At 58.2% G+C, this 57,671-nt stretch carries 50 protein-coding genes and 3 pseudogenes (1 of these 53 running past the window's edge); 33 read left to right on the top strand and 20 right to left on the bottom strand.

Going from position 1 to position 57,671, the window contains the following annotated elements; all coding sequences use genetic code 11:
* The 4 genes from otnK to otnI all read left to right on the top strand — a co-directional run.
* Positions 1–700, top strand: the 3' portion of a protein-coding gene (gene otnK, locus AC19YQ_RS12800) for a 3-oxo-tetronate kinase (protein WP_500595219.1). The gene continues 593 nt to the left of window position 1, outside the view; 700 of the gene's 1,293 nt are visible here — the last part of the coding sequence; the start codon falls outside the window, past its left edge; it ends in the stop codon at positions 698–700.
* Positions 697–1,335 (top strand): 3-oxo-tetronate 4-phosphate decarboxylase, encoded by a 639-nt coding sequence (gene otnC, locus AC19YQ_RS12795; protein WP_339476270.1) that lies wholly within the window; start codon positions 697–699, stop codon positions 1,333–1,335. Before otnK ends, otnC begins: the two co-directional genes overlap by 4 nt.
* 174 nt (positions 1,336–1,509) lie before the next feature.
* On the top strand, positions 1,510–2,970 hold the full coding sequence (locus AC19YQ_RS12790) for a GntT/GntP/DsdX family permease (protein WP_133078018.1): 1,461 nt from the start codon (positions 1,510–1,512) through the stop codon (positions 2,968–2,970).
* A 21-nt stretch (positions 2,971–2,991) separates the two neighbouring features.
* Positions 2,992–3,774, top strand: a complete 783-nt coding sequence (otnI, locus tag AC19YQ_RS12785) for a 2-oxo-tetronate isomerase (protein ID WP_500595218.1) — start codon at positions 2,992–2,994, stop codon at positions 3,772–3,774.
* A 156-nt stretch (positions 3,775–3,930) separates the two neighbouring features.
* Here otnI and AC19YQ_RS12780 read toward each other — a convergent pair whose 3' ends face one another.
* On the bottom strand, positions 3,931–4,752 hold the full coding sequence (locus tag AC19YQ_RS12780; RefSeq protein WP_133078020.1) for a DeoR/GlpR family DNA-binding transcription regulator: 822 nt from the start codon (positions 4,750–4,752) through the stop codon (positions 3,931–3,933).
* A gap of 329 nt (positions 4,753–5,081) precedes the next feature.
* Between AC19YQ_RS12780 and ggt the strand changes: the two genes are divergently transcribed.
* On the top strand, positions 5,082–6,914 hold the full coding sequence (gene ggt, locus AC19YQ_RS12775; protein WP_500595217.1) for a gamma-glutamyltransferase: 1,833 nt from the start codon (positions 5,082–5,084) through the stop codon (positions 6,912–6,914).
* A gap of 203 nt (positions 6,915–7,117) precedes the next feature.
* Here the strand turns inward: ggt and AC19YQ_RS12770 are convergent, their stop codons facing one another.
* On the bottom strand, positions 7,118–7,396 hold the full coding sequence (locus AC19YQ_RS12770; RefSeq protein ID WP_219261837.1) for a DUF1652 domain-containing protein: 279 nt from the start codon (positions 7,394–7,396) through the stop codon (positions 7,118–7,120).
* Between the two features lie 242 nt (positions 7,397–7,638).
* Between AC19YQ_RS12770 and AC19YQ_RS12765 the strand changes: the two genes are divergently transcribed.
* Genes AC19YQ_RS12765 through AC19YQ_RS12750 form a run of 4 tightly spaced genes read left to right on the top strand, consistent with a single transcriptional unit; the run spans position 7,639 to position 11,417 of the window.
* Entirely contained in the window at positions 7,639–8,469 is an 831-nt protein-coding gene (locus AC19YQ_RS12765; RefSeq protein ID WP_500595216.1) for a helix-turn-helix domain-containing protein, read from the top strand.
* 35 nt (positions 8,470–8,504) lie between these two features.
* Entirely contained in the window at positions 8,505–9,911 is a 1,407-nt protein-coding gene (locus AC19YQ_RS12760) for an NAD(P)/FAD-dependent oxidoreductase (RefSeq protein ID WP_500595215.1), read from the top strand.
* 30 nt (positions 9,912–9,941) lie between these two features.
* Complete coding sequence (locus AC19YQ_RS12755) at positions 9,942–10,283, top strand: cupin domain-containing protein (protein WP_500595214.1); 342 nt, start codon at positions 9,942–9,944, stop codon at positions 10,281–10,283.
* Between the two features lie 54 nt (positions 10,284–10,337).
* Positions 10,338–11,417: a polyamine ABC transporter substrate-binding protein gene (locus tag AC19YQ_RS12750; protein ID WP_500595213.1), complete on the top strand. Its 1,080-nt coding sequence runs from the start codon at positions 10,338–10,340 to the stop codon at positions 11,415–11,417.
* Here the strand turns inward: AC19YQ_RS12750 and AC19YQ_RS12745 are convergent, their stop codons facing one another.
* The 5 genes from AC19YQ_RS12745 to AC19YQ_RS12725 all read right to left on the bottom strand — a co-directional run bounded on the left by AC19YQ_RS12745 (position 11,418) and on the right by AC19YQ_RS12725 (position 16,613).
* Positions 11,418–12,392, bottom strand: a complete 975-nt coding sequence (locus tag AC19YQ_RS12745; RefSeq protein WP_133078027.1) for an NAD(P)-dependent oxidoreductase — start codon at positions 12,390–12,392, stop codon at positions 11,418–11,420.
* A gap of 20 nt (positions 12,393–12,412) precedes the next feature.
* Positions 12,413–13,708, bottom strand: coding sequence for an MFS transporter (locus AC19YQ_RS12740; RefSeq protein ID WP_219261840.1), 1,296 nt, complete (start codon positions 13,706–13,708; stop codon positions 12,413–12,415).
* A 66-nt stretch (positions 13,709–13,774) separates the two neighbouring features.
* Positions 13,775–14,728: a sugar kinase gene (locus AC19YQ_RS12735; RefSeq protein ID WP_133078029.1), complete on the bottom strand. Its 954-nt coding sequence runs from the start codon at positions 14,726–14,728 to the stop codon at positions 13,775–13,777.
* Positions 14,721–15,503, bottom strand: coding sequence for a sugar phosphate isomerase/epimerase family protein (locus tag AC19YQ_RS12730; protein ID WP_219261841.1), 783 nt, complete (start codon positions 15,501–15,503; stop codon positions 14,721–14,723). Before AC19YQ_RS12730 ends, AC19YQ_RS12735 begins: the two co-directional genes overlap by 8 nt.
* An 84-nt stretch (positions 15,504–15,587) precedes the next feature.
* A complete protein-coding gene (locus AC19YQ_RS12725) occupies positions 15,588–16,613 on the bottom strand; it encodes a LacI family DNA-binding transcriptional regulator (RefSeq protein WP_133078031.1) in 1,026 nt (341 codons plus the stop codon).
* A 655-nt stretch (positions 16,614–17,268) separates the two neighbouring features.
* Between AC19YQ_RS12725 and AC19YQ_RS12720 the strand changes: the two genes are divergently transcribed.
* From AC19YQ_RS12720 to AC19YQ_RS12695, 6 genes are all read left to right on the top strand, one after another.
* The gene (locus AC19YQ_RS12720) at positions 17,269–18,711 is read left to right on the top strand and encodes a serralysin family metalloprotease (protein WP_339476253.1); all 1,443 of its coding nucleotides are present in this window, start codon (positions 17,269–17,271) and stop codon (positions 18,709–18,711) included.
* Between the two features lie 130 nt (positions 18,712–18,841).
* On the top strand, positions 18,842–19,153 hold the full coding sequence (locus AC19YQ_RS12715) for an AprI/Inh family metalloprotease inhibitor (protein WP_500595212.1): 312 nt from the start codon (positions 18,842–18,844) through the stop codon (positions 19,151–19,153).
* 121 nt (positions 19,154–19,274) lie between these two features.
* Positions 19,275–21,023 (top strand): type I secretion system permease/ATPase, encoded by a 1,749-nt coding sequence (locus AC19YQ_RS12710; protein WP_500595211.1) that lies wholly within the window; start codon positions 19,275–19,277, stop codon positions 21,021–21,023.
* Between the two features lie 17 nt (positions 21,024–21,040).
* Positions 21,041–22,342: an HlyD family type I secretion periplasmic adaptor subunit gene (locus AC19YQ_RS12705; protein WP_500595210.1), complete on the top strand. Its 1,302-nt coding sequence runs from the start codon at positions 21,041–21,043 to the stop codon at positions 22,340–22,342.
* A 1-nt stretch (position 22,343) separates the two neighbouring features.
* The gene (locus tag AC19YQ_RS12700) at positions 22,344–23,699 is read left to right on the top strand and encodes a TolC family outer membrane protein (RefSeq protein WP_500595209.1); all 1,356 of its coding nucleotides are present in this window, start codon (positions 22,344–22,346) and stop codon (positions 23,697–23,699) included.
* Positions 23,700–23,724: 25 nt separating this feature from the next.
* Positions 23,725–25,572, top strand: coding sequence for a polyurethane esterase (locus tag AC19YQ_RS12695; RefSeq protein WP_500595208.1), 1,848 nt, complete (start codon positions 23,725–23,727; stop codon positions 25,570–25,572).
* A gap of 38 nt (positions 25,573–25,610) precedes the next feature.
* On the opposite strand, the gene AC19YQ_RS12690 is transcribed toward AC19YQ_RS12695, so the two are convergent.
* Together AC19YQ_RS12690 and AC19YQ_RS12685 are read right to left on the bottom strand one after the other, a co-directional pair.
* Positions 25,611–26,345: a methyl-accepting chemotaxis protein gene (locus AC19YQ_RS12690; protein ID WP_374105703.1), complete on the bottom strand. Its 735-nt coding sequence runs from the start codon at positions 26,343–26,345 to the stop codon at positions 25,611–25,613.
* A gap of 123 nt (positions 26,346–26,468) precedes the next feature.
* Positions 26,469–27,155, bottom strand: a pseudogene (locus AC19YQ_RS12685) (cache domain-containing protein); the annotation flags it as partial.
* Positions 27,156–27,527: 372 nt separating this feature from the next.
* Between AC19YQ_RS12685 and AC19YQ_RS12680 the strand changes: the two are divergent.
* Entirely contained in the window at positions 27,528–28,358 is an 831-nt protein-coding gene (locus tag AC19YQ_RS12680; protein ID WP_133078033.1) for an undecaprenyl-diphosphate phosphatase, read from the top strand.
* Positions 28,359–28,393: 35 nt separating this feature from the next.
* Positions 28,394–28,792 carry a DUF1294 domain-containing protein gene (locus AC19YQ_RS12675; RefSeq protein ID WP_339476286.1) on the top strand — a complete coding sequence of 133 codons (399 nt, stop codon included), beginning with the start codon at positions 28,394–28,396 and terminating at the stop codon, positions 28,790–28,792.
* A gap of 3 nt (positions 28,793–28,795) precedes the next feature.
* Here the strand turns inward: AC19YQ_RS12675 and AC19YQ_RS12670 are convergent, their stop codons facing one another.
* On the bottom strand, positions 28,796–29,140 hold the full coding sequence (locus tag AC19YQ_RS12670) for an MmcQ/YjbR family DNA-binding protein (protein ID WP_500595269.1): 345 nt from the start codon (positions 29,138–29,140) through the stop codon (positions 28,796–28,798).
* 5 nt (positions 29,141–29,145) lie between these two features.
* Positions 29,146–30,054 carry a LysR substrate-binding domain-containing protein gene (locus AC19YQ_RS12665; protein ID WP_133078034.1) on the bottom strand — a complete coding sequence of 303 codons (909 nt, stop codon included), beginning with the start codon at positions 30,052–30,054 and terminating at the stop codon, positions 29,146–29,148.
* Between the two features lie 126 nt (positions 30,055–30,180).
* On the opposite strand from AC19YQ_RS12665, the gene AC19YQ_RS12660 reads away from it, so the two are divergent.
* Together AC19YQ_RS12660 and AC19YQ_RS12655 are read left to right on the top strand one after the other, a co-directional pair.
* The gene (locus AC19YQ_RS12660; RefSeq protein ID WP_500595207.1) at positions 30,181–30,792 is read left to right on the top strand and encodes an FMN-dependent NADH-azoreductase; all 612 of its coding nucleotides are present in this window, start codon (positions 30,181–30,183) and stop codon (positions 30,790–30,792) included.
* 158 nt (positions 30,793–30,950) lie between these two features.
* Positions 30,951–31,982 carry an alpha/beta hydrolase family protein gene (locus AC19YQ_RS12655; protein ID WP_500595206.1) on the top strand — a complete coding sequence of 344 codons (1,032 nt, stop codon included), beginning with the start codon at positions 30,951–30,953 and terminating at the stop codon, positions 31,980–31,982.
* A 1-nt stretch (position 31,983) separates the two neighbouring features.
* Here the strand turns inward: AC19YQ_RS12655 and AC19YQ_RS12650 are convergent, their stop codons facing one another.
* From AC19YQ_RS12650 to AC19YQ_RS12640, 3 genes are all read right to left on the bottom strand, one after another.
* Complete coding sequence (locus AC19YQ_RS12650) at positions 31,984–33,171, bottom strand: MFS transporter (RefSeq protein ID WP_500595268.1); 1,188 nt, start codon at positions 33,169–33,171, stop codon at positions 31,984–31,986.
* A gap of 160 nt (positions 33,172–33,331) precedes the next feature.
* Positions 33,332–34,567, bottom strand: a complete 1,236-nt coding sequence (locus tag AC19YQ_RS12645; RefSeq protein WP_133078037.1) for a saccharopine dehydrogenase family protein — start codon at positions 34,565–34,567, stop codon at positions 33,332–33,334.
* Between the two features lie 26 nt (positions 34,568–34,593).
* Positions 34,594–35,691, bottom strand: a complete 1,098-nt coding sequence (locus AC19YQ_RS12640) for a carboxynorspermidine decarboxylase (RefSeq protein ID WP_133078038.1) — start codon at positions 35,689–35,691, stop codon at positions 34,594–34,596.
* Between the two features lie 548 nt (positions 35,692–36,239).
* Here AC19YQ_RS12640 and nirB point away from each other — a divergent pair.
* Both nirB and nirD read left to right on the top strand, forming a co-directional pair.
* On the top strand, positions 36,240–38,801 hold the full coding sequence (nirB, locus tag AC19YQ_RS12635) for a nitrite reductase large subunit NirB (protein WP_500595205.1): 2,562 nt from the start codon (positions 36,240–36,242) through the stop codon (positions 38,799–38,801).
* Complete coding sequence (nirD, locus tag AC19YQ_RS12630; RefSeq protein ID WP_500595204.1) at positions 38,801–39,163, top strand: nitrite reductase small subunit NirD; 363 nt, start codon at positions 38,801–38,803, stop codon at positions 39,161–39,163. The genes nirB and nirD overlap by 1 nt, the downstream gene beginning before the upstream one ends.
* A gap of 88 nt (positions 39,164–39,251) precedes the next feature.
* Here nirD and AC19YQ_RS12625 read toward each other — a convergent pair whose 3' ends face one another.
* From AC19YQ_RS12625 to AC19YQ_RS12615, 3 genes are all read right to left on the bottom strand, one after another.
* Positions 39,252–41,405, bottom strand: coding sequence for a TonB-dependent siderophore receptor (locus AC19YQ_RS12625; protein WP_500595203.1), 2,154 nt, complete (start codon positions 41,403–41,405; stop codon positions 39,252–39,254).
* A gap of 318 nt (positions 41,406–41,723) precedes the next feature.
* The gene (locus AC19YQ_RS12620) at positions 41,724–43,310 is read right to left on the bottom strand and encodes an ABC-F family ATPase (RefSeq protein WP_133078041.1); all 1,587 of its coding nucleotides are present in this window, start codon (positions 43,308–43,310) and stop codon (positions 41,724–41,726) included.
* Between the two features lie 784 nt (positions 43,311–44,094).
* On the bottom strand, positions 44,095–44,724 hold the full coding sequence (locus AC19YQ_RS12615) for a YajG family lipoprotein (RefSeq protein ID WP_500595202.1): 630 nt from the start codon (positions 44,722–44,724) through the stop codon (positions 44,095–44,097).
* Between the two features lie 190 nt (positions 44,725–44,914).
* Between AC19YQ_RS12615 and AC19YQ_RS12610 the strand changes: the two genes are divergently transcribed.
* Positions 44,915–45,214, top strand: coding sequence for a hypothetical protein (locus AC19YQ_RS12610; protein WP_500595201.1), 300 nt, complete (start codon positions 44,915–44,917; stop codon positions 45,212–45,214).
* A gap of 108 nt (positions 45,215–45,322) precedes the next feature.
* On the opposite strand, the gene dapA is transcribed toward AC19YQ_RS12610, so the two are convergent.
* Positions 45,323–46,198, bottom strand: a complete 876-nt coding sequence (dapA, locus tag AC19YQ_RS12605; protein ID WP_500595200.1) for a 4-hydroxy-tetrahydrodipicolinate synthase — start codon at positions 46,196–46,198, stop codon at positions 45,323–45,325.
* Positions 46,199–46,634: 436 nt separating this feature from the next.
* Here dapA and AC19YQ_RS12600 point away from each other — a divergent pair, with 436 nt between their 5' ends.
* The 5 genes from AC19YQ_RS12600 to msrA all read left to right on the top strand — a co-directional run bounded on the left by AC19YQ_RS12600 (position 46,635) and on the right by msrA (position 52,004).
* Positions 46,635–47,219, top strand: a complete 585-nt coding sequence (locus AC19YQ_RS12600) for a DUF6630 family protein (RefSeq protein WP_339476224.1) — start codon at positions 46,635–46,637, stop codon at positions 47,217–47,219.
* A 242-nt stretch (positions 47,220–47,461) separates the two neighbouring features.
* Positions 47,462–49,558, top strand: a complete 2,097-nt coding sequence (locus tag AC19YQ_RS12595) for an ATP-binding cassette domain-containing protein (RefSeq protein ID WP_500595199.1) — start codon at positions 47,462–47,464, stop codon at positions 49,556–49,558.
* 15 nt (positions 49,559–49,573) lie between these two features.
* Positions 49,574–50,623 carry an ABC transporter substrate-binding protein gene (locus AC19YQ_RS12590; RefSeq protein WP_500595198.1) on the top strand — a complete coding sequence of 350 codons (1,050 nt, stop codon included), beginning with the start codon at positions 49,574–49,576 and terminating at the stop codon, positions 50,621–50,623.
* Entirely contained in the window at positions 50,620–51,540 is a 921-nt protein-coding gene (locus AC19YQ_RS12585; protein ID WP_500595197.1) for a homocysteine S-methyltransferase family protein, read from the top strand. The genes AC19YQ_RS12590 and AC19YQ_RS12585 overlap by 4 nt, the downstream gene beginning before the upstream one ends.
* Positions 51,537–52,004: a peptide-methionine (S)-S-oxide reductase MsrA gene (gene msrA, locus AC19YQ_RS12580; RefSeq protein ID WP_500595196.1), complete on the top strand. Its 468-nt coding sequence runs from the start codon at positions 51,537–51,539 to the stop codon at positions 52,002–52,004. The genes AC19YQ_RS12585 and msrA overlap by 4 nt, the downstream gene beginning before the upstream one ends.
* 17 nt (positions 52,005–52,021) lie before the next feature.
* Here msrA and AC19YQ_RS12575 read toward each other — a convergent pair whose 3' ends face one another.
* Together AC19YQ_RS12575 and AC19YQ_RS12570 are read right to left on the bottom strand one after the other, a co-directional pair.
* A complete protein-coding gene (locus AC19YQ_RS12575; protein ID WP_133078050.1) occupies positions 52,022–52,234 on the bottom strand; it encodes a hypothetical protein in 213 nt (70 codons plus the stop codon).
* 617 nt (positions 52,235–52,851) lie between these two features.
* Positions 52,852–53,790: a LysR family transcriptional regulator gene (locus AC19YQ_RS12570; protein WP_500595195.1), complete on the bottom strand. Its 939-nt coding sequence runs from the start codon at positions 53,788–53,790 to the stop codon at positions 52,852–52,854.
* A 130-nt stretch (positions 53,791–53,920) separates the two neighbouring features.
* Here AC19YQ_RS12570 and AC19YQ_RS12565 point away from each other — a divergent pair, with 130 nt between their 5' ends.
* From AC19YQ_RS12565 to AC19YQ_RS12540, 6 genes and pseudogenes are all read left to right on the top strand, one after another.
* Complete coding sequence (locus AC19YQ_RS12565; protein WP_500595194.1) at positions 53,921–54,196, top strand: DUF2798 domain-containing protein; 276 nt, start codon at positions 53,921–53,923, stop codon at positions 54,194–54,196.
* Positions 54,197–54,339: 143 nt separating this feature from the next.
* On the top strand, positions 54,340–55,377 hold the full coding sequence (locus AC19YQ_RS12560) for a zinc-dependent alcohol dehydrogenase family protein (protein WP_339476207.1): 1,038 nt from the start codon (positions 54,340–54,342) through the stop codon (positions 55,375–55,377).
* Positions 55,378–55,628: 251 nt separating this feature from the next.
* Positions 55,629–55,943 (top strand): acid-activated periplasmic chaperone HdeA, encoded by a 315-nt coding sequence (gene hdeA / locus AC19YQ_RS12555; protein WP_133078054.1) that lies wholly within the window; start codon positions 55,629–55,631, stop codon positions 55,941–55,943.
* A gap of 469 nt (positions 55,944–56,412) precedes the next feature.
* Positions 56,413–56,775, top strand: a pseudogene (locus AC19YQ_RS12550) (Hcp family type VI secretion system effector); the annotation flags it as partial.
* A 107-nt stretch (positions 56,776–56,882) separates the two neighbouring features.
* Entirely contained in the window at positions 56,883–57,266 is a 384-nt protein-coding gene (locus tag AC19YQ_RS12545) for a hypothetical protein (protein ID WP_339476206.1), read from the top strand.
* Positions 57,267–57,514: 248 nt separating this feature from the next.
* Positions 57,515–57,671, top strand: a pseudogene (locus AC19YQ_RS12540) (IS630 family transposase); the annotation flags it as partial.

Below are 57,671 nucleotides of genomic sequence, written 5' to 3'. Positions count from 1 at the left end.
GCAAGGTATTGGTATGGCCATCGCCGATGCATTGAGCGATGAGGACCTTTACACCCTGGGCACGGCCTGTGCCGACCTGCCTCTGCTGACCGGTGGTTCGGGCCTGGCGCTGGGGCTGCCGGAAAACTTCCGTCGCGCAGGCAAGTTGAGGCATCTGGATGCGTCGTCATTGCCCACGGTGTCGGGAGGGGAAGTGGTCCTGGCGGGGAGTGCCTCTGTCGCGACCAATGGGCAAGTTGCTGCGTGGCTTGAATCAGGCCGCCCGGCCCTGCGCATTGACCCGTTGGCCCTGGCAGCCGGAGAGCCGGTTGTTGCCCAGGCGCTGGCTTTCGCCAGGGATCATGGGCAGACCGTATTGATCTATGCCACCAGCTCGCCGGACGAGGTCAAGTCGGTGCAACAGCAACTGGGTGTCGAGCAGGCTGGCAGCCTGGTAGAGCGCGCCTTTGGCGACATTGCCAAAGGTCTGCTGAGTACTGGCGTGCGTCGCTTCGTGATCGCAGGCGGTGAAACCTCGGGCGCGGTGGTGCAGGCGTTGGGGGTGCAACTGTTGCAGATCGGGGCGCAGATCGATCCGGGCGTGCCTGCCACGGTCAGCAGCACCGATGAGCCTTTGGCGCTTGCGCTCAAGTCGGGCAATTTTGGTTGCCGGGAATTTTTCGACAAGGCTTTGAAGCAACTGGCCGGAGGTGCGCAATGAGTCGCGAAGCCGCATTGCGCGAGGAAATTTGCGACGTGGGTCGCAGCCTGTATCAGCGCGGCTACACCGTGGGCAGCGCTGGCAATATCAGCGCCCGTCTTGACGATGGGTGGCTGATTACCCCCACCGATGCCTGCCTGGGTCGTCTTGATCCAGCGGCCATCGCCAAGGTCAACCTCGCGGGAGAGTGGGTGTCCGGTGACAAGCCGTCGAAAACCCTGGCCCTGCATCGCCAGGTCTATGACCGCAATCCAGGCGTCGGGGGTGTGGTGCATACCCATTCCACCCATCTGGTGGCATTGACCCTGGCCGGGGTATGGCATCCGGATGACATTCTGCCGCCGTTGACGCCTTACCAGGTGATGAAGGTCGGGCACATTCCATTGATCGGTTATCAACGGCCGGGCTCCCCAAAGGTGGCCGAGCAAGTCGCGCAACTCGCCAACAGCGTGCGGGGCGTAATGCTCGAACGGCTCGGCCCGGTGGTCTGGGAAAGCTCCGTATCCAAGGCCAGTTATGCCCTGGAGGAGCTTGAGGAAACGGCACGACTGTGGCTGATGAGCGACCCGCGTCCGCAGCCGCTGGATCAACTCGCCCTGGATGAATTGCGAGAAGCGTTCAACGTTCACTGGTAGGGCCGATACACCGCTAATGCAGGCTATGCCCGGGAGCAGCAGTGCTACTCCTGTGGGGAGCGGCTTGCCTAAAACAATAACAACAGGACTTGACCTCATGGCATACGATCACCGTATCACTCATGTTTTAAGTGGCATTCGCCCACCCTTCGTTCAACCTGGAGCGCGGCAGTCATGAGCCCGTTCATTCTGATGTTGACTGCCGGAGCCGGGATCGCGCTGTTGCTGTTCCTGGTGCTCAAATACAAGTTTCAACCTTTCGTGGCCCTGATGCTGGTCAGCATTCTGGTGGCATTGGTGGCCGGGGTGAAACCGGCGGATCTGGTGGCAACCATTGAAGGCGGCATGGGCAAGACCCTTGGTCATATTGCGATCATCATCGCACTGGGCGCTATGATCGGACGGATCATCGAGCTTTCCGGCGGTGCCGAGGCACTGGCCAAGACGTTGATGGAGCGCTTCGGCAACCGTCGCACGCCGTTGGCGCTGACCGTTGCCGGTTTTATCATTGGTGTACCGGTGTTCTTTGAGGTCGGGGTGATCATTCTGATGCCGCTGGCTTACGGAGTGGCGCGCAGAGCGCGTAAACCGCTGCTGGTGTTTGCGTTGCCGATGTGCGCGGCGCTGCTCACCGTGCATGCTTTTTTGCCACCCCATCCGGGTGCTGTCGCGGCGGCAAGCCAGCTGGGGGCTGACCTCGGTCGTGTGCTGATGTTCGGCCTGCCGATCACGGCCTTCCTGTGCTACGTCGGCTACCGGGTGGCCGGGCGCATGACGCGTCGCTTCTACCCGATGAGCGATGACATTCGCGCTGAAGTCTATGGCCCGCATGTGACCAACGAAGACTTGGCGGCATGGACCAATGGCCAGTCAACCGACACGGTAAAAGCGGCTGTCGCCGAGACCCACATGGGGCTGGAGGAATCCACCAGCAGTATCGTCTCCAAGCTGCCGCCGGCACCGCCGCCCGGCTTTGCACTGATTTCAGGCCTGATCCTGTTTCCCATCGTGCTGATCCTGCTGGGCACTCTGGCTAACTCGTTGCTGCCCCCGGAATCGACCTTGCGCGGGATCATGACCGTGCTCGGCGCACCGCTGGTGGCGCTGTTGCTGGACACCTTGCTGTGTGCCTGGCTGCTCGGCTCGCGCCGTGGCTGGAGCCGCACCCAGGTTTCTGATGTCATCGGTTCGGCTCTGCCCGGCGTGGCCATGGTCATCCTGATTGCCGGTGCAGGGGGTGTATTCGGCAAGGTGCTGGTCGACACCGGGATCGGCGCGGTGGTCTCCGACATGTTGCGTACCACCGGGTTGCCCGTGCTGGCCCTGGGGTTCCTGCTGACCATGTTGCTGCGTGCGGTACAGGGCTCGACCACTGTGGCACTGGTGACTACCGCGGGTATCATCAGCCCGCTGATCGTCACCCTTGACCTGACGCCCAACCACATGGCGCTGCTGTGCCTGGCCATGGGCGGTGGCGGGTTGGCCATGTCGCACATCAACGACGCGGGTTACTGGATTTTCACGAAACTGGCCGGGCTCAACGTCGCGGACGGTTTGCGCACCTGGACCGTGATCACAACGTTGCTGGGCACGCTCGGCTTCTTGATCACGCTGGTGATCTGGCCATTTGTCTGACCCATTTCCCAAGGAGTTAACATGCCTCGTTTTGCTGCCAACCTCAGCATGCTGTACCCGGAGCACGCTTTTCTGGATCGTTTCGCCGCGGCGGCGGCCGATGGTTTTGAAGCGGTGGAGTATCTGTTTCCTTACGACTACAGCGCCCAGAAACTCAAGCAGCGCCTGAGCGACAACGGCCTGGTCCAGGCCCTGTTCAACGCGCCGCCCGGTGACTGGGCGGCGGGAGAGCGGGGCATTGCAACCTTGCCGGGCCGTGAGCATGAGTTTCGCTCGGGCTTCGACCGCGCGCTGGAGTACGCCGCAGTTCTGGGCAACAGCCGTATCCATGTGATGGCGGGGTTGCTGCCTTCGCCAGCCGAGCGTGCACGCCACCATGGCGTGTACCTGGAAAACCTCTCGTACGCGACGGCTCAAGCGAGCCAGGCGGGCATCACCGTGTTGCTGGAGCCGATCAATACCCGAGACATGCCCGGGTTTTTCCTCAACCGCCAGGATCAGGCCCACGCCATTTGCAAGGAGGTGGGCGCGGCCAATCTCAAGGTTCAGTTCGACTGCTATCACTGCCAGATAGTGGAAGGGGACCTGGCCACCAAGCTTCGTCGCGACTTTGACGGGATCGGTCACATTCAGATTGCAGGTGTGCCTGATCGTCATGAGCCCGATTTGGGGGAGCTCAATTACCCGTTCCTGTTCGACCTGATGGACGAGTTGGGCTATGACGGCTGGGTCGGCTGCGAGTACCGCCCCAAGGGAGACACTTCGGCGGGGCTGCAGTGGCTGCGGGAGTGGAGGGCACGCTGATCAGGTATTCACTCAAGTGATTTCTGCCTCTGTGGGAGCGGGCTTGCTCGCGATGATCGTTAACGATGACGCGTATCGACTGAGTCAATGCGCCCCTCTGAAGACCATCGCGAGCAAGCCCGCTCCCACAATTGCAGCCAGTACCAGCGCTGTTTGTCAGGCCGGCTTTTGATCGCCTGGTAACAAGAGCTCGATACCCTGCTTGCGAATCCCGTCGGCTGCCGCAGCCGCAAGGGCATCATCGCTGATGATGATGTCGAACTGCTCAAGCCCCGCGATCTTGTACATGCTGAACGTGCCGTACTTGGAGCTGCTGGCGATCAGCACCACTTGCGAGGCTGAATGCATCGCCACCTGCTTGACCTCCACCTTCAGCGCCGAAGGGGTGGTGATGCCGCGGCGCAAATCCCAGGAACTGGTGGAAATAAAGGCGACGTCCGTGACTATCTGGCGCAAGGTCGCGACGGCCAGGTTGCCGACACAGGAATGGTTGGAATGATCAAGCTGCCCGCCGGTATGAATGACCGTCACCTGGGGGGCGTCCAGCAAGGCTTGAACCACGCCAAAATCGTTGGTCACTACGGTCATGCCCGTCAATGCCTTCACATAGGGCACAATTTCCAGCGTGCTGGTACCTGCATCCAGGTACACCGTCATGTCGGCATGCAGAAGTCGGGACGCGAGCCTGGCCATGGCTTGCTTTTGCGGCAACTCGACCACTGCCTTGAGCTGATGACTGGGCTCGCTGTGCAGCTGGCTGGCAATCCGTACACCACCCGTTACCGAATAGGCGCGCCCCTCTTGCTCCAGCAAGGCGATATCGCGGCGTACGGTCATGTGCGAGCAGTCAAACATTTCCATCAACTGATGAACACTCAGTATCTGGTGCTTGCGCAACTGTCGCAGGATCAGCTCGCGGCGCTGGTCAGGAATCACCGGTGCGGTGCTTGGGGCTGCGGTGTCCTTTTGGCTGGGCATTCGGTGCTCCAAGGGGGTAGGGCTGCGTGTTTCGCATGTGCGTGCATAGTAGCGAATCCGCTGCCTGATCAGTAGTGCCAGGGCTCAATGAACGTGTCGATTTTCAGGGAGATAATGATGAATCAAGGACATGGGTTTTATCCTCCAGGCCGGGAAAATTGCTCTGGATGGCTCGACGGTCAAGAATGCCTGCCAGTGACTGTTGCAACGTTTGAGGCAAAAGTGGCCACTACGTTTCAGTACGTATAGATACACTGCGCGGGTCACCGATTCGCGACAAGCCTGTTTAATGAGTGATGTCCGTAAAACAAAAAGTGAAGGAACTTCTTTTGATCAATACCCTGCTTGCCAAGAACAACCACGCCCGTGTTATTGGTTTATCGGCCCTTGCCCTCTTGATCGGGGGCTGCAGCAGCGGATACCAGCCACCTGATAAAGCCTCCGAATTGCCCCCTGCACCCGAGATATCCTCGGGCTTTCGGGCTGGCATGGCCCCCGTGCATGCAACTCGTCACATGGCCGCGGCAGCCAATCCATTGGCAACCGCTGCAGGGCAGCAGATGCTGCGCAAGGGTGGATCGGCAATTGATGCGGCCATCGCCATGCAAGCCGTGCTCGCATTGGTAGAGCCCCAGGCAAGCGGCATCGGCGGCGGTGCGTTCATCGTGTACTGGGACGGCAAGCGGGTTCAGGCCTTTGATGGCCGGGAAACGGCCCCGGCAGGTGCCACCAGCCATATGTTCATGGGTAAAGACGGCCAGCCGATCCCTTTTACGCAGGCCCAGATCGGCGGGCGTTCGGTGGGCGTGCCGGGGGTGCTCAGAGCGCTGGAAATGGCCCATCAGCAACATGGCAAACTGCCTTGGCGTGACCTGTTCCAGTCTGCCATTGAACTGGCGCGCGAAGGGTTTCCTGTCTCCAAACGCCTGCATACCCAAATCACCGCCGACCCCTTCATCGCCGCTTCACCGCAAATGGCCAAGTACTTCCTGACGGACCAGGGGCAGCCTTTGCCGGTCGGCACACTGCTTAAAAACCCTGAACTGGCCCAGACCCTGGATGCCATCGCTACACGCGGGGCAGACGCCTTCTACCAGGGCGCCGTGGCGCAGGGGATGGTGAATCAGGTCAGGTCCCACACCAACCCGGGCACCCTGTCCCTGTCCGACATCAGCAGTTACCGGGCAATAGAGCGTCAGCCAGTGTGCGGTGACTATAAACAGTGGAAAGTCTGTGGCATGCCTCCGCCTTCTTCAGGTGGCGTTGCGGTGCTGCAGACCCTGGGGATTCTCGAAGCCCTGCAAAACAAATCGCCAGCGCTGGATCTGGCCACCCTGCAACCCGTTCCGAGCAAGACCGGGGCAGGCCTGGAACCTGCGGTTAGCGCCGTACACCTGATCTCGGAGGCCGAGCGTCTTGCTTACGCCGACCGGGCGCTGTATCTGGCAGACAGCGACTACGTGCCGGTCAATGTGAAAGGCCTGACCGATAAAGCGTATTTGCAGGCCAGGGCATCTCTTGTAGGCGAGCGAAGCATGGGGCGCGCCCAGGCGGGGACTCCAGCAGGGATGAACCTCGCGCTGGCACCGGATCGATCACCACTGCGTATTTCCACCTCGCAAATTGCAGCCGTTGACGATCAGGGCGGCGCTATATCGATGACCACTTCGGTTGAAGCTGCATTTGGCTCACATGTGATGACCAACGGCTTTATCTTGAACAACCAGCTGACTGATTTCTCCTTTGTCCCTGAGGAAAACGGCAAGCCGGTGGCCAACCGTATCGAGCCGGGCAAGCGACCTCGTTCTTCAATGGCCCCGACACTGGTATTCGATCGAAAAAGTGGCGAGCTGGTTGCCACCATTGGTTCTCCGGGTGGCTCCCAGATCATCGAGTATGTGAACAAGGCGGTGATTGGCCTGGTGGACTGGAAACTCGATCCTCAACAGGCGATCAATCTTCCCAACTTTGGTAGCCGCAACGTGGGCACAGAAGTCGAGGCCGGCCTTGTCAGCCCGGCACTGGTGCAGCAGTTGAAGGATCGAGGGCACGATGTGTCCGTCATCGAGATGACCAGTGGCACCCAGGTTATCGTTCGCGATAAACAAGGCTTGGCCGCCGGTGCCGATCCGCGCCGTGAAGGCACTGCATTGGGGGACTGAGCCAGCGCCCACAGGTCTGGTGATGCCTTTGATGGCAGAGTCAATGTGGGAGCGGGCTTGCTCGCGATGCGGGCGCTGGGGTCTGTCAGTCAAACCGCAGGGATGCCATCGCAGGCAAGCCAGCTCCTACAGGTCTAGTGATGCCTTTGATGGCAGAGTCAATGTGGGAGCGGGCTTGCTCGCGATGCAGGCGCAGGCGCAGTTCAGGCCTGCGCTTGCCAGGCCTGTGGCGGTACGAAGCTTTCGAGTTCGTCCTCCACGACCTGGATGATGTGCCCCAACTGGCCCAGGCTCATGACCGTGGCGCAAGGGATGCCGGCAATCGCAATCACGGTCTCGCCACTGGCGCGGTCAAACAGTCGGGCGATCATGCTGCTCGGCGCGTCCATGGTCGCCTCGAAGCCCATCGGATGAAAATGCCAGCGCATCAGTTGGCAGGCGTTCGGGAAGGTGACTTTATTGATGTTTCCCTGCGAGTACATAGAGCAATTCCTTTAGCTCAAGTTGTGGCTGCGGCACGATTCTGGCCGCGTGTGTTTGCACGTGTTTCGAACTCAAAGCTAGCATCCAACACTGATAGCGATAAGCCTTATTTTGCCCGTTAGCCGATTGAGTGCTCAGGTTTTGATATGAATCATGCACTTAGGCTATTTATCTCCTGCTGATGGCCATTGAAGCCGGCGCACAAACTCGGCACTCTCTGTTTTTTGCCTTCGAGCACTCTATGTCAGCCCCAGACGACGGCCCCGAGCACACCCGCGCCACTGGCGAAACCGTGATGCGTTATCACCTGTGCTGGAAGCATCGGGACCTTGATGGAGTCATGGCGCTTTATCATCCCGAGGTGATCTACAACGATTTTTTCCAGAATCGGGTCATGGCCCTCGATGAACTGCGCGAGTATGTGCAGTCGTCCATGCCCAGAGAACCGGATGAAGCACTCGAACACAGCGATCGTATCCGCCTGGATGGCAATACCGCCTTTATCCAGTACCGCATGACCCTGCGCGGCAGTCAGGGCCTGGTGTCCTTCCGGGCCAGCGAAGCCATTACCGTGCGTGACGGGCTGATCTGGAGGGTCAATGAGTACGCCTCTCTGGTTCACGAAGCCGCCGCTCATTGCGCACGTCCGGGATCGTTGCGGCCTGCGGTCAGCCGCCTTGGGCTTTCGGCCCGGCAATTGAGCTTCATGGCCCAGGACCTGCAAACCTATTTCGAACGCCAGCAACCCTGGCTCGATCCCGACCTGGACCTGCAACAAGTGGCCAAAGCGTGCGGCTACACCCGCAATCAGATGTCCTATTTGCTCAATCAGGTGCTGGGGCTAAGCTTTTATCGGTATGTGAATCAGGCACGGCTGCGCCATGTACTGGCGGCGATGGATGTGGCCGCAACCCCTGTCAAAGTCGATGAGCTGGCTTTTTCGGCGGGGTTCAACTCGATATCTGCGTTTTACAGCTGTTTTCGTCAGCACACCGGGCAATCGCCCAAGGCCTACGCCAAACAAATTTCTTTGCGGGCACGTACGCAAGACGCGCCAGAGGCCAACGACTAGGATCGAGCCATTCTTGGATCGGTGTGGAGTCGGTAATGCCAGCATGGCGCTCAATCAGTTTGTGGATGGACCAGCTTGGGGAGGAACTCGTACCTCGCCCGTCCCTTGAGCACGACCTGGATGTCGATGTGGTCATTATCGGCGCCGGTTACACCGGACTCTGGACGGCGTACTACCTCAAACGCCATGCCCCTGAACTGACTATCGCCATCGTTGAGGCGCAAACAGCAGGCTTTGGCGCTTCCGGACGCAACGGTGGCTGGTTGATGGGCAACTTGCTGGGTGAAGACCGCTTGCTCGCAGGCCTGTCTGTGGAGCAGCGGCGCCAATCCTTCGATTTGCTGCACGGCATTCCCGATGAAGTAAAGAGCGTCATTGATCGCGAAGGGATCGACTGTGACTACCGCAAAGGGGGCGGGCTGTATTGCGCGGCCCGTTATCCGGAGCAGGAAGCCAGCTTGCGCAGCTATCTGGCGAGCCTTTATGCCGAAGGCCTGGACGAGTCCGATTACCGCTGGTTAAGCCCCGCCGAGCTGGCACAGCAGATCCGCGTCGCCAAACCCTATGGCGGGATTTCCACACCCCATATTGCAACCATTCACCCTGCCAAACTGGTACGCGGCCTGGCCCGTGCCGTTGAACGCATGGGGGTGAAGATTTATGAACAAAGCCCGGTCACCGAATGGCGCGCAGGTTTTGCCCGCACTGCCAGGGCCCAGGTCCGCAGCCGATGGGTGGTGCCAGCCGTGGAAGGCTACGCCAACACCCTGGTCCCTCTGGGGCGTTATCAATTGCCTGTGCAGAGCCTGCTGGTGGCTACCGAACCCTTGTCGCAAGCCACTTGGGACGGCATCGGCCTGTCCCGGGGCCAGGCCTTCAGCGAAAGCAGCCGTCAGGTCACCTACGGCCAGCGCACTGCGGACAACCGCCTGGTGTTCGGGGCCCGGGGTGGCTATCAGTTTGGCGGGCGCTTGCGTGAGAACTTTGATCTGAGCAAGGACGAAGTCGAACTGCGTCGCTATCTGTTTGGCGAACTGTTCCCGCAGCTTAAAGACGTCGAGATTACTCACGCCTGGGGCGGCAATCTGGGGATGTCGCGACGGTTTCAGCCGCACATGCTCTGTGATCGCCAGCAGGGCATTGCGTTGGCCGGTGGGTACGGCGGAGAGGGGGTAGGTGCCAGTCATTTGGGCGGGCGCACCCTGGCAGACCTGATTTTGCAGCGCGACACCCTTGAGGTCAGGCAACCGTGGGTGTTGACCGAAGGCGGTCTCGGCGCACTCAAGGCCTGGGAGCCCGAGCCGTGCCGCTGGCTGGGCTACAACGCGATCATTCGCAGCTTTGTGTACGAAGACAAAACCCTGGCCAATCCGGACAGCCCGCCCTGGCGTCGGCAATTTGCCAGCCGCATGGCCGGGTTTATGGAAGGTTTCATGCATTAACCAACACTTGCGCTTAACAGGAAGCATCCCATGAGCATCACTCAGTTCAAAAATACCGCCCACGTGACCTTGCACGAGTCTTTCCCCGTCGCCGTACCGCTCGGTACGCCGGTGGCGGTGACGTCAGTCACCTGTGTCGAACGTAGCGACGGCGTCGAAACCGGCATCTGGGAATGCACCCCGGGCCGCTGGCGTCGCCAGATCGTGGCGCAAGAGTTCTGTCACTTTATCCAGGGCCGCTGCACCTTCACCCCGGATAACGGTGAACCCCTGACAATCGAAGCGGGCGATGCACTGATGTTGCCTGCCAACAGCACCGGAATCTGGGACATCCAGGAAACCGTGCGCAAGACCTATGTATTGATCCTTTGATCGCCGAAACCTGCCAATAAAAACAGCTGCCCAAAATATGCAAGGAATCGAATCATGATCCGTATGACCCTGTTGCCCCTGATGCTGGCCGGTACGCTGTGTCAGGCCGCCGAAACTGTGAAGGTCTATAACTGGTCGGACTACATTGCTCCCGACACGATGAAGAACTTCCAGCGCGATACCGGTATTGCGTTCAGCTATGACGTGTTCGACAGCAATGAAACGCTGGATGGCAAGTTGATGACGGGCTCATCGGGTTATGACGTGGTGTTTCCCTCCAACCACTTCATGGCGCGGCAGATCCAGGGCAAGGCCCTGAAGAAACTCGACAAGAGCCAGTTGCCGAACTGGAAGAACCTCAACCCGGTGCTGCTCAAGGCGCTGCAGGTCAATGATCCGGGCAACGAGCACGGGTTTCCCTATCTGTGGGGCAGTACCGGGATTGGCTACAACATCGCCAAGGTCAAGGCCGTGTTGGGTGACGATGCGCCGGTGGATTCCTGGGACTTGATCTTCAAGCCCGAAAACATGGAAAAGCTCAAATCCTGTGGCGTAGCGATTCTCGACAATGGCCCGGAAATCCTGCCCGCGGCGCTCAACTACCTGGGCTTGCCCCATCACAGCAAGAACCCGGCCGACTACAAGAAGGCTGAAGAGTTGCTGCTCAAGGTCCGGCCCTATATCAGCTACTTCCATTCATCGAAGTACACCAGTGACTTGGCCAACGGCAATATCTGCGTGGCAGTCGGCTTTTCGGGAGACATTCTGCAGGCCGAAACCCGGGCCAAAGAAGCCAATAACGGCGTCGAAATCGGCTACAGGATTCCCAAGGAAGGTGCCGCCATCTGGTTTGACATGGTTGCCATGCCCAGCGATGCACCGGACGAAAAAGCTGCCTATAGCTTTATGAACTACCTGCTGCGCCCGGACGTGATGGCCGGTATCACCAACCATGTGCATTACGCCAATGGCAACGAGCAGGCAGATGCCTTGGTCAGCCCTGAAATCAAGGCTGACACCAAGGTCTATCCAACCCCTGAAATGATGGACACGTTGTTTGCGCTGGAGGCCATGCCGCTGAATATCGACCGGGTACGCACCCGTATCTGGACCAATATAAAAAGCGGCAAGTGATTAGCGCAGTGCTTGCGGGTTAACCAGGTTGGCCGGGCGATCACCGGCCAATGCCGCCAGCAGGTTATCGACCGCACAGCGCGCCATTGCTTCGCGGGTCTCGAACGTGGCCGAACCGATATGCGGGGTGGCCACCACGTTATCCAGTTTCAGCAAGGGCGAGGTCAGCTCCAGCGGTTCGCGCTCGAATACGTCGAGCCCGGCAGCCCGTATCTGGCCGTTTTGCAAGGCATGAATCAGCGCCGCTTCGTCCACCACCTTGCCCCGCGAGATATTGATAAAGATGCTCTCGGGGCGCATCAGGGCAAATTGCCCGGCACCGATCAGGCCTTCGGTCTGGGCGGTCAGGGGCAGGGTCAGGCAGATAAAGTCGGCTTGCTGCAACAACTCATCCAGGCTGCGGTATTGCGCGTTGAAGCGTGCTTCAACAGCGGGCTTGGGCGAATTGCTGTGGTAAATCACCGGCATCCCGAAGCCAAAGTGGCCGCGTTGGGCCAGGGCTTCGCCAATGCGGCCCATGCCGATAATGCCCAGGGTCTTGCCATGCACGTCGGTGCCGAAATGCTCGGGGCCGACGTTTTTTTGCCATTGGCCATTACGCACCATATTGGCCAGTTCCACCACGCGGCGGGCGCTGGCCAGTACCAGGGCGAAGCCGGTGTCTGCGGTGGTCTCGGTGAGCACGTCAGGAGTATTGGTGAGCTGGATTTTACGTTCGGTCAGGTAATCGATGTCGTAATTGTCGACACCCACCGAGACGCTGGACACCACTTCAAGATCTGGCGCCAGATCCAGCAACTGCGCGTCCAGCTTCAGGCTTGCACCCAGTATTCCCTGGGCCTGGGGCAGGGCGGCACGCAATGTGTTCATGCCGTCGGCGTCCAGGCGCTCGATCAGCGTGACATTGGCGTGGGCTTCAAGGCGCTGCATCAGCGCCTGGGACAGTTCTTTGTAGAGCACGACATTCTTTTTCAAGGGAATCACCAACGTTGAATTCAAGAGTGGGCCAGGCGTTGCGAAGTACTGTGGTGCGGCGCAGCAGGGTCTTTGGCAGCGGGTTTGAGCATCAGTGTCAGGAGCACCGAAATCATCAGGGCACCGCTCATCAACAAAAAGGATGCGCCGGTGGAGCCGGTGGAGCTGTTCAGATAGCCAACCAGGTACGAGCCTGCAAATGAGCCCAGCGCGCCCATGCTGTTAATCAGGGCCATAGCGCCACCGGCCACGTTGGAGGGCAGGATTTCCGGGATGATGGCGAAAAACGGGCCATAGGGTGCGTACATGCAACCACCGGCGATCACCAGCAATGCGTAGGACCACCAGAAGTGTTCGGCGCCCAGCATGTAGGATCCGTAGAACGCGATAGACGCGATCAGCAGCGGTGGCCAGACAAAGCGTTTGCGCTTTTGCAGTTTGTCCGAGCCCCAGGACACCACCAGCATGGCGATGACCGCCGCCAGATACGGCAGAGCAGAAAGCCAGCCCGCTTCGATCATGTCCATCTGTGCGCCCTGCTTGAGGATCGACGGCAGCCACAGCACAAAGCCGTACACGCCGATACTCCAGCAAAAAAACTGCAAGGCCAGCAGGATAACGGCCGGTGTACGGAACGCAGCTGCGTAGTTTTTCACCGGCTTCATGCCGACTTGCTCGGCATCCAGCGCGCTTTGCAGGTCCACTTTCTCCTGGTTACTCAGCCATTTGGCTTCGCTTGGACGGTCATCGGCCAGGCGCCACCAGATAAACGCCCAGAAGACTGCAGGCAGGCCTTCGACGATAAACATCCAGCGCCAGCTGTAATGCTGTACCAGATAGCCAGAGACCACCGACATCCAGAGCATGGTCACCGGGTTGCCCAGGATCAGGAAGGTGTTGGCGCGTGAGCGTTCGGCACGGGTGAACCAATGACACAGGTACACGAGCATCGCCGGCATCACGGCGGCTTCAACCACCCCGAGCATAAAGCGGATAGCGATCAGCCAGTAGGCGTTGGAGACCACGCCGGTCAGCGTGGCGAGGCTGCCCCAAAGGATCAGGCTGACAAAAATCAGCTTTTTGACGCTGTTTCTCTGGGCGTAGATGGCACCGGGTACCTGGAAGAAGAAATACCCCAGGAAGAACAACGCGCCCAGCAATGACGACAGGCCTGGGGTGATATTGAGGTCTTCGGCCATCCCGGAGGCAGCGGCGAAGCCGTAGTTGGCTCGGTCAAGGTACGCCAGGCTGTAGGTGATAAACACGATCGGCATGATGTACCACCAGCGACGGGCGGCGAGTTTTAGCGATTGCATGTGGGGTGCTCCTGAGCTTGTTTTTGTTTTTTCGCAGCAGGTTACAAATGAAGCCAATGACGGTGTTTAAAGGGACGCGGGCAGCGCGCTGTAGGTGTTCAGTTCGGCACGGGTCGGCAAACCCTCCATGTCGCCACGGCTCTGTACGGCACGGCTGCCGATCCAGTTGCCCCGTTGTACGGCTTGGGCAAATCCGAGGTTTTCCAGCAAGGCACTGACCACCCCGACGGCAAAGCCATCACCGGCACCGACGGTGTCGATGACGTTGGCCACGGGTACGGCTGGGATAAATTGTTCATCCTGGGCCGTGCGATAGAACGCGCCTTTGGCACCCAGTTTGATGATCACTGCTTCCGCACCCTGGTCGAGGTAGAACGCGGCAATATCAGCCGGGTCGTCGTAGCCGGTCAGTATCCGGCCTTCGCTCAGGCCCGGCAGTACCCAGTCGGCACAGGCGGCGAGGGCGTTGATGTCGCGGATCATCTGTTGCTCGCTGGCCCACAGCGAAGGTCGCAGATTGGGGTCGAACGACACGCTGCTGCCTGCGGCGCGCATCGACTTCATCAAATCGAAGGACAACGCATTGCAGCTCGGCGAGAGCGCAGGGGGGATGCCGGTGGCGTGCAAATGCCTGGCACTGAGCAACTGCGCATTGAGCGCAGAACTGTTCAGGTGACTGGCGGCCGAGCCGCGACGGAAGTATTCGACCTGTGGGTCGCTGCCATCATCGACGCGGGACTTGAGCTGAAAGCCGGTGGGGTTCAGCGGATCGATTTCAACATGCTGGCAGTCCAGGCCTTCGGCTTGCAGCGTGTCGAGTACAAAACGCCCCAGGGAGTCGGCGCCTACGCGGCTCAGCCAGGTGACATTGAAACCCAGCCGGGCAAGGCCGATGGCTACATTGCTGTCAGCCCCGGCGATGCGCTTGTGGAACTGCCCGACTTGCGCCAGATCACCGGTGTGCTCGGCGACCAGCATGGCCATGGTTTCGCCAAACGACAACACATCAACCTTAGACATGGCTCAACTCCTGTTGCTTCTGGCTCAAGCGGGCCAGCACGGCAACATGGGCCTGGGTCAGGCCGTCGAGATCCGCGCCCTGCAGCGGATATTCGATGGCACGGGTCAGGCCGTGGGGCATGTGGGTCATCAGGTGTTGCCACTGTTGCAAGTCGATGGCAGTCGGTGGCGTTGCGACCAACTTGCCGTCCGGGCGACGGACCACGCCTTTGCAGTGCAGGTAAGTGACGTAGCGGCCCAGCAGGCGGGCAGCGGTGCTGGCCGATTGGTCCTGCCACTGCCAGTTGCCGATATCGAACGTCATGCTGATGGGCGCTTGCTGCTGCTCAACCTGATCGAAAAAGCGCTGCATGGGTTCAATGCGGCCGCCGTAGGAGGTCTGGTCGTTTTCCACCAGCAGACGCACCGGTTGCTGGTTCAGGCAGGCTGCGAGGTTCTGCATGTCACAGTGTTCAGTGAAATAGCCCAGCGACACCTTCAGCCATTGGGCGCCGAACGCGTGGGCCCGCTTCAGGGTGGCGAGCAGTTGGGTATTGGGGCGTGATTGCCCGGCTTCCCACAGTTCCAATGGCGAGGAGAACACGCACTCCAGCCCCAGTTGCTGTACGGACTGGCTAAAGGCGATCGGGTCTTCTGTGGTCAACAGTTCTTCGCGCAACTCGATGCGGGACACGCCAGCATTGGCCAGCAACTCAATGAAACTGTGTTGTCCGCGCTGGCGAACCAGATCGGCGCCGTAGCTCGACAGGCTGATGGAAACGGGAAATGTCGTCATTGTTATTAATCTCTGAAACCGGTTTCATTTTATTGTGCGTTAAACGGCTGGTCACCGGTTCATGGGTTACCAGCCGCTGAAGTGTCAGGCCGTCAGGGGGTGTGTCGAGCCGCGAATAATCAATTGCGCAGGAAAATCCAGCGCCCGTGGCGGTGACGTGTCACCGCTCAGGCGCTTAAGCAGGCAGTCAAAGGCACTGGCGCCGATCTGTTGCGTGGGCTGGGCCAGTGCGGTGATGCCGCTGCCCACCAACGGGAACCATTCCAGGTCATCGAGGGCAATCAACCCTACGTCTTCGAACAACCGGCAGTTCAACTCGCGCAACACCTGGGTGCACGCCAGTGCGGCGAGGCCGTTGGCGCAAAAGATCGCCTTGGGGCCGTGGCCGGTTGTTTGCAGGAAGGTCTGGATGTCGGCGCGAAGGCCCGGGCCGGTCTTGATCACGGCACCACGAAGGGCAGGGCGTGCGGCCAGTTGCCCGGTAAAACTGCTGATACGCTCGATCCGGGAACTGGTACCGTCAACCGGTTCGCTGACCATCAGCACATCGCGATAACCCTGCTGATCAAGATGCTCCAGCGCCATGCGCACCGCCTCGGGGTTATCGAGGCCCACCAGGTCGGTGTGCAACTGCTCCACTTTGCGGTCGATCAGCACGATGGGCATTTCCTGATGCAGCGCTTGCAGCGCGTCAGGGTCATGGCCAAGGGTATTAAGGATCAGGCCTTCGATATTGTAGGCACGCAGAGCTGCCAGGTGCTGGCGCTCCTGCTCGTCATTACGGTCGGTGTTGCAGACGACAAGGTTGTAGCCATGCAGGCGGCAGGCGGTTTCGACGCCGTGCATGACCGCAATGGAATAGGGGTTGCGAATATCGGCCACCAGCATCCCGATCAGTCGGGTGCGACCGCGTTTCAGGCCACGGGCCATTTGATTGGGCCGATAGCCCAGATCATTGATTGCCCGCTCGATACGCTCGGCTATGGCTTCGGACAGCAAGGCGCGGTCTTCGCCAATAAAGCGCGACACGCTGGCCTTGGACACTCCGGCCCGCTGGGCAACATCGAGCATGGTCACGCGGGTGCGCTGGGCTGCTGAAAAACTGTTCACGGCCTGAAACCTTTTATTTGAGTTATCGCAGGCGGTTTCGCGGCAAAGCGCTGAAACCGGTTTCATGGAAACTCAAATGCCCCGTTGGCGTCAAGTGACAATGGTCTCAGATGCTCGTAAAACCAGTAAACACGATGTGCCTGAATTTCCGGGTTGCCCGGTTTTACGATTGCTTCGTCGCAGTGGCGCACCAAGCCGATCGCAGCCTCGCTTCGCTCTTCAGCGGCTACAGTGCGCCAATGCGATGTTATGAATACAACTTGCCAGTCACGACGAAAACTTATCAACACGCGACATTGTGTATATAACAATCGACAACTGGAAGTGGTTCGAAAGTTATATGATGATTGTTATATCAGTGCACTTCTGGCCCTTATTGGAGACGGACGAGAAGCCGGTTAATTTAACTTTTTTGTATTTAGACCCTTCAGTCAGTTGGTGGCCGTTTGCGGATCAAAAAATACTTTCGCTCAAGCATTCAATGTTTCCGGTAACTTCCGCCGTTTGCGCAAATTAGCCGAAAAAAGTGCTGGACTAAATATTTAAGGATGTGTCAGCTTCTGCCGGCCATATAAAGGCGAGTGATAGGACGATCTCGCCAAGGGGTCGTCGATGTCTGTCAAAATTTTCTACGGCTAAACAAGGAAAAGTTTAAATGTCGAAACTTAAAGAGAAAGTGGCACTGTCTGTCGGCCCGACCCAGTCGGCAACTGGCAGCAGTTCCGTCTTCACTCAAATTGATAACTTCAGTCATTTCTATGATCGCGGCAATCACCTGGTCAATGGCAAACCTTCGTTCACCGTCGATCAGGCGGCCGATCAACTGACCCGCTCCGGCGCCAGTTGGCATGACTTGAACGGCGACGGCGTGATCAACCTCACGTACACCTTCCTGACAGCGCCCCCGGTTGGGTATGCCACCCGCGGACTTGGGACCTTCAGCCAGTTCTCCGCAGTGCAAAAGGAACAGGCCAAGCTGTCACTGGAGTCCTGGGCAGACGTCGCCAAAGTGACCTTCACCGAGGGGCCTGCATCCCGTGGTGACGACGGTCACATGACGTTCGCCAACTTCAGTGCAAGCAACGGCGGTGCCGCGTTTGCCTATCTGCCAAACAGTGCGCGCAAAGGCGAGTCGTGGTACTTGATCAACAAGGACTATGACGTCAACAAAACCCCGGGCGAAGGCAATTACGGCCGTCAGACCCTGACCCACGAAATCGGCCACACCCTGGGGCTGTCGCACCCCGGCGACTACAATGCCGGCAATGGCAACCCGACCTACCGCGACGCGGTTTATGGCGAAGACAGTCGTGCATACAGCGTCATGAGCTACTGGAGTGAAAGCAACACCGGTCAGCACTTCACCAATAGCGGCGAAGGTGCCTATGCATCGGCTCCGTTGCTGGATGACATTGCAGCGGTGCAAAAACTCTACGGCGCCAACCTTGAAACCCGCGCCGATGACACCGTTTACGGTTTCAACGCCACGGCAGACCGTGACTTCTACAGCGCGACATCAGCCAGCTCCAAGCTGATCTTTGCGGTGTGGGACGGCGGCGGCAATGACACCCTCGATTTCTCCGGCTTCACTCAAAACCAGAAGATCAACCTGACTGCAGGTTCGTTCTCTGACGTGGGCGGGATGACCGGCAACGTGTCGATTGCACAGGGGGTGACAGTCGAAAACGCGATCGGCGGCTCGGGTAATGACCTGCTGATTGGCAACAGTGCCGACAACGTGCTCAAGGGTGGGGCCGGCAACGACGTGCTCTACGGCGGTGGCGGTGCTGACACGCTCTGGGGCGGCACTGGTGCCGATGTATTTGTGTTTGGCGCGGTGTCAGACTCTGCACCCAATGCCGCCGATACCCTCATGGACTTCCAGTCCGGTATCGACAAAATCGACGTTTCGGCCATCACCAAACTGGCCGGGCTGAACTTTGTCGATGCCTTCACCGGGCGTGCCGGCGAGGCGATCGTGAGCTACGACAAAGCCAGTAACCAGGGCCACTTTGCCGTCGATTTCAGCGGCCATGCGGTCGCTGACTTCCTGGTCAGCACCGTGGGTCAAGTGGCAACTTACGACATCGTCGCGTAAGCCTGCCGGTACAGGAGCAGCGCGCAAGCGCTGCTTTCAGGGGGCTGAGTACATGAACTGCACGCTAACCGGATTTTTCAAGGTGATGGGGTGTCTCGCCGCATTGCTGACCTTTTCTACAGAGAGCGCCATGGCCAATTCCTTGCTGCTGCTGAGCCCCGCACAACTGGCGGGCAACTGGACATTTTATCCGCAGGACGATGTGGATCAGGCCTGTACGGTACAGCTGATTGCCGAGAACAGGACGTTCAGTCCCGAAGTTGAATGTTTGCAAACCTGGTTGGGCGAAGTCCCGAAAAGTTGGTCGCCCACCCCGGACGGCTTATTCCTGATGGGCGAAGACGGTACCGATATAGTGCATATGAACCGTATTGAGCCGGGGCACTATGAAGTGCAACTTGGCGCTCAAAGAATATTGGTGATGGTGCGCGCCAACCACTAAGCGTTATTAAGGCGTTAGTGTCGGGGTAAAGGGCTGGACGGGTAATTGCCCGGCGCAGCTCGCGGGTAACTGTGGTTTTTTTTGCGCAAGCATGCAATGCTTTATCTATCAAGGAAGCCTCATGAAGCGGCTGAATAACAGTCCCGTCGCCCCCTTGTTGCAGGCGCTGGGTGACTATAAAAATACCCTGATCAGCGTGGGGTGTTTTACGGCCTTGATCAATATATTGATGTTGGTGCCGTCCATTTACATGCTCCAGGTGTATGACCGGGTGTTGTCCTCGCAAAACACCACAACACTGGCCATGTTGTCATTGATGGTGGTGGGCTTTTTCATTTTTATCGGGCTGCTTGAAACGGTGCGCAGTTTTATTGTTATCCGCATCGGCAGCCAATTGGAGCGCCGGTTTAACCAGCAGGTGTACCGCGCCGCCTTCGAGCGCAATCTGTTCAGCGGTCAGGCGCATGCCGGCCAGGCGCTGGGGGATTTGACCCTCATCCGCCAATTTGTCACGGGCCCAGCCCTGTTCGCTTTCTTTGATGCACCGTGGTTTCCCGTCTATTTGTTCGTGATGTTCCTGTTCAACACCTGGCTCGGGGTGCTGGCCACTGCAGGCGCGCTGTTGCTGGTTGGGCTGGCCTGTGTCAACGAAGTGATGACGCGCAAATCCCTGGGCCTGGCCAGTGTGTACTCGCAGCAGTCCAGCCAACTGGCCACCAGCCATCTGCACAATGCCGAGACCATTCAGGCCATGGGCATGCTGGGCGTGTTACGCAAACGCTGGTTCAACCTGCATTCGCGGTTTCTGGCTGAGCAGAACAAGGCCAGCGACACCGGGGCCGTCATCGGTTCGCTGAGCAAGACCTTGCGTCTGTGCCTGCAATCACTGGTGCTGGGGCTGGGTGCCTTGCTGGTGATTCAGGGCGACATGAGTGCCGGTATGATGATTGCCGGTTCGATTTTGATGGGCCGCGTGTTGAGCCCCATCGACCAGTTGATTGCCGTGTGGAAGCAATGGAGCTCGGCCCGGCTGGCCTATGGGCGACTGGACAGCCTGCTGCGCGAACACCCGGCCAGTGAAGACAGCATGGCGTTGCCGGCCCCCAGGGGGCAGGTGAGTTTCGAGCAGGTCAGTGCTGCGCCGCCGGGCCAGCGTCTGCCCACGCTGCATCAGATCAGTTTCAGTCTCAATGCGGGCGAGGTGCTTGGCGTGCTGGGCGCGTCGGGTTGCGGCAAGTCGACCCTGGCGCGGGTGCTGGTGGGCGTATGGCCCACCCTGGCAGGCACGGTGCGTCTGGATGGCGCGGATATCCATCAGTGGAACCGCGATCAACTGGGGCCGCATATCGGCTACCTGCCCCAGGACATCGAGTTGTTCAGCGGCAGCATTGCCGAAAATATCGCCCGTTTCCGTGATGGCGACCCGCAACAGGTGGTCACTGCGGCCCGGCAGGCCGGGGTGCACGAGATGATTTTGCGCCTGCCCCAAGGCTACGACACGGTGCTCGGGGACGAGGGCAGCGGCTTGTCGGGCGGGCAAAAGCAGCGCGTGGCACTGGCCCGGGCCTTGTACGGCAAGCCAAGCCTGGTGGTGCTCGACGAGCCCAACTCCAATCTCGATGCCGTGGGTGATGCGGCGCTGACCCAGGCCATTGTCCAGCTCAAGGGGCAGGGTTGCACGGTGATACTGGTGACCCATCGCTCATCATCCCTGGCCCAGACCGACAAACTGCTGGTGCTCAATGATGGCCGCACCCAGGTCTTCGGGCCCAGTGCCGAGGTGCTCAAGGCATTGTCCGGAGCACAGCAACAACACGCCGCCGCACAGGCGACGCCCGCCAATATCAATCGCCAGAGTGTCGACGCATGAGCAAGGAAGCTCCCATCATGAGTGATGACCATCAGCCACAACGCGGGGCCGGGTTTTACGTCCGGGCAGGTTGGGTGCTGACTATTCTGGGCGCAGGAAGCTTTTTTGTATGGGCCAGCTTCGCGCCGCTGGATGAGGGCATCCCCGTTCAAGGCACCGTGGTGGTGTCGGGCAAGCGCAAGGCCGTGCAATCGTTGGGACCGGGGGTGGTGAGCCAGATTCTGGTACGCGAAGGGCAGACGGTGCGTCAGGGTGAACCGCTGTTTCGCCTGGACCCCACGCAGGTCGAGGCCGATGTGCAATCGCTGCGAGCACAGTACCGCATGGCCTGGGCCAGTCAGGCCCGCTGGCAAAGTGAGCGAGACAACCTTGGGCGGGTCAGTTTTGCGCCTCAGTTGAGTGACGACCCGGACCCGCGCCTGGCCCTGGTGCTTGAAGGCCAGCAACAACTGTTCAGCAGTCGGCGTGAGGCCTTCGCCCGCGAGCAGGCCGGTCTCAAGGCCAGCATCGAAGGCGCTGCGCAACAGTTGGCAGGGATGCGCCGGGCCCGGGGTGATCAGTTGGCTCAGGCCGATTCCCTGCGTCAGCAACTGAGCAATATGCGGCCATTGGCTGACAACGGCTATATCCCGCGTAACCGCCTGATGGAATACGAACGCCAGCTGTCGCAGATTCAACAGGATCTGGCACAGAACGTCGGCGAAAGCGGGCGAATCGAGCAGGGGATACTGGAGTCGCGCCTCAAACTGGCGCAACACATTGACGAGTATCAGAAGGAAGTGCGCACCCAGCTGGCCGAGGCTCAACTCAAAACCCTGACCCTTGAGCAGCAACTGGCTTCGGCCACCTTTGATCTGCAACACAGCGATATCAATGCGCCAGCGGACGGTATCGCGGTCAACCTGGGGGTACACACCGAGGGTGCGGTGGTACGGGCCGGGGAAACCCTGCTGGAAATCGTGCCCCAGGACGCGCGCCTTGAAGTCGAAGGGCGCCTGCCGGTGAACCTGGTGGACCGTGTGGGCAGCGAGTTGCCCGTGGACATACTGTTTACGGCGTTCAATCAAAGCCGGACACCACGGGTGTCAGGAGCGGTGAGCCTGGTTTCGGCAGACCAGTTGCTCGATGAAAAAACCGGAATGCCGTACTACGTCCTGCGCAGCACGGTCAGTGATCAGGCGCTGGAAAAACTCAACGGGCTGGTCATCAGGCCCGGCATGCCGGCCGAGATGTTCGTACGCACGGGTGAGCGCTCACTGCTCAACTACTTGTTTAAACCGCTGCTGGATCGCGCAGGTTCTGCGCTGACTGAGCGCTAGGATGCTGCGACCTATGAAAAGAGCTTCCCGGTTGGGCCTCTCGCTTGCGCTGTGGCTCGGGGTCACGGCCAGTGCACAGGCAATGGGACTGTTTGAGGTGTATGAAGAGGCGTTGCGCAATGATCCGCAGTTCCTGGGTGCCATCCAGGAGCGCGACGCGGGCCTTGAAAGCCGGGCCATTGGCCGCGCCGGGCTGCTGCCCAAGCTGTCCTACAACTACAACAAGGGGCGCAACAACTCCAAAGCCACCTACCTCAACGAGCGCGGCAACACCCACGATGACCGCCACTACAACAGTTACGGCTCGACCTTTATGTTGCAGCAGCCGCTGATCGACTACGAGGCGTACGCCAATTACCGCAAGGGTGTCGCCCAGGCGTTGTTTGCAGATGAAGTGTTTCGCAGCAAAAGCCAGGAGCTGCTGGTGCGGGTGCTGACGTATTACACCCAGGCCCTGTTCGCGCAGGATCAGATCGACATCGCTCAAGCCAAGAAAAAAGCCTACGAGCAGCAGTTTCAGCAGAACGAACACCTGTTTCGCCAAGGGGAAGGTACGCGTACCGACATTCTGGAAGCCGAGTCCCGTTACGAGTTGGCCACCGCAGAAGAGATCCAGGCCTTTGATGAGCAAGATGCAGCGTTGCGTGAGCTGGGCGCCCTGATGGGGGTGGCGGTACTGGATATCGAGCAGTTGACGCCGCTGGCCCGAAGTTTCAATTCATTGCCGCTGGAACCGGCGAACTTTTCGACCTGGCATGCCATGGCCCTGGCCAACAACCCGGTGCTCGCTTCACAGCGTGAGGCGCTGGAGGTGGCACGGTACGAAGTCGAGCGAAATCGGGCAGGGCATCTGCCCAAGCTCAACGCCTACGCCAGTGTGCGCAAGATGGAGTCAGAGAGCGGCAATACCTACAACCAACGCTACGACACCAACACCATCGGCATAGAGGTCAGCCTGCCCCTGTACTCGGGAGGTGGGGTGACGGCGTCGGTGCGTCAGGCCAGCAGCAACCTGTCCCAGGCGCAATACGAACTGGAGGGCAAGACCCGGGAAACCCTGATTGAGCTCAGGCGCCAATTCAATGCGTGTTTGTCGGGTGTCAGCAAATTTCGGGCCTACCAGAAGGCTCTGGTCTCGGCCGAGGCGCTGGTGGTTTCGACCCGGCAAAGCATTCTGGGGGGCGAGCGGGTCAACCTTGATGCATTGAACGCCGAGCAGCAGCTCTACAGCACGCGGCGCGACCTGGCCCAAACCCGTTACGACTACTTGCTGGCCTGGACCAAATTGCACTTTTACGCGGGCACGTTGCGTGAACAGGACCTGGCACGGGTCGATGAGGCTTTTGTGGCGCGATAGGTTTATCAAAGAGGAGCGTAAAATCATGGCGATTTTTGACTATATGGATGTGGGATCAAACGTTTCAACGGCGCTCGTTAAAGATGCGCTGGCTATCACGCTTTACAGTTATCACAACCTCGACAACGGCTTTGCCGTGGGCTATCAGAAAAACGGCATGGGCACCGGGCTCCCCGCCACGCTGGTCAAGGCCGTGCTAGGCGGGACCGACTCACAGGGAGTGGTGCCGGGGATTCCCTGGAACCCGGATTCGGAAAAACTCGCCCGCGAGGCCGTCGAAAAAGCCGGCTGGACCCCCATCAGTGCCGAGCAACTGGGTTATGCGGGCAAGGTTGATCAGCGCGGCACCTTCTTCGGTGAAAAAGCCGGCTATGGCACGGCCCAAGTGGAGATCCTCGGTAAATACGGCGCCGATGGCCAGTTGACTGCCATTGGCATCGGGTTTCGCGGCACCAGCGGGCCACGGGAGTCGCTGATCACGGACTCCATTGGCGATGCCATCAGCGATTTGCTGGCTGCTGTCGGGCCTGGGGATTACGCCAAAAACTACAGCGCCAATGCGTTCGACTCGCTACTGGGAAAAGTGGCCGCCTTTGCCGGTGCCCAGGGGTTGGCCGGCAAGGACGTGCTGGTCAGTGGCCATAGTCTGGGCGGACTGGCGGTCAATAGCCTGGCCGATTTGAGCAGCGATCACTGGTCGGGTTTCTATCGTGATGCTCGTTACATCGCCTTTGCTTCGCCCACACAGAGCGAAACCACGTCCAGCGTGCTGAATATCGGCTACGAGAACGACCCGGTATTCCGCGCTCTGGATGGCTCGGATTTCAATCTGTCGTCCCTGGGGGTGCACGACGCGCATCAACCGTCAGCCACCAACAATATTGTGAGTTTCAACGATCACTACGCGTCCACTGCGTGGAACCTCATGCCTTTTTCGATTGCCAATGTCTCGACCTGGGTCACCCATTTACCCAGCGGCTACGAAAGCGGGATGACGCGGATTCTTGACTCTGCCTTCTATGAGCTGACGGGCAAGGACTCGACCATCGTGGTTGCCAACCTGTCGAACCCGGCACGGGAAAACACCTGGGTTCAGGACCTGAATCGCAACGCCGAGCCCCACAAGGGCAGCACGTTCATTATTGGCAGCGACGGCAACGACCTGATTCAGGGCGGGCGCGGCAATGACTTCCTGGAAGGGCGTGAAGGCAATGACACTTTTCGGGACAGTGGCGGCCATAACATCATTCTGGGTGGTAAAGGCATCAATACCCTGGACCTGCAACAGGCCATGAGTCACGTGGAAGTCGTCAATGACGGGCACGGCACCCTCTATGTACGCGATGAACACGGCGGAATCAGCATTGCCCGGGATATCAACCTGTTGGCCACACAAGAGCCGGGCTGGCTGGGGATGAGCAAAACCGTGGTCCATCGGGTTGCCGATGACGGCTTGTGGTCCGGCAATAACCGCAGTGATTACACCGGCGCGGTGAAGGCCGGGTCCGGGGACAGCACGCTCAAGGCCGGTGAGCACGGCGACTGGTTACTGGGGCAGGGCGGCAACGATCATCTGATCGGTTCGCGGGGCAACGATGTGTTTATCGGTGGCGCGGGCAATGACCTGCTGCAGTCCGGGGGCGGGATCAATACCTTCGTCTTCAGCGGGCATTTCGGCAACGACACGCTGCTGGGTTATCAGGCTACCGACACGCTGCTGTTTCTGGGGGTTGATGGCGGGTACAACACCGACTATCGGGCCCACGCCAGTGCTTCGGGGCACGACACCGTCCTGAGCTTTGGCAATGACTCGGTGACGCTGGTTGGCGTCGGGCTGGCCTCGTTGGCGGGCAGCGACATTGTGATTGCTTGAGGCGAGGCAGGCTGCACGCGTGCAGCCTGCCTCTGCTTTCACACCCTGAACTGGCGCAGTAGCCCATTGAGCTGCACGCTCAATTCCTTGAGGTGGGCACTGGCGGCGCTCGACTGCTCTGCTGCCTGGGCGGTGCCCTGTGACAGTTGGGCGGCCTGGGTCACGTTCTGGTTGATGTCTTCCACCACGTGGGCCTGTTGCAGCGTGGCGCTGGCAATGGATGCATTGAGATCGTTGAGATTGTTCAGTGCATGGCCAATGCTGGTCAGGCTTTGCCCGGCCTGGGTGGCCTGTTCGATGGTCAGTTGAGAGGCCCGGCTGCTCGTGCCGATGACATTGACCGCGGCTTCGGAGTGCTTCTGCAAGCCTTCGATCATGGTCTGGATTTCGGCCGTGGATTTTTGCGTGCGCTGGGCCAACAGCCGGACCTCGTCGGCCACAACGGCAAAGCCACGCCCTTGCTCGCCTGCGCGGGCCGCTTCGATCGCGGCGTTGAGCGCCAGCAGGTTGGTTTGTTCGGCAATCGAGCGGATCACCTCAAGCACGCTGCCGATTTCGCTGCTTTGCGTGGCCAGGGTCCGGATGACGTCGACGGCCTGATTGATGGTGCCGGACAGTTGGTCGATCTGTTGCAGGCTGCTGTCGATATTTTGCTGGCCAAGCTCGGCTTGGGACTGGGCGCCGCGCATTTCGCCGGCAGCATGCTCGGCGTTTTTGGCCACCTCTTGCACGGCGTACGTCACTTCGTTGATTGCCGTGGCGACCTGATCCATTTGCAGGGCCTGCTGCTGGCTGCGCTGCTGGGCGTCGGTCGCGTCATTGCCCAGCTCAGTGGACGACTGCTCAAGTGCGGTGGCGGTGGACTGCAGATGGCTGATCACATTGCGCAGCTTGGCGGTAAATGCATTGAAATGCTGTGCCAGGAGGGTGACTTCATCCCGGCCGTGGGTATCGAGGCTACGGGTCAGGTCGCTTTCACCGCTGGCGATATTGGCCATGGCCTGCACCGCCTCTTGCAGCGGTCGCACAATGCTGCGGGCAATGAGGGTGACCAGCAGCGCCATGACCAGCGCTATGCCAAGGCCTGCCCAACTGGCTTTCCAGGCCTGGGCGCGAAATTCGGCCTGCATGTCGTCGATGTAGACGCCAGAGCCGATGACCCAGCCCCAAGGCTCGAACAATTGCACATAGGAGGTCTTTTGCACCGGATCTTGCGCGCCGGGTTTTGGCCAGCGGTAGTCAACCATGCCCGCGCCCCTGGTTTTGGCCAGGTGTGCCATTTCGTTAAAAATCCCGAAACCGTCCGGGTCCTTGATGGCGGACAGGTCCTTGCCGTCGAGCTTGGGGTTGGTGGGGTGCATGACCATGAACGGGCGCAGGTCGTTGATCCAGAAATAGTCGTCATTGTCGTAGCGCAGTGTGCTGATCACGCTCAGAGCCTGTTGCTGTGCCGCTTCACGGCTCAAGCTGCCGGCCGTCTCCAGGCCGTGGTAGTAGCTGAGCACGCCACTGGCGGCCTGCACCACATGTTGGGTCTTCTGGGCTTTGCCTTCATACAAATCGTCATGTATCTGCTTTAGCATCAATAAGCCCAACGCCAGCAGCATCGCCATTGCAACGATCAGAATCAGCCATAAACGACGGCTGATGGACAACCCGCGCAGGGTATTCATGAATGTTCACTCCTGTTTTTCTTCTTGTGGTGTTTCGCAGAACAACTTTTTTCAGACTTGCCTGTCAGACGAAACCGAAGTCATGTCATAGCAGCGAAAGTAGAACGTGTCTGATAGGATCTCGGCCGAAATTGGCAAAGCTTCATCTTTATTGATTTCTGACAGTTTTTTCACACCGTTCTGGGGAACATGTCGCACCTGTAACCCACTTCAGGGCAGCGGTGGCAAACACTTAATCAAGACTAATCAGCTCTGCATGAGGCAGGGCTTTATGGGGGAATAATGGATCTTTGGACTGCCGCTCAGGCGTTGATACTTGGCGTCGTTGAGGGCTTGACGGAGTTTTTGCCGATCTCAAGCACCGGTCACCAGATTATCGTGGCCGACTTGCTGAACTTCGGCGGCGAGCGGGCGATGGCGTTCAACATCATCATCCAGCTGGGCGCCATTTTGGCTGTTGTCTGGGAATTTCGTCGCAAGATCATCGACGTTGTCATCGGTTTACCCACTAAACCAGAAGCGCGCCGCTTTACCACCAACCTGATCATCGCGGTGATGCCTGCGGTGGTGCTGGGGGTGATTTTTGCCGATGTGATTCACGAGTACCTGTTCAACCCGATTACCGTTGCCACGGCATTGGTGGTGGGCGGTGTGATCATGTTGTGGGCTGAGCGTCGCCAACACGTGATTCGTGCCGAAACAGTGGACGACATGACCTGGAAAGACGCGGTGAAAATCGGCTTTGCGCAATGTCTGGCGATGATTCCAGGCACTTCGCGCTCGGGCTCGACCATTATCGGCGGCCTGCTGTTTGGCTTGTCCCGCAAGGCGGCGACCGAGTTTTCATTCTTCCTGGCCATGCCAACCATGGTCGGTGCGGCGGTGTACTCGGGCTACAAGTACCGTCATCTGTTCCAGCCTGACGACTTGCCAGTGTTCGCGATTGGTTTTGTGACCTCGTTTATCTTCGCCATGATCGCGGTACGGGCATTGCTGAAGTTCATTTCGAACCACAGTTATGCCGTGTTCGCCTGGTATCGCATCGGGTTTGGCTTGCTGATTCTGGCCACCTGGCAGTTCGGCTGGATCGACTGGTCTGCGGCTTCGGCGTGAAAACCAAGGTCAAGGACCGGCGCGAGCATGCCGGTATGCGTGAGCGCCAGGGGGCGCCGATTCGCGGCTTGAAGCTCAAGCTGGCGATATTGGCGCTGCTCTGTGCATTGCCACTGGGCGGTTCGGTGAATGTACTGCTCACCGGGGGCAGCCGGTTGCCCTTGCTGGCCTATGCAGTTGCCAGCGTTCTTGCGTTTGGCCTGTATTGGTACGACAAGCAGCAGGCCAGGACTGGCCAGTGGCGCACCCCGGAAAATGTGCTGCACGGGGTTGAGCTACTGGGCGGATGGCCGGGAGCCTTGGTGGCGCAACAGGTGTTTCGCCACAAAACCCGCAAGGTGTCTTACCAGGTGTTTTTCTGGCTGATCGTGGCTTTGCACCAGGTGATCTGGATTGACGTTCTGTTCGTGAAAATGACCTTTGCGAACCTGTAGCGATTAAAGCAATAAGCCGATCTGACGTTTTTTTGCCAGCTTGGCGACCACCAGTTGGTGGGAGCGGCGCAACAGGTCTTGCAGTTCTGCAGCGCCCATCGGGTAGGGCGCTTGCATGTTGATCCAGAACGCCCGCGCCAGATACGGCGACGGGCGTATGCCCGGACGATCGACATAGCCCAGAAACAATTCTTTCTCGACCTTGAACGAGAGCCCGTCGCGGTTCAGATTGAGCAGGGCGAACATCTTCCTCTGGTCGACATAAAACACCTGAACGCCTCCCCATTGCACCACTTCCTGGACGCCCGGCAGGCTGCGACAGAATTGGGCTACGTCATGTTGGGTCATCTGGCTCATAGCAGTTTGTCTCCACACCTTTCGAATGATTCGACCAAATGGTCAATCCAGGCCCTGACGGCAGGCATCACCCCGCGTCGGTGGGGGTAAACCGCATGCAGCCAGCCCCCTGGCAGTGTCCAGGAGGGCAGGATTTGAACCAGCTGCCCGTCCAGCAGTTCCTGTTCGCAATACATCATGGGCAGTACGGTAAAGCCCAGACCGGCCAGGGTGCAGGCTTTGCGCACGACAAAATCATCAATGCCCAGGCGCGCTTCCAGTACCAGGTTGCTGGCCTTGCCCTGTTCGTCGAGCATGCGCAGATGAACCATGCGATCAGGTTCAAGGGCACCCAGCAGCGGCACGTTTTTCAAGTCTTCCGGGGTATTGACCGGCCACTGGCGGGCAAATCCGGGGCTGGCCACCATCACGGTGCGGGCCTGGCGCAAACGCCGCGTGACCAGTAACGGGTCTTCATCGCCTTCTTCACGCACGCGCAAGGCGACATCAATGCCTTCAGTGACCAGATCAACGCGACGGTTGAGCAGGCTGACTTCCAGCTGCACAAGCGGGTAGGCCTGCAGAAACGAACTGATCACGCCGGGCATGAACTCGTGAGCCAGGCCCACAGGGCACGATACGCGCAGGCGGCCTCGCGGCTCGCTGGACATGCTGGCCACTGCCTCGTCGGCCATTTCGGCCTCAAGCAACATGGCCTGGCAGTGACGCAGGTAGCGCTCACCCACGGCCGTGAGCTTGAGTTGGCGGGTAGTACGCTGCAGCAGGCGGGCGCCAAGGCGCTCTTCAAGCTCGGCCACCCGGCGCGACAGGCGCGACTTCGGAATCCCCAGCAATCGACCCGCAGCGGCAAAGCCACCGGCTTCGACCACCTTGGCGAAGTAATACAAGTCATTGAGGTCTTGCATGACGGGCTCACTGTCCTATGGATGGGACGAACTATCGCACGATGGCTAACTTATCGTCGATTACTTTCATAGGTAGCATCTACTTCATCAGATCGCCCAGTAGCGGTCCTCATTTGGAGATCACACATGAAACTGTTGCATATCGATTCGAGCATTCTGGGCGACAACTCGGCTTCGCGTCAGTTGAGCCGTGAAGTGGTCAAGGCCTGGCAGGCTGCCGACCCGGACGTTGAGGTGAGCTATCGCGATCTGGCTGCAGAGGCCATTGAACATTTCTCGGCCGCAACCCTGGTGGCGGCGGGCACACCGGCTGAGCTGCGTGATGCGGCACAGAAACATGAAGCCCAATTGAGTGCCGATACCCTTGCGCAGTTCCTGGCCGCTGACGCGGTAGTGATTGCGGCGCCGATGTACAACTTCACCATTCCTACCCAGCTCAAGGCCTGGATCGACCGCATTGCCGTTGCCGGTCAGACCTTCCGTTACACCGAAGCTGGTCCGGAAGGCCTGTGCGGCAATAAAAAGGTGATCGTGGTGTCGACCTCGGGCGGTCTGCATGCTGGCCAGGCCACGGGCGTAGCCCATGAAGACTATTTGAAAGTGATGCTGGGCTTCATGGGCATCACCGATGTCGAGTTTGTTCGCGCCCACGGCCTGGCCTATGGCGACGAAGTTCGCACCAAGGCCATGAACGATGCCCAGGCGCACATTAACCAGGATCTGTTCAGCGCAGCGTAAGTAATCTGGACGGTTTCACCGACTAAACTCTGTACTCTGGATGTCTTCAAAGACCGGAGTACGGAGTTTTTTTGCGTTTGGCTTGGGTTATGCAGAGTCTGTGGATAGACGTCCTGCATGACCGGCTTTAAGTTACGCGCCATTAAAGGTGAGCCTCCATGATACGTCTCAATGCGGCACTGGTTTTACTCCTGGCATGTTGCCCCATCCTGGTGCAGGCCGAACCTGCCATGCAATGGGGCGTGGGCTTTCATCGCTTGAGTTTTCTCGACCCTCTGGACGAGCAGCCCATGCGCGCTATCGCCTTTTATCCGTCCAATGAAGCCCGGGGGCTGACCAGAATGGGCGGTTATGAAGTCGAGGCGACTGAAGAAGCCAAAATCGCCATGGGCCATTACCCGCTGTTGATGTTGTCCCATGGCAACACCGGAACCCCGCTGGCCCTGCACGATCTGGCCACGTCATTGGCGCGCAAGGGGTTTGTGGTGGTGGCGGTGTTGCACCCGGGTGACAACTACAAAGACCACAGTCGCCTGGGTACCCTGAGCAACCTCTACGGACGGCCGATGCAGATATCGGCCGCCATCACTGCCACGCTGGCGGATCGCGAGCTGTCACCGTACGTGCATGACGATCAGGTGGGGGTCATCGGTTATTCGGCTGGCGGCGAAACGGCGTTGATTCTTTCCGGAGCCCAGCCTGATCTGGATCGCTTGCGCCGCTATTGCCAGGAGCGACCTGAGGACCGTGATGCCTGTACGACAAAAGGCGAGCTGATCGCCGATCGTGATGACCTTGTTCCCGTTGCCGATCCTCGGGTTCATGCACTGCTGCTGATGGCCCCCTTGAGCCTGATGTTTGGCCGGCAAACCCTGGCCGATGTGCATGTGCCGGTGCTGCTGTACAGCGGCGACAACGACAAGCTGGTGTTCCCGGACAAAAATGCCGACGCCCTTGCGCGCAAGCTGCCAGTGGAGCCTGAGTTCAAGGTGATTCCTGGTGCCGGGCATTTCGTGTTCATGGCGCCTTGCACCGACGAGCAAATGGGCGCAATGCCCGGTCTATGCACCGACGCGCAGGGGGTCGACCGCGAGGATGTGCACCGTGATCTGATTTATGAGGCGGGACGGTTTTTCAGCAAGACCCTGCAAGTCCGCCAGCGCACGGGGTTTCGCACTGCCGACCACTGATCTAGCCGTTTGCGCGACGCGACAGGGTCACGCTCAGCAGCAAGCCCACGCAGCACATGACTGCGGCGCTGAAGAAAATCCACGGGTACCCCATGTTCAACGCGATGGCGCCCATGATCGGGCCCGCGATGGCGAGGGCCAGATCGAAAAACACCGCATAGGCACTCAACCCCGCGCCCCGGCTGGAGACCGGCACCCGCTTGACCGCCTCCACGCCCAGCGCCGGGTACACCAATGACAGGCCAAAACCGGTCAGGCCGGCGCCTGTCAGGGCATATGCCTCGGAGGGCGCCAGCCACAATAATGTCAGGCCGATCGTTTCGATCGTCATGCAGACAATCGCCACGGTGTAGCCGCCAAAACGGCTGATGCTGTTGGTGAAAATCAGGCGCGCAAGGATAAAGCACACGCCGAACACCGACAGGCAATAAGCGGCTCCGACCCAGCCGCGGTCGATGTAAAACAAGGTAATGAAGGTGGTCAGGGTGCCATAGCCAATGGAGGCCAGGGTCAGGCTGATGCCATACGGTGCGATCAGACCGAACACCGACCAAAAGGGCAGGCGCACGCCGCTGATCACCGGAATCGAAGGTTTTTTACGAATAAGCAGCAGGGCGAACAGTGCCAGCAGTAACAGCGTCACCCCCAAACTGAAAAAACCCAGATGGTCGATCATCACGACACCCAGCGGGGCACCGATGGCGATGGCGCCATAGGACGCTATGCCGTTCCAGCCAATCGCCCGGGCGGTGTGTTGGGATCCGACCTGAGCGATCCCCCAGCTGATCGTGCCGACCCCGATCAAGCCTTGGGCAATGCCCAGGAAAATCCGTCCGGCAATCAAAATGCACAGGCTAAGCAGTGGCCAGCCTTGCAGTGCGACGGCCAGGGAGGTGAGTACGCCGCTGATGGCAATCCCGATCAGGCCATACACGATGGCGGGCTTGGTGCCGAGGCTGTCCACCAGGCGTCCGGCGAAAGGGCGGCTGAGCAAGGTTGCCAGGTATTGCGAAGCAATGGTCAGGCCTGCGATTACGGCACTGAAACCCAGTTGGTCGTGGACATAGCCGGGCAATACGGCTATCGGCAAACCGATGCAAATGAATGCGATGAAGGTGTAGAACACGATCGAAAGGATTTGCAGCGTGACCGACAGGGAACTCTCGACGTGGGGTTGTTGCGCAGGCATAGACGGTGAATCCGGCTGACGGTCATAGACCCGCATCATGGCTCGGCTTCAAAAGAAATGAAAGCAGGCTAACGATAATCTCAGAAAGCAAAAAGCCAATGCCCCGACACCTCGGGGCATTGGCTAAAGCGTGAAACACACACTACCTGTCAATCAGGCTTCAGTTCCAGGGACGATCGCCGTTCTCATCCTTGATACGAGTCGGCAGGCCCATCACGTCCAGCGCCTTGAGGAACGGCTCTGCTGGCAGTTCTTCGACGTTGACCATGCGTTTTACGTCCCACTCGCCGCGAGCGACCAGCAAGGCTGCTGCCACCGGAGGTACACCGGCGGTATAGGAAATGCCCTGGCTGTCAGTCTCGGCAAAGGCGTCCTCGTGGTCGGCGACGTTGTAGATGAACACCTCGCGCGGCTGACCATCCTTGGTGCCCTTGACCAGATCACCGATGCAGGTCTTGCCCGTGTAGCCGGGGGCAAGCGAGCTCGGATCAGGCAGCACGGCCTTGACCAGTTTGAGTGGCACGACTTCCAGGCCTTCAGCGGTCTTGACCGGCTGTTCGGAAAGAAGGCCCAGGTTCTTGAGCACCGTGAACACATTGATGTAGTGCTCGCCGAAACTCATCCAGAAACGCACGTTTGGCACGTCGAGGTTCTTCGACAGGGAATGAACCTCGTCATGACCGGTCAGGTACAGGTTCTGCTCGCCTACGACCGGCAGATCGTCGGTACGCTTGACTTCGAACATGCTATTGCTGGTCCACTGGCTGTTCTGCCAGCTCCAGACCTGCCCGGTGAACTCGCGGAAGTTGATTTCCGGGTCGAAGTTGGTGGCGAAATACTTGCCGTGGGAACCGGCATTGACGTCGAGAATATCGATCGAATCAATGCGGTCGAAATACTGTTGCTGCGCCAGAGCTGCATAAGCGTTGACCACACCCGGGTCGAAGCCTACGCCGAGGATGGCGGTGATGTTTTTCGCTTTGCACTCCTCGATGTGGTTCCACTCGTAGTTGCCATACCAGGGCGGCGTTTCGCATACCTTGCCCGGCTCTTCGTGAATGGCGGTGTCGAGATAGGCCACGCCGGTATCGATGCAGGCACGCAGCACCGACATGTTGAGGAAGGCAGAGCCGACGTTGATGACGATCTGCGATTCGGTTTCCAGAATCAGCGCCTTGGTCGCTTCGACATCCAGAGCGTTCAGCGAGAAGGCTTTGATGTCGGCGGGCTGCTTGAGGCTGCCCTTGGCGATGACGCTGTCGATGATGGCCTGGCATTTGGAGATGTTGCGCGACGCGATAGCGATACGACCAAGTTCATCGTTGTGCTGCGCGCACTTGTGGGCCACCACCTTGGCGACACCTCCTGCACCAATGATAAGAACGTTTTTCTTCAATTTGTTTAAATCTCCCTTCTGCCAGATTACGAGAGGCTGGACAGGTAGTCGTTGAAATCAAACTCGCGAACCACTTCGACTGTACCGTCGAGTTGTTTCACTACGATGGACGGCATTTTCAGACCGTTGAACCAGTTTTTCTTGACCATGGTGTAACCCGCTGCGTCGATAAACGACAGCCGATCGCCGATGGCCAGCGGACGATCAAATGGATACTCGCCGAAAATGTCTCCGGCCAGGCATGACTTGCCGCACACCATATAGGTGTGTTCACCCTCGCTTGGGGCCAGCTTGGCGTTCAGGCGATAGATCAGCAGATCGAGCATGTGGGCTTCGATGGAGCTGTCTACGACCGCCAGGTGCTTGCCGTTGTAGAGCGTGTCGAGCACGGTCACTTCCAGCGAGGCGCTCTGGGTGATGGCAGCTTCGCCAGGTTCCAGATAGACCTGCACGCCGTACTTTTGCGAGAAGGCCTTGAGGCGCGCGCAGAAAGCATCCAGTGCATAGTCGTCACCGGTGAAGTGGATACCGCCACCCAGGCTGACCCATTCAACCTTGTGCAGCAGATCGCCGAAGCGTTCTTCGATGGTGCACAGCATCTTGTCGAACAGGCCGAAGTCACCGTTCTCGCAGTTGTTGTGGAACATGAAGCCCGAGATCTGGTCGATGACCTGCTCGATCTTCACCGGGTCCCATTCGCCCAGGCGGCTGAACGGACGAGCGGGGTCGGCCAACAGGTAGTCGGAGCTGCTCACCTGCGGGTTGACCCGCAGACCGCGCACTTTGCCGGCAGAGGCCTGGGCATAGCGCTGCAACTGGCCGATGGAGTTGAAGATGATCTTGTCGCTGTTCTCGAGCATCTCTTCGATTTCGTCGTCGGCCCAGGCCACGCTGTAGGCGTGGGTCTCGCCGGCGAACTTCTGTCGACCGAGCTTGAGTTCATACAGCGACGACGACGTGGTGCCGTCCATGTACTGCTGCATCAGGTCGAACACCGACCAGGTGGCGAAGCACTTGAGTGCCAGCAGGGCCTTGGCCCCGGACTGCTCGCGTACGTAGGCGATCTTCTGCATGTTCGCCAGCAGCTTTTGTTTATCAATCAGGTAGTACGGTGTTTTGATCATTTCGAGGCGCCTGCGGCATGGCCAGCCAAAAAAGGATGCGCATTGTGCCTTCACTGACCGCAGATCGAAAGAGCAGAACGCCAAGTTTGATCGGCGCGAGGAGCGTAACGCCCGGCCCGCAGCGCCGATAATGCAATAAACATCGCACTCATGGCGCCTGTGCTGGCTCGATTGGCGTCCGTTCATCGCCATGAAAAATTGCACGTTTACATCGCGCTAGAACGCTGGAGCGCACCAGTTAGAGGCGAAACTGTCGCTGCTCACAGTGATCGTTGTGCCTTAAAACTGCGTTGTGACAAGGCCCATCCCGGTCTGGCACAAAGACTGCAAGTCCTGATTCAGGTCCACCGGCGAGGCATTAGAGTGGACAGCCCCCTCGGTCAACGACGATCGACAGGCCGTACAGGTCATGGGCAACAGCGGTGGGTCAGGCGAAGCAGCCCGATTTAACCCCGCATAAGAACAGGCAAAGACGCCTGGAACCGTAAGGTTTCAGGCGTTTTTTTTTGCTTTTTAATAACTGTGATGGGCTTTGGCGGGTGCTTTATATGAACTCCAATGTTGCCGTGTTGAACAACGTGAAAACCCTGGTCGTAGTGGGCAATGGCATGGTCGGACATCATTGTGTCGAGCAGTTGATCGCGCGGGGCGCGCTGGATCACTACCGACTGCATGTGTTCAGCGAGGAGCCCATGCGGGCCTATGACCGGGTGCACCTGTCTGAATACTTCACCGGTCGCGATGCTGAGTCGCTGGCACTGTCAGAAGCGTCGCTCTACCAGACGCCCGGTGTCACGTTGCACTTGGGCGTCCCCGTACTGGAAATCGATCGCGCCCGTTGTGAGGTGATCACTGCGCAAGGCAGCGTGCCGTACGACAAATTGGTGCTGGCCACCGGGTCTTATCCCTTTGTGCCGCCGATTGAAGGGGCCGAGGGGGACTCACGCCTGGTGTATCGAACCCTTGAAGATCTTGACGCCATACGGGCTGCGGCAACCAATGCCCGACGTGGCGTGGTGGTGGGCGGTGGCTTGCTGGGCCTTGAGGCGGCCAACGCGCTCAAAAGCCTGGGCCTGGAAGCCCATGTTGTCGAATTCGCACCGCGCCTGATGCCGGTGCAACTGGATGACTTCGGCGGCCTGGCACTCAAGACGCAAATCGAACGGCTGGGGGTCGGCGTCCACCTGTCGCGTGCCACCCAGTCGATCAGCGCTGGCGAGCAGTATCGCTATCGCATGAACTTCGCCAATGACGAGTTCCTTGAAACCGACCTGATTGTCTTCTCGGCCGGTATCCGCGCCCAGGATGGTCTGGCCCGTCAGGCAGCTTTGGAGATAGGCCCGCGCGGCGGTGTGGTGATCAACGACGAATGCTTGAGCAGCGATCCGAACATCTATGCCATCGGCGAGTGCGCTTCCTGGAACGGCAGTGTGTTCGGTCTGGTGGCGCCGGGTTACCAGATGGCCAGGGGGGTGGCGGCCGTGTTGTGTGATCAGGCCGCTGAGCCGTTTATCGGCGCGGACATGTCGACCAAACTCAAACTGCTGGGCGTAGACGTCGGTTCCATTGGCGACGCCCACGGCCATATGCCGGGTTCGCGCAGCTATCAGTTTATCGACGAGGCCACGGCCAGTTATCGGCGCCTGGTGGTCGACGCCACGGGCAAGCATGTGATCGGTGCCGTACTGGTCGGCGACAACAGCTACTACGACACCTTGCTGCAATACATGCAAAACAGCATTGCCTTGCCAGCGGAACCTGCCAGCCTGATTTTGCCGACGTCTACCGGCGCACCCACCCTGGGGCCGGGTTCACTGCCGGAGTCGGCGACGGTCTGTTCTTGCCACAACGTCACCAAAGGTGCCATCTGTTCGGCCATTGACGGCGGCTGCGGCGACCTCGGCATGCTCAAGGCTCAGACCAAGGCCTGCACTGGCTGCGGTGGTTGCGCCGGTTTACTCAAGCAAGTGTTCGAGCACGAGCTGATTGCCCGGGGTGTGACTGTCGACAAGAGCCTGTGCGAACACTTCGCCTATACCCGTCAGGAACTTTACGCCCTGGTTCGCGTAGAAGGCGTGACCACCTTTGAAGAGTTGTTGGCCAGCCATGGCCGTGGCCACACCGGTTGCGATGTCTGCAAGCCGGCCGTGGGGTCGATACTTGCGTCGTGCTGGAACCAGCCGATCATGGATGCCTCGCTGGTGCCGCTGCAGGACACCAATGACACGTTCATGGCCAATATGCAGAAAAACGGCACTTACTCCGTAGTACCGCGCATCCCCGGTGGCGAGATCACGGCCGACAAGCTGATCGCAATTGGCGTGGTGGCGAAGAAGTACGACCTGTACACCAAAATCACCGGTGGCCAGCGTATCGATCTGTTTGGCGCCCAGTTGCATGAGTTGCCGGACATCTGGAGTGAGCTGATCGAGGCCGGGTTTGAAACAGGACACGCCTACGGCAAATCGACCCGCACGGTTAAATCCTGTGTCGGCAGTACCTGGTGCCGCTACGGTGTACAAGACAGTGTGAAAATGGCCCTGTTGATCGAAGACCGCTACAAGGGACTGCGCTCACCGCACAAGCTCAAGTTCGCCGTCTCCGGATGCACCCGCGAGTGCGCCGAAGCGCAAAGCAAAGATGTGGGCGTGATCGCTACGGAAAAAGGCTGGAACCTGTATATCGCCGGTAACGGCGGCATGCGTCCTCGTCACGCCGAACTGTTCGCCACCGATCTGGATGACGACACGCTGATTCGCTACATCGACCGCTTCCTGATGTTCTACATCCGCACGGCGGACAAGCTGCAACGCACTTCGGTGTGGCGCGAAAGCCTGGAGGGTGGCCTGGACTACCTCAAAGCCGTGATCCTCGACGACAGTCTGGGCCTGGGTGCCGAACTTGAGTCCCAGATGCAGCTGGTGGTCGATCGCTATGAATGCGAATGGGCCAACACCCTCAAAGACCCTGAAAAGCTCAAGCGTTTTCGCACCTTCGTCAACGACAAGCGTGCAGACCCCGATATCCATTTTGTCCAGGAGCGCGGCCAGCGTCGTCCGATCATGGCCGCCGAACTTAACCTTATTCCAGTTATCGAGGAGATTGCGTGATGAGTCAGTCCAATACCCGGCAAAACCTGGCCACCTGGAAAACGGTGTGCAATGAGCAAGACCTGGTGACCAACTCCGGGGTGGTGGTCTGGTTTGAAGGGGCGCAGGTGGCGCTCTTTTACCTGCCTCAACACGCGGGCAAATCCCTGTACGCCATTGACAACCATGACCCGCAATCCGGGGCTAATGTCATCGGCCGCGGTCTGATTGGCACGATCAAGGGTGAGCTGGTGGTGGCGTCGCCGATCTACAAACAGCATTACCGACTGGAGGACGGCCATTGCCTGGAGTCGCCGCAACAGCGCTTGCGTGTGTGGCCCGCACGCTTGAGCGATGGCCAGGTGGAGCTTTGCGTGGGTTGATCACTCAAGCAAACCCCTGGCGGGTGAGTGTGGAGGGGCAGCCCTCCACACTCACCCGCCAGGGGTGAATGGTCTCAGCGCTCGCGCGTCACAACGTCCATTTCAGCGAAAACATCAGGTTGCGCGGGTCCCCGTAAGTGCCTGAGCCGCTGGCGGTCGGGATACCCTGCCAGTATTTTTGATCCAGCACGTTGTTCAGGTTGACCCGTGCATCCCAGTGTTCATCCAGGCGATAGCCGGCCATCAAGCCCACCACCGCATAAGGGTCCTGCTCGGCATGGCCGTTGCCGACCCGGCCATAGGTAGCGCTTTGCGCGAGCACATCGGCGCCAATGCGTGCCTTGGCAAACGCACCTTGCAGGTGGTAGGTGGTGGCCGCCTTGAACAAATGCTTGGGCTGGTTGGGGGCGAACAGGTTGCCTTTGTCGAATGCCTTGTCCTTGACGTACTGGCTCAACACCAGGGTGTAGGCGGCAGATGCCTGCCAGTCAGGGGTGAGGGCACCGCTGATTTCCGCGTCCAGGCCACGGCTGCGAACTTCCCCGGCGGCTTCATAGCAGGTGCGGTTGGTGGCCAGGCAACTGGCGGGCTGGGTGTCGAGGGCATAGGCGCGGTTTTCCTGGGTCATGTCGAACAGTGCCAGGGAGGCGTTCAGTTCACCGTCGAAGTACTCGCCCTTGATCCCGACTTCATAGCTTTCACCGGTCATCGGTTTGAGCACCGAACCCGCGACGTCCTGTTGGGTTTGTGGCTTGAAGATTTCGGTGTAGCTGGCATAGACCGAGTAAGTGTCGTTGATGTCATAGACCACGCCCGCATACGGCGTGACTTGCTGAGTGACCTTGTAATCGCCGGTGCCCGAGCGGTTGTCGTATTCGTACCAGCTCAACCGGGAGCCGATGATCACGTGCAGTGGATCGAACGGGTTGAAGCGAGCGGCGGCGTAGACGCCTTCTTCTGTCGCGGTGTTCTGGCTTTGATAAGGGGTGCGGTCGGCAATGTTCGGCTTGGGAATGACACCCGGGTCGAAGTTGTAGATGTCGATCGGGGTCGCCTTGGCCCAGAAGCCGCCTTTCTGGTCGAATTTTTCCTGACGACGGCTTGCACCCACCGTCAGCTCATGTTCGCGGCCAAACAGGGTGAACGGACCCGAGAGCGAGCCATCGAGGTTGGTCTGTACATCGGTGGTGTCGTACTGGCCGGAGGACTGGGTAAACCCGCCGCCCTTGGCTGCGCTCAAATAGCTGGAAAAGGTGTTGGACTCGGCCCAGATCCTGGCGAAGGCCAGTCTTGAAGTCCAGCCGTTGTCGAAGCGGGTGGTGAGATCGGTGAACAGGCTGATGTTGTCCCGATCCCAATAGGCCCAGTCGTTGCTCAGGAAGGTCGAGCGTGGCAAGTGCAGGTCTTCGCCATTTGGCCCGGCGGGCAGGCTGCCCCAGTCGGAGGTGGCGTCGTCGCGCTGCTTGGAGGCGCCAAGGGTCCAGGTGGTTGCATCGCTCAGATCCGCTTCAATGACGCCGTAGAACGTCTGGCGCTGTTTATCGCGCTCGTCGATGTAGCTTTTGTCGTCCTCATAGGCCGCTACGACACGGCCCCTCAGGGTTGCCGACTCATTGAGCTTGTTGGACGCATCCACTTCGGTGCGGTATCGATCCCAGCTCCCTGCGCTGGTGGTGATGCTGACCTGCGGCGTGGCAGTAGGGCGCTTGCGCACCAGATTCAGGGTGGCTGACGGGCTGCCGGCACCGCTCATCAGGCCCGTGGCGCCGCGTACGACCTCCACCCGGTCATACATGGCCAGGTCCGCCCCGGCGATGGTGTCCAGGGTAAAAGTACTGAGACTGGTGGGCAGGCCGTCGTACATCAGGTTGTCGATGATAAAGCCGCGGGCGAGGAACTGCTGGCGATCCCCGCCGAACTTGCGCAGGGTGATGCCCGGTGCGTACTTGACCACATCGTTGAGGTCATTCATGCCCTGATCGTCCATACGCTGACGGGTGATGACGCTGACCGATTGCGGCGTTTCGCGGATCGACAGCGGCAGGCCGACAGCCGTGCTCATGGCGCCGGTGGTGTAGGAGCCGCTGCCTTCGGTGGTGGCGTTATCGGTTATCTGACTTTGGGCATTGATCTTCACTTCACCCAGATTCAACGGGCCCGGAATGGCCGTCGCTGCAAGGGTTGCAGCAGAAAAGCCCAGTGCCAGGGCACCGGTCAACGAGGGGATATAAGGACGGGGCATCAGATAGATCCTGCGAGTGGTGAATACTAGTGCCGGCTGGTCAGACATTTCGCAGTTAGAAATGCTTGTTGTCTGACAACGGACTACGCCAAGGGCCGATACTAGAGATTTATTCGCAGGTGTAAATAGTAATTGTTTGCATGTGCGTATGTTTTACATTCGCGCCTTTGGTGTGTGCCCCTTAGCCAGTCCATCTGATGCGGTTTTTTCAGGCGCCAGAAGCGCCAATGCCCCGACGAGTCGGGGCATTGGTTTTGGGTCCTGCTCAGGTTGCGCTGTTACACATCCAGAGCAGGGGGCCGTTCGCGGTGTCTCAAATCAGAACACAACGCCCTGGCTACGCAGGTAGTCATCGTATGTACCGCTGAAGTCGATCACGCCGCTTGGGCTCAACTCGATGATACGAGTGGCCAGGGAGGATACGAACTCACGGTCATGGCTGACGAATACCAGGGTGCCCGGGTAGTTCTCGAGTGCCAGGTTCAGCGCCTCGATGGATTCCATGTCCAAGTGGTTGGTCGGTTCGTCCATGATCAGCACGTTGGCTTTTTGCAGGATCAGCTTGCCGAACAGCATGCGACCTTGCTCACCACCGGAAATCACCTTGACCGACTTGAGGATGTCATCGTTGGAGAACAGCATGCGGCCCAAGGTGCCACGTACCATTTGCTCGCCTTGAGTCCACTGGCCCATCCAGTCGAACAGGGTCATGTCGTCTTCGAAGTCGTGGGCATGGTCCTGGGCGTAGTAGCCCAGCTCAGCGGCATCCGTCCACTTCACAGTACCGGCATCCGGGGTCAGTTCGTTGACCAGGGTGCGCAGCAGGGTGGTTTTACCGATACCGTTCGGACCAATGATCGCGACGCGCTCGCCGGCTTCAACGGTGAAGCTGAAGTCCTTGAACAGGATCTTGCCATCAAAGCCTTTGGCCATTTGCTCGACAATGACTGCCTGACGGTGCAGCTTTTTGTTCTGTTCAAAGCGAATGAACGGGCTGACACGGCTCGAAGGCTTGACCTCGGCCAGGGTGATCTTGTCGATCGCCTTGGCGCGGGAGCTGGCCTGCTTGGATTTCGAGGCGTTGGCCGAGAAGCGGCTGACGAACGCTTGCAGTTCGTTGATCTGGGCCTTTTTCTTGGCGTTTTCAGACAGCAGCTGCTCGCGCGACTGGGTAGCGACGGTCATGTACTCGTCATAGTTGCCCGGGAACAGACGCAGTTCGCCGTAGTCCAGGTCAGCCATGTGGGTGCAGACACTGTTCAGGAAGTGCCTGTCGTGAGAGATGATGATCATCAGGCTGTTGCGCTGGGTCAGAATGTTTTCCAGCCAGCGGATGGTGTTGATATCCAGGTGGTTGGTCGGTTCGTCGAGCAGCAGGACTTCAGGGTCCGAGAACAGCGCCTGAGCCAGCAGAACACGCAGCTTCCAGCCCGGCGATACTTCGCTCATCGGACCGTTGTGCTGTTCGATGCCAATACCCAGGCCAAGCAGCAACTCGCCAGCACGGGATTCGGCGGTATAACCGTCCATTTCTGCGAACTCTGTTTCGAGTTCGGCAACGGCCATGCCGTCATCTTCAGTCATTTCCGGCAGCGAGTAGATGCGGTCGCGTTCGGCCTTGACCTTCCACAGCTCTTCGTGACCCATGATCACGGTATCGATGACGGTGAATTCTTCGTAAGCGAACTGGTCCTGGCGCAATTTACCCAGACGCACGTTCGGCTCCAGCATGACCTGGCCGCCAGACGGCTCAAGATCATCACCGAGGATTTTCATGAAGGTGGACTTGCCGCAACCGTTGGCGCCGATCAGGCCATAACGGTTACCTGCACCAAATTTTACTGAAACGTTCTCGAATAGCGGCTTTGCGCCGAACTGCATCGTGATATTTGCTGTGGAGATCAATTACTTTACCTATCAATAGCTTAGAAAGCGCGAATTTGGACCGGGACCAATTATTGACCCCTTTGGGAGCTCTTCAAGCTCACTCCGATCTGAGCTTGAGTTGATCCATCGCGCATAAGTCGACAGCAGCATCTGCACGTTATGGCCGAGCTGCTGGGAAATAAATGCGGGGGTTCATGCCAGACATATTGCGTATTGTCTCATAGGTGTGAGGGCAGTTGTACGGTGGTCTGTGCCGTATCTTCAAGGCACTGATGGTCGGCTTCCACGGTTTAGGCACGTCATATGCCTGGCCAGCCTGTTCGCAGATCATGGAAGGCAGGGGAATTCATGAGGCCTTGGCACCTTTCAAGCAGCGTTTTCCGCGCAGCGGCAGACTTTTAAGGGCATAGGGGATATGAAGAAGGGGTCTTAGACGCGAGCGAAGGCCCTTGGTAAAAAGAGTGTGTTCGTAGAGCGTATTTCAGGAGTTCACTTTGAGAACGTGTAGCGAGCAGGAGTCCCGGATTGCTTGTTGGGACCCGCCCTTGGTAATGGGCAGTGATCAATGGGCTTCAGCATTGAGCTTCGAGTTAATCTACTCCCTGCCAATCTAGGCCAATGACTCAAGGTTTTGGTTCATTGATCACATCTATTCAGGCTGCCCGACGACTCAAAGCGCGGGCAGTTCGCGCGCCGGGAGGAGCCGCACCCATGCTGCGGTCATCCCTGTATCCATCAGACTGGAGGCCGTCCACTTCAAGCGAAGTGGACGGCCTCTGACGTGCTGTGCTCGACACATCGCTCAAAGCTGCTTGAGGGTCTCCTGGGTTATGGCTTCAAGGCCAGCTTCGGTAATGTGCTTCCAGTCGGTATCCGTGGCCACTTTCACCTTCTCGCTGACCAGGGTTTTCAGGGACCGCTCAGGTGCGCCTGCGGTTTTTATCTGCAACAACGACTTGTTGCGCAGCACCTTATCGAGCACGCCTTCAGCCGTATACCATGACCAGAACTCAATGATGTTGACCTTCACTTCCCTGACATCCGGGGCTTCGCGAGTGCTGACCACCTCATAGCCTGCCTGCCGGTAAGCGCTGGAAACAGCATCGCCCACCAGTTCTGAAACCGTATGCCCTTCAGGCAGTAGCACGTCGCCAATGGCCATGTTGTAGTTATTGCGTTTGCGCGCAATCGCCCGCGCAGTAATCGACGTGTCGTCAATCTCGTCATATTTCAGCGAAGGTATGTCGAAGCTGGAAGGCTTGATCTGAAAAACGCGACTGTCCACGGCGCTGATGTATACCTTCTTGCCATTGCTGGGGGCAGGGGTCTGTGTATTGCCAGGTGGCAAGACATTCACGCTCACTTCTGCCCTGTTAGTGGCGCATCCTGCCAGCAGCACCAATGCCATAACCGCCAAAACTCTGCGAACCATCTTTATTACTCCCTTTCCATAGTGCGCCTTCACAGGCTTGACCCAAAAATGGCCAAAAAAGAGTGTAGAAGACAAATCGCAGCTCAATTGCGCGTGTACGGACATTGAAGACACCGTGTGCAGTGGCGTGTTTTATTCAAGTAAGGTATCGCTTTGGTTTGGGCGCTTGGTCTGTCAGGGAGTTACTTGAATGAAACACATACTGTTGGGGGTTGTTCTGGCATCTGTTGCCGCCGTTGCGCAGGCCGGGATTCCTTTGGTTAACGCAACCTGTCCTGGAGGCATTGAGGTCCATGGGGATCGTGGCGGCCCCATTTATATCAACGGCAAAGAGGCCAGGCTGAAGAAGTTCAGTGAAACCTATTTCGAGGCCAAGGGCAGCGGTATCACGATCTCATTGATGATCAATCCGGACGGCTCGGCGAGTGTTTCGTATACAGGCAAGGCCAGAGCCAATGGGATCTGCCAGGTAAAAGGGCAGGACGCCTGACAAGTCCCCCTCTTCAGGTTTTGGTGGAACGCAGTGGGATAAATCAAATGAACCCCTGAAGACCGCCCCTGTGCCGGGCGGCCATAACTGGGTCTGGGTCGTTGGCAATCAACAGTCGATGTTTTTCAGCCCGCTCACTACGCCCTGCAAACGCAGCTTCATGGCTTCACTGCTGCGTTGCATCGGCGCTCGCAATTCGTCATGGATCAGGCCTGCAAGCGCCAGGGCGGCTTTCACCGGAGCAGGATTGGGTTCGATGAACAGGCTGTGAATCAACGGTACTAATCGCAGGAACGTTGCACGACCCTCGGCCAGCTGGTTATCGCGAATTTGCTGATACAGCGCCACGAACAGTTCGGGATGAATGTGTGCCGAGGCGGCAATTGCGCCAGATGCCCCGAGGCACAATGCACTGAATAGCTGGTTGTCTTCGCCGCACAACACATCCACTTTTTGACTGGCCAGCAGGGCCAGTGTGTTGGCCTGATTGCCGCCGCAATCCTTGATAGCGACAATCCGCTCATGCTCGACAATGTTGAGCAAGGTCGCTTGTTCGAAGGTCACGCCGGTGCGATACGGGATGTCATAGAGAATGATCGGAACGCTTGAGGCATTGGCGACGGTGTTGAAAAACCCTTCGAGCCCCGCTTGGGACGGGCGGATGTAGTACGGCGGCGGAACCAGCAAGCCTGCCACCGGGCGCTTGAGGATTTCACTCTGAAAGTGCAGCAGTTCGGTCAGATTATTACCGGCCAGCCCCATGACCACCTGCGGTCCTGGTACCTGTTCCAGCACCGCATCCAGCACATCCAACTGCTCACGTTTGCTCAGCGCCGCTGCTTCGCCCGTGGTGCCGCAGACCACAATACCGTCGATGCCACTTTCGAGCAGATGGCTGACCAGCCGCCGAAGTGCGACAAAGTCGATCGCGCCGTTATGGAAAGGTGTAACGAGTGGAACCCAGATCCCTTGAAACGATGACATGTACTGACTCCTGAAGGTTGACCGATTGAGTCACCGCCAGAAGTGCAGAAGGGAAGAAAGCAAGGGAGGAAGTCCGTAGCGCTCATGTCCTGTCAGCCCATCTGACGGGACAGCGCGCCCCGGTCAAATGAGCGACTGTTTCTTGGATTTGGAGGCGATGCAGGCACGACCCGACGCATCGGCATGTAAACCGATATCGCGCAGCATAAGGTCGGTGATTAGCAACATCAGAGGGATCGCCTTCAATCAATGACCCCTTTTTTAGAAGTTTGCCGCGAAGATGTCAACTGGCCATTGGGCCTTGGCCTGAAAAGGGCGGGAAGCTCGCAGCAAGGCAGTTGATCGACAATCATCACGTAGCCCCCGTAAGCTACGACGGGATCTGGGGCCCGGACTTGAACGGGAGAGTTATCCTCAACGTGAAACAGGGAGTGACATGGGCTTTTTAGATCGGCTGTTTGGTGGACGCTTCACCATGCCTCCACCCGAGGAGACCAACCTCAGCGCTTCAAAAATCATGAAAGAACTGCGACCGGAGGGGCACGATCCCGCCAGGAAAAAAGCACTTGAGGCTTTTGCCAATGAGTTGGTAGCCCTCGTTCCGCAAAAGGAAGGGGCCAGGCTTGTGCGGCGTGTGATGCGTCGATACACGATGGGAGATGACGCACCCACCGCCCTCACAGAGGGGCTGTTGAATGACGTCAAAGGACAAAAACTTGAAACCCTCGTTCTGCTTAGCGTTGACTGGAAGGGTTATGACGTGTTCGAGTATCAAGCGCCCTTTTTGGTGAGCGCCAGTGGCTTGAAGGAACCCTATGTCTACGTCCATGAAGGCGCCTCATCGATGCCCGAAGTTCTCGGCAACCTTGACCAGTGGTTAGCCCGTCTGGGTAAACGTTATCTTCACCTGGACTCGGGAGGGGACAATTACGACGGTTTCATTGTTGATGCTGATCGGGTACCCGGGATTATCGAGTTGGCGGGGCGTGCGGGGATAAAAGTCAGCCTTGAGAATTTTTAGAGGCTTCGCATCTTGATGATCGGAGAGAGGCTGATATTGGCCTAAGCTAATTCCAAAATAGTATTTATTTCTAGTTTTTAAGATCGTTTAGCTTTATGCCTCTGCAAGGCGCCGCCCTCAACTGCGGCGCTTTTTTTTGCATCAGGCTTACCGTATTCGGAGCATGGCCTGGGGCGCAGCCCTTTTTCCCACTCTGGAGCGAGCAGCACGCCGCCTCCAGGGAGTGCTTGCTCGGAGCTACTGTGACACTGACTCAAACCGCTTCATCAGCAGCCCGGATCGAGCCCTCTCAATGGCTCGCCCATCCCGCCAGCCATCCCGAAAGGGAGGGTGACGTCGTCCTCGAATTGCGAAACGTCACCAAAACCTATCAGCGCAAGAACGCCTCGGCCTTGCCTGCCGTCAGCGATGTGAGCCTGAAGGTGCGTCGTGGTGAGGTGCTGTGCTTGATGGGAACATCCGGCAGTGGCAAGTCAACGCTGCTGCGCCACATCAATCGCCTGATCGAGCCCTCGAGTGGCGAAGTCCTGATCGAAGGCCAGGCCATCAGCGGCTTGAGTCCCGAGGCCTTGCGCGAGTTGAGGAGCCAGCGCATCGGGATGGTGTTTCAGCATTTTGGCCTGCTGCCCCATCGCACGGTGCTGGACAATGTCGCGTTGCCCCTTGAATTGCGCGGCGAACCCGAGTCGATTCGCTATGCGGCGGCCACGCTGCAGTTGCAGGCGGTGGGGCTGCAAGGGTGGGGCGATCATTATCCCCATGAGCTATCCGGTGGCATGCAGCAACGGGTCGGGCTGGCACGGGCATTGGTGACTGACCCCGATATCTTGCTGATGGACGAGCCATTCAGCGCACTCGATCCGACCATCCGCCGGGATCTGCAAACTCATTTTCTGGCCCTGGTGCGTGAACGCGGAATCAGCACATTGCTGGTCACCCACGACCCGGCGGAAGCCATACGTCTTGCCGACCGGATTGCCGTGCTGCGCCGCGGACGCCTGGTGCAGCTGGGCACACCCCAGGAGTTGCTGGAGCATCCGGTTGACGCTGAAGTGGCGGATTTTTTCCGGGACTGCACCCCAACCCCGTCAGTGCTGCGAAGCGTTGAAAATGTTCCCGTCCCGGTTGCTGAAGGTGCTCCCCGCGAGCAAACGTCCAACCCTGGGTTGAGTGGCTGGCAATCCGTGTTGCTGGGCCCCGCGGCCCTGGCCGCACAGGGCAAGGGCGGTGCCTTCTGGCTTACGTTCGTTGCAGAACTCGCCGCCTTGGCATTGGTGGGGCAAAACATTGCCAGCGGTTCGTGGCTGGCGATTCTGGCAGCCGTGGCGCTGTTTGGCGCCAGTCGCTATACAGCGTTCTCGTTGAGCCGCCATCCCGTGCGCAGCAACGCATCGGGTTGGGCGCTGCCTTTGGTGGTATTGCTGGTCAGTCAGGCATTGGTGATCTGGCGTGTCATCACGCCAGACACGACTAATGTGCTGCTGCAGTTCCCGAGCAATCGCCAGGTGCTGTTGCTGACAGCGCAGAGCATTGATGACTTTATTGGCTGGTCCCAGGTGACGTTCGAGAGCGCATTCGTGGGTGTGATCGTTGCGGTCAGGACCGTCATCGAAGGCATCGAAAGCCTGCTGGGCTGGTTGCCGTGGCCGGTTTCGGCGCTGGCGCTGGTGTTTCTGGCGTGGCGCTCGGCGGGCTTGGCGTTGGCGCTGACCAGTGGGGCTGCGTTGCTGTACATCGGCCTGTTCGGCTTTTGGGAGCGAACCATCGCCACTCTGGCGCTGGTGGGGTCTTCCGTGTTGATTGCCCTGGTCATTGGCGTGCCCACCGGCATTCTGCTTGCCAAGCGACCGCTGATACGCAAGGTGATCACGCCCTTGCTGGATGTGATGCAAACCCTGCCAACGTTTGTGTATTTGATCCCTGCCGTGGCGTTCTTTTCGGTCGGCAAGACGCCGGCGGTAATCGCAACAGTGATTTTTGCGCTGGCGCCGATGATTCGCCTGACCTCCCTGGGGATTCAGCAAGTTCCCAAGGATGCCGTCGAAGCTGCGGTCGCCCACGGAGCCAGTCCCTGGCAAACCCTGACCAAGGTGCAACTGCCTCTGGCTCGACGGTCGCTGTTGCTTGGGGTCAATCAAACCATCGTCATGAGTTTGTCGATGGTCGTCGTGGCGGCACTGATCGGCGCTGGCGGCCTGGGTTATGACGTCATGACGGCGTTGCGCAATATCAAGGGTGGCGAGGGCGTGCTGGCGGGCGTGGCGATCGTTCTGTGCGCGCTGATCCCTGATCGAATCATTCAATCGAGCTTGCGCAAGCAAGATCATCTGCACACCTGAACAGTGAGACTTATTGTGAAGACACACGTATTGCGCAACTGGGGCGCTGCTGCACTGCTGGCCTCCCTGATTCTTCCCGCCACAGCCCAGGCCAAGGACAAAATAGTCATTGGCGAGCAGAACTGGACGGGCGCTATCGCCATTCAGTACATCCTGGGGGAAGTGATCAAAACCCGTCTTGATGGCGATGTTTCGTACCTGGCAGGGGATGTCCCGGTGCTGTTCAGTGCCGCGTCCAAAGGCGATGGCTCGGTGGACGTGCTGACGGATATCTGGCTGCCCAACCAGTCGGCAGCCTGGGCGAAATACGTCACAGGCGGCACCCGGTCCCTGGTACCGAATACTCAACCCTACGCGGCCGTGCAGGGCTTTTATATTCCCGGCTATGTGCAGGACAAGTACGGAGTCAAATCCGTCTACGACCTGAAAAAACCGGAAGTGGCCAAGCTCTTCGAGCCTCTGGGCGGCGGCAAGGCCGAGTTGCTGGTGGGACCTGCCGGATGGGAGTCGACTTACATCGGCCAGATCAAGGCCAAGGATTACGGGTTCGCCGACAAATTCGAGTCGGTGTCCACGGAGGCATCGGTGACCTACGCCAAGTTGGCGTCGGCTTACAAGGCGCAGCGTGGCGTGGTGTTCTATGCCTATACACCGGACTGGATCTTTTCGGCGTTTGACCTGCGTCGTCTGGATGAACCCGCGTTTGACGGCTACGCCCAAGACAACAAAAAAGATGACCCGCTGTACAAGGCCGATGGCTGCTGGAAATTCATCAGCCCGACCGTTGACCCGGACTGGCTGAACAAGAGTCAGATCACCTGCGCCTTCCCGGATGCCAGGGTTCACGTTCTGGCGTCCTCGTCCTTGCAGAAACGCGCACCTAAAATTGCCGAGTTCCTGCGCAATGTGGCGATCGAGCCTGCGCAACTCAATGACCTGATCCTGAAGATCGAAAAGGAAAAACTGCCTGCAGACGTCGCCGCCAAGGCGTGGGTCCAGGCCAACGGTGCCATCGTCGACCAGTGGCTCGCCCCATCGGTGCCGAAAGTGAGTGCGATCCAATGAGCCACCCATCCTTGCGTTTACTCGATGGCGGCATGGGGCGTGAGCTTCAGCGGATCGGGGCGCCGTTTCGCCAGCCTGAATGGTCAGCGCTCGCGCTGATCGAGGCCCCCGAGTTTGTGCTCCAGGCCCATCAAGCGTTCATTGAGGCCGGTGCACGAATCATCACCACCAACAGCTACGCGGTGGTGCCTTTTCATATCGGGGATGAGCGCTTTGCCAGGGACGGACGCGCCCTGGCCGAGCGGGCTGCAGGCCTGGCCCGTGAGGCGGCATCCGGCAGTAGCGAGCCGGTCACGGTGGCCGGTTCTTTACCGCCAGCCCTGGGGTCGTATCGACCGGATTTGTTTGATCATCAACGTTCGGTCGCGATTCATCGCGAGCTGATCGCCGGGCTGCGGGCTGATGTTGATGTCTGGTTGGCGGAAACCCAAAGCTCCATCGCTGAAGTACGGGCTGTCGTGGAGGCGCTCGGCGCAGAGACCAAGCCACTCTGGGTCGCGTTTACCCTCCTGGATGAGGCCGACGAGCCACCGCGACTGCGCTCATCGGAGTCGGTCGCCGATGCCGTGCGTGCAGCGCTCGAGCTGGGGGCGAGGGCAGTGCTGTTCAATTGCAGCCAGCCAGAAGTGATGGCTGCGGCACTCGCCAGCGCACGGGAAGTCATTGGCAGCGTGGATCAAACCGCTGAGCTTGGGGTTTACGCCAATGCGTTTCCTCCTGTCAGTACACAGGCAAAAGCAAACAGCACCTTGCTGGAGATTCGCAGCGATCTGGGGCCAGAGTCATACCTGCACTGGTCCAGGTCGTGGGTGGCGGCAGGCGCCAGTATTGTTGGAGGGTGCTGTGGTATCGGGCCTGAACATATCGACCAGTTGCACTCGCATCTGCTGCCGCAAAAAGAGGAGGTCAGCCCATGACTGATGTTGAAGAAGACGTGAATGTTGAGCAGGCTACTTTCGGTGCAGGCTGTTTTTGGGGGGCTGAAGCCGCGTTTCGTTTATTACCGGGAGTGATCGACAGCCGGGTCGGTTTTGCCCGTTCGCCCATAGATGGGGCCGCGTGGATTGAAGTGGTGCAAGTCGACTTCGAGCCGGGGGTGATTTCTTACAGTGGCCTGATCGAACAGTTCTGGACATTGCATGATCCGACTTCGTTCGATCGTCAGGGAGCGGATGTCGGGGTGAAGTACCGTTCGGCCTTGTTTTTCAACTCTGATCTACAAGCCCGATCAGCACAGGCCGCCATACAGCAACTGGATGCCAGCGGGCGGTTGGAAAAGCCGGTGGCCACGGTGATTCTGGCACTGGGCGAGTTTCAAAAGGCAGATGAAGATCAGCAGCGTTATCTTGAAAAACACGGTGCCAGCGCCTGCTCTATCTGAACGGCTGGCGGGCGTGCTCAGTGAAGAGTAACCGCCCGGCGACTTTCGCCAATCCTGATCCTGTCCAGCGCACGGTTCAAAGCATCCAGTGCATCGATCAGGGCTTTGGCCTCGGCTACCCGATCCTCTCCCCACAGGCGCTCAGCCATTTTGTTCAGGGCCTGAATTGAGCGCTCTATGTCTGCTGCGGTTACGGCCGGGGTCTCTGCGGGTTGCTTCTTCTTTGGCATTATCTGGACTTCTTGGGCACGGGCTCGATGAGCCTTGCGTTCAGGCATGGCTCATCAACCGGACAGCCAACAGGTGACTTCAACCCCCCTCCGTCAGGCAAGGGGGGGAATGGGTGCAGGCAATTGTACGGGCTTGCTCGCGTAACAACAGGATGGGAGCTTCCCCATTGCGCTTGCGAGACCTCTGGATTTCAACGGGTATATAAAATGCCTGCGATTTATGTGCTGGCGAGCCACGCAACGAGACTGAAAGCCGTTAGCGGCTAATGCGGATTTTTTTGTGTGTCACTTCACAAACAAATGTACCCGTGTTCCCGCGAAGAACGTACAGGGTGGCCCTGTAAAAGGCAGAAGGGCGCGTGCAGTGCAGATCACGCAGCTTGCGGTAGGCCCACTTCCACCCTCGTTTAGTTGAGGCACTCATATGCTTCGTCCTTGAATGGCATTTTTAACTAAGTGTAACAGTACATTAAAAAATAGAATGCCCCCTTACTTTGGTATTTTCATCTGCTGAACACGAATGTGTGAAAAAGTTAACTGTTATAGGTTTTTTGGATGTATTAAATTATCACGTTAATCCAAAGAAATGCCGCGCTATTTTGGTGCGTTTAATAAAGTCATACAGTAATAAAACTGTCTTTAGTCCAGCGTTGTTCAATATGTGCCGTCAAATAGTCCAGGAACGCTTTGACTTTTGGCGTCATGGCGGCGCGATCCTGGACACACGCATAAATATCCAGGGGTTCTGCGTAGGACTCGGTGGATTCATGGCTACTTTCAAGCAGTGTCACCAGTCGACCTGACTCGATAAAAGGGGCCGCCAGGAACTCGGCAAGGCGCGCAATCCCTGCGCCGTGAATCGCCATTTGAGTCAGCGCATCGATGTCATCACTGATCGCGGTGACGTTGAGCGCTGCGTAGTAGTGCTGGCCTTCGCGGATAAACCCCCAGCGCAGGAAGCGCCCGTCCAGCGGGTAACGGAAGGCCAGGCAGGCATGCTGCTGGAGTTCCTCGGGAGTACGGGGGGCACCGGCTCGGGCCAGATAGGCCGGGGAGGCGCAGATGATGAAAGGAACGGAAGCGATTTTGCGCGCAACGATGCCTTCTTCCAGTTGCGGCTTGATCCGCAGGCTCAGATCAATGCCGTCCTGGATATGATTGATCTTGCCATCGGTGGTACACAGCTCCAGGGTCAAACGCGGGTAACGGTTAGCAAAGCCCGCAACCAGAGGGGCCAGCACATGCCGTCCGAATGCGGATGTCGACGCAATGCAAAGCCGCCCTTGAAGTTCAGTTTCTCCAGTGCTGATGGCCCTGTGCGCTGACTCAAGGTCGGACGCAATATGTCGCACCCTTTCATAGTAAGTCGCTCCCTGTTCGGTGAGCGCCATGCTGCGTGTGGTGCGTTGCAGCAGGCGTGTACCGAGATGTTCTTCCAGGCGATTGATGGTCTGGCTGACGGCCGCTGCACTAAGACCAAGATTTTTGGCTGCGCCTGCGATGGAGCCGGTTTCGACCACTTTGATAAAGCTGGTAATTGCCGCTAGCAGATTCACTGTGGGTGGTCTCATAGAGTCTATTCGTAAGTTTTTATTTATAAAGTAACTGTCGATAGGCGTCTAGTTGCCGGTTTTTGATCTTGTTAAGGTGCATGACTCCTGAAAATGAAGCTGGATAAGGTCCCGTATGACATCAAAAGTAACTGCTGAAACCCCGGTTTCGAAACGTCTGAAGCTCTCTGTACGGGCTACGCCCTACGTTTTCGCGTTTTACATGTCGACGATCATGGCCTTCCTGATGTCGCTGGTGATTACGGCGGCGAACGCCGGTATTGAGCATGATTATCTAAGTAATGTGCTGCATGCCTATCAACTGGCAATGCCTGTCGCGTTCCTGTGCATTCTGGTGGTGCGGCCGATTGTGGTGAGGCTGGTGTCTTTCACGGTTCATCCGCACCGTTAGTCCAAAAAGGCTTTTTATGACCTGCGGCAAGGGCGCTGTCGAAAAAGGCTGCTTAACTGCATCAATGATTTTAGGGGCTGCCACTCGGGGTGCACCTGAGTGGCAGTGCTGATTATTTTTTGATCAGGTAAAGGATGGCCATCATGAAAGCGCTCACTTATCTGGGGCCTGGCAAAAAAGCCTGGGCCGATATCCCCCAACCGGTCATCGACAAACCGACCGACGCCATTGTTCGAATCCTGCACACCACCATCTGCGGCACTGACCTGCACATTCTCAAGGGCGATGTGCCTGAAGTCACCGAAGGGACAGTCTTGGGTCATGAAGGAGTGGGAGTGGTCGAAGCGGTCGGCTCTGCCATCCGCAACTTCAAGCCCGGTGATCATGTGCTGATTTCCTGCATCACCTCCTGTGGCAGCTGTGCAAACTGCCGGCGTCAGATGTACTCCCATTGCGCCGATGGCGGCTGGATCCTGGGGCACACCATTGATGGCACCCAAGCAGAATATGTGCGCATCCCCCATGCCGACAACAGCCTCTATCCGGTGCCGGCAGGTGCGGATGAGGAGGCGTTGGTGATGCTGAGCGACATCTTGCCAACCGGGTTCGAAATTGGCGTGCTTGCCGGCAAGGTCAAGCCGGGTGACAGCGTGGTCATCGTCGGTGCAGGACCGGTGGGCATGGCGGCGCTGCTGACGGCGCAGTTCTATTCTCCGGCCCAGTTGATCATGGTGGATGGCGACACCAATCGACTTGAGGTTGCACAGCGCTTTGGCGCGACGGATGTGATCGACATCACGACCCAAAACGCAGTTGAGCGCATTTTCGAGCTGACCCACGGGGTCGGTGTGGATGTCGCGATCGAAGCAGTGGGTATTCCTGCCTCCTTCGATACCTGCCAATCGGTTATCGCACCGGGGGGCAGCATTGCGAACGTGGGTGTCCATGGGAAAAGCGTTGAGCTGCACCTGGAAAAACTCTGGATCCAGAACGTCACCATCTCGACCGGGCTGGTTAACACCAATACCACCCCCATGCTGATGAAAACCGTGCAGTCCGGGAAAATCGATGCCGGGAAGTTGATTACTCACCGCTTTGCGCTGTCTGACATTCTCCAGGCGTATGAGGTGTTCGGGAACGCGGCAAAAGAGAAGGCAATGAAGGTTATTCTTTCTCAATAATGCACGTTAAAACAGCGTCGATTATATCGGGGCTGTTTTAACGGCTCGGTACATGAATGGCGGATTTATAGACTGGCCGCTGCTCGCGTTAGTGTGCCTCTTGTTTGTTCGGTTAACTAGAACTCAAGGGGTACGGTGATGTTTTAAAGAGGATGATTTTGCTGTTATTTTTGACAGAAACATCATTCGATACTATGTTTTTTGCGGCACACCACATATTATTGAATCTTTGACAATAGGGATATTTGCATATGAAGAAGCACATTCTGTTAATGGGCGCTGTGGGTCTGGCTGCACTGTCTACCCTGGCTCAGGCCGAAACCAAACAGCCCGTCGCAAAATGGACGTGCGCGGATTTCCTGGCAGTGGATGAAAGCTTCCAGCCGACCGCAGTCGGCCTGGGTGAAGCCATCAACAAGAAGGGCAAAGTTGAAGATGCGGTGCTGGATGTGGACGGTATCGCAAAAATCACGCCTCTGGTCGTGACTGCCTGCAAGGAAACCCCAAAAGAATCCTTCGTCTCCAAGCTCAAGGCTGAGTGGGACAAAGTCAAAAAAGACGTGTAACCCGCGACTGGCCTGTACTTCGCAAGAGTACAGGCTACTTCTCTGTACGCTGGCCCCGTCAGTGGCCCAAAATACCCTCACCCTTCACGTGTTGTTTTTCTTCAGCGATAGAAGAGAGCAAAGCGTCCCATTTGACACTTCTGAATTTCATGGCTGTTGAGCCAAATATCAAAGTGACAGCCGCAAACCATTGTGTGCATTAAGTTGCGCACTTATTCCGAATTTATTAGCTGGAAATCCCTGTAGGGCAGGCCGCATGTGGACTGCAGTCTTGCGCGCAACTTCTTGCGCAACTTGTTACGCACTTTTGCAGGTTTTTGCTGGGTGAAAGCTTTTTTTGTCTGTGTAATTACATTAACTAATTGTTAAATATGTGTATTTTAAAAGTGGCATGAACCTTGATGCTTAAAACAGGCGTTGACCGATTGTTCGGTCTTCCAACTGCTTTTTTTCAGCAAGGAGCATCACCATGGCTACACCCGCTTACATGCCCATAACCGGCACCAAGCAAGGTTTGATCACCGGTGGCAATACCTACCAGGAAAGTCACGAATACCAAGTCATTGTCCAAAGGTTTCAACACGAAGTGATCATCCCGCGTGATCCACAGTCCGGCCAGCCGACCGGTCAACGTGTGCACAAGCCAGTAGTTATTACCAAGGTGTTCGACAAGTCCTCGCCACTACCGCTAGCTGCCCTGACCTCGGGCGAGCGTTTGACCCCAACCGAAATCCAGTGGTATCGCACCTGTGCTGCTGGCACCCGTGAGCATTACTACGCCGCCAAGCTCGAAGACGCGTTCATCGCCGATATCAAAGACTGTCGTACCCCAATCGCTGGCTGAACTTGAGCAATCTGCCTCGCCTCGCGCCGGTCGCTGCCATGCCACGTGCATGCATGGCCAAGCAGTTCATTAACAAGTGTTTTTTAAGGATCAAAATGAGCTCGTCCATTACACATATTCTTGGCTTGAAAGTTCACTGCAATGCATGTGAAAAAGAATTTCCCATCGACAAGGAACAGCAGGCGCTACTGCATGTAAACCAGCCAACTGTGTGCTTGGGATGTCAGAAGGAATTGATGATATCGGCTGAAGAAAAGCAGCGCCTTCTAAGTTTTGGTAACCCGCTCAAATACATGATGCTGGCCAGTATGATCAGTGGATTGATGGCAGTGGTTTTGTTTGGAGGTTACATTCTAGGCTTCCTGAAATCCGAGGCGTTAGTGCCGGTGGCTGGAGTGGTCGTGCTCGGCAGTAACCTGATCTTGGGCCAGAAGATTAAGAGCGCTTCCAAGTCTCTGATCGTCAATCTGGACCCATAATGCGCTCCGATGGCCGTGTCTTCAGTCCATTGATACTTGAGTTTTCCGCCAGGTTAATCTTCATTCAACGGTCAGTTCTGTTCCTGTAGATCTATCGACCCACACTAAGGTGGGTCTTTAGTGGAGTGAGTGTTTATAGAACGCCCTGCCTAGCGCAGGGCGTCAGGCCCTAGTGTCGTGAGCGGTTAGTTTATTTTCTAACGTACAACGATATACTGTGCACCCCTCGCCCCGAGATGGTTCCAGGCATGCCTCGTCCAATTGCTCCCTTTGCACTGCAGCCCGCCGACGTTCTTACGCTTCAAGGTTGGCTGCGCATGAGTACGCTGGAGCAGAGCCTTGCTCAGCGGGCGCGGATACTGCTTTTGCTCAATGAAGGGGTGACGCCCATTGCCATCTGTGGGC

The organism is Pseudomonas sp. MF06569 (assembly GCF_059862735.1).
Note: the sequence above shows the minus strand (reverse complement) of the source record. Positions and strands in the feature narration are given on the sequence as shown.

Bases quoted from the DNA above. Each gene is read 5' to 3' on its own strand.
- nirD (WP_500595204.1), top strand. From the start codon at position 38,801: ATGAGTCAGTCCAATACCCGGCAAAACCTGGCCACCTGGAAAACGGTG.
- AC19YQ_RS12710 (WP_500595211.1), top strand. From the start codon at position 19,275: ATGAAGCGGCTGAATAACAGTCCCGTCGCCCCCTTGTTGCAGGCGCTG.
- AC19YQ_RS12670 (WP_500595269.1), bottom strand. From the start codon at position 29,140: ATGACCCAACATGACGTAGCCCAATTCTGTCGCAGCCTGCCGGGCGTC.
- otnC (WP_339476270.1), top strand. From the start codon at position 697: ATGAGTCGCGAAGCCGCATTGCGCGAGGAAATTTGCGACGTGGGTCGC.
- AC19YQ_RS12780 (WP_133078020.1), bottom strand. From the start codon at position 4,752: ATGCCCAGCCAAAAGGACACCGCAGCCCCAAGCACCGCACCGGTGATT.
- AC19YQ_RS12680 (WP_133078033.1), top strand. From the start codon at position 27,528: ATGGATCTTTGGACTGCCGCTCAGGCGTTGATACTTGGCGTCGTTGAG.
- AC19YQ_RS12690 (WP_374105703.1), bottom strand. From the start codon at position 26,345: ATGGATCAGGTCGCCACGGCAATCAACGAAGTGACGTACGCCGTGCAA.
- AC19YQ_RS12575 (WP_133078050.1), bottom strand. From the start codon at position 52,234: ATGCCAAAGAAGAAGCAACCCGCAGAGACCCCGGCCGTAACCGCAGCA.
- AC19YQ_RS12740 (WP_219261840.1), bottom strand. From the start codon at position 13,708: ATGCAATCGCTAAAACTCGCCGCCCGTCGCTGGTGGTACATCATGCCG.
- AC19YQ_RS12715 (WP_500595212.1), top strand. From the start codon at position 18,842: ATGGCCAATTCCTTGCTGCTGCTGAGCCCCGCACAACTGGCGGGCAAC.
- AC19YQ_RS12700 (WP_500595209.1), top strand. From the start codon at position 22,344: ATGCTGCGACCTATGAAAAGAGCTTCCCGGTTGGGCCTCTCGCTTGCG.
- AC19YQ_RS12750 (WP_500595213.1), top strand. From the start codon at position 10,338: ATGATCCGTATGACCCTGTTGCCCCTGATGCTGGCCGGTACGCTGTGT.
- AC19YQ_RS12640 (WP_133078038.1), bottom strand. From the start codon at position 35,691: ATGATCAAAACACCGTACTACCTGATTGATAAACAAAAGCTGCTGGCG.
- AC19YQ_RS12705 (WP_500595210.1), top strand. From the start codon at position 21,041: ATGAGTGATGACCATCAGCCACAACGCGGGGCCGGGTTTTACGTCCGG.
- otnI (WP_500595218.1), top strand. From the start codon at position 2,992: ATGCCTCGTTTTGCTGCCAACCTCAGCATGCTGTACCCGGAGCACGCT.
- AC19YQ_RS12560 (WP_339476207.1), top strand. From the start codon at position 54,340: ATGAAAGCGCTCACTTATCTGGGGCCTGGCAAAAAAGCCTGGGCCGAT.
- AC19YQ_RS12755 (WP_500595214.1), top strand. From the start codon at position 9,942: ATGAGCATCACTCAGTTCAAAAATACCGCCCACGTGACCTTGCACGAG.
- nirB (WP_500595205.1), top strand. From the start codon at position 36,240: ATGAACTCCAATGTTGCCGTGTTGAACAACGTGAAAACCCTGGTCGTA.
- hdeA (WP_133078054.1), top strand. From the start codon at position 55,629: ATGAAGAAGCACATTCTGTTAATGGGCGCTGTGGGTCTGGCTGCACTG.
- AC19YQ_RS12565 (WP_500595194.1), top strand. From the start codon at position 53,921: ATGACATCAAAAGTAACTGCTGAAACCCCGGTTTCGAAACGTCTGAAG.
- AC19YQ_RS12720 (WP_339476253.1), top strand. From the start codon at position 17,269: ATGTCGAAACTTAAAGAGAAAGTGGCACTGTCTGTCGGCCCGACCCAG.
- dapA (WP_500595200.1), bottom strand. From the start codon at position 46,198: ATGTCATCGTTTCAAGGGATCTGGGTTCCACTCGTTACACCTTTCCAT.
- AC19YQ_RS12650 (WP_500595268.1), bottom strand. From the start codon at position 33,171: ATGCCTGCGCAACAACCCCACGTCGAGAGTTCCCTGTCGGTCACGCTG.
- AC19YQ_RS12665 (WP_133078034.1), bottom strand. From the start codon at position 30,054: ATGCAAGACCTCAATGACTTGTATTACTTCGCCAAGGTGGTCGAAGCC.
- AC19YQ_RS12695 (WP_500595208.1), top strand. From the start codon at position 23,725: ATGGCGATTTTTGACTATATGGATGTGGGATCAAACGTTTCAACGGCG.
- AC19YQ_RS12735 (WP_133078029.1), bottom strand. From the start codon at position 14,728: ATGTCTAAGGTTGATGTGTTGTCGTTTGGCGAAACCATGGCCATGCTG.
- msrA (WP_500595196.1), top strand. From the start codon at position 51,537: ATGACTGATGTTGAAGAAGACGTGAATGTTGAGCAGGCTACTTTCGGT.
- AC19YQ_RS12675 (WP_339476286.1), top strand. From the start codon at position 28,394: ATGCGTGAGCGCCAGGGGGCGCCGATTCGCGGCTTGAAGCTCAAGCTG.
- AC19YQ_RS12600 (WP_339476224.1), top strand. From the start codon at position 46,635: ATGGGCTTTTTAGATCGGCTGTTTGGTGGACGCTTCACCATGCCTCCA.
- AC19YQ_RS12660 (WP_500595207.1), top strand. From the start codon at position 30,181: ATGAAACTGTTGCATATCGATTCGAGCATTCTGGGCGACAACTCGGCT.
- AC19YQ_RS12760 (WP_500595215.1), top strand. From the start codon at position 8,505: ATGCCAGCATGGCGCTCAATCAGTTTGTGGATGGACCAGCTTGGGGAG.
- AC19YQ_RS12765 (WP_500595216.1), top strand. From the start codon at position 7,639: ATGTCAGCCCCAGACGACGGCCCCGAGCACACCCGCGCCACTGGCGAA.
- AC19YQ_RS12585 (WP_500595197.1), top strand. From the start codon at position 50,620: ATGAGCCACCCATCCTTGCGTTTACTCGATGGCGGCATGGGGCGTGAG.
- AC19YQ_RS12730 (WP_219261841.1), bottom strand. From the start codon at position 15,503: ATGACGACATTTCCCGTTTCCATCAGCCTGTCGAGCTACGGCGCCGAT.
- AC19YQ_RS12790 (WP_133078018.1), top strand. From the start codon at position 1,510: ATGAGCCCGTTCATTCTGATGTTGACTGCCGGAGCCGGGATCGCGCTG.
- AC19YQ_RS12545 (WP_339476206.1), top strand. From the start codon at position 56,883: ATGAGCTCGTCCATTACACATATTCTTGGCTTGAAAGTTCACTGCAAT.
- AC19YQ_RS12610 (WP_500595201.1), top strand. From the start codon at position 44,915: ATGAAACACATACTGTTGGGGGTTGTTCTGGCATCTGTTGCCGCCGTT.
- AC19YQ_RS12615 (WP_500595202.1), bottom strand. From the start codon at position 44,724: ATGGTTCGCAGAGTTTTGGCGGTTATGGCATTGGTGCTGCTGGCAGGA.
- AC19YQ_RS12770 (WP_219261837.1), bottom strand. From the start codon at position 7,396: ATGTACTCGCAGGGAAACATCAATAAAGTCACCTTCCCGAACGCCTGC.
- AC19YQ_RS12655 (WP_500595206.1), top strand. From the start codon at position 30,951: ATGATACGTCTCAATGCGGCACTGGTTTTACTCCTGGCATGTTGCCCC.
- AC19YQ_RS12625 (WP_500595203.1), bottom strand. From the start codon at position 41,405: ATGCCCCGTCCTTATATCCCCTCGTTGACCGGTGCCCTGGCACTGGGC.